Source organism: Vibrio sp. ER1A, from assembly GCF_000733315.1.
Taxonomy (GTDB): Bacteria; Pseudomonadota; Gammaproteobacteria; order Enterobacterales; family Vibrionaceae; genus Vibrio; species Vibrio mediterranei.
On record NZ_JPJA01000085.1, the window covers coordinates 313,299 to 353,941 of the forward strand.

Here is a 40,643-nt window from a genome sequence, read left to right on the forward strand (position 1 = left end):
CGTTATAAGTATGTAAAACACCTTACAAATTTGCAACTTTAACCCTTTAGAGTAAGCTCGAAAATTCAGTTTCTGGCGTGAGATTTTTAGATCTAACCCACATATTTGTTAAAGAAATGTATCTATATCTCGTTTAAAAATAGGTGGTTAAGCATTCAGTTTGCGGTAGAATTTAGTCTCTCGAACACCACTAAATAGGGTCAATATGCAGCAAGTCGTCGATATAAGTTGGTGGCAAATACTCTTGTTTTCACTCACTCTGCTGATCCCGTTTTCTATCAATAGCTACTACAAAATCAACATTGGACGCGATGCCATTGTCGGTTTGGTGAGAATGACTGTACAACTGGCATTAGTCGGTCTCTACCTTGAATACTTGTTTTATTTAAATAGCTTAGTCATCAATCTTATATGGTTAGCGGTGATGATAGTGGTAGGCTCAAACGCTATCGTTAATAAAGCAAAGCTGCCAAAATATCCATTAATGGGCTTCGTCAGCATTGGTCTAGTAGTCGGTCTATTTCCTATTGTCGGTTTGTTGTGCATTGCCATCATTCAACCAGAACCATTTTACAGTGCTCAATACGTCATTCCTTTGGCGGGTATGCTGTTAGGAAACAGCCTAAGTGGTAATATCGTCGCGTTACAAAACTTTTTTGGCTCTCTAGAGAGCCGATGGAGCGAGTATGAGGCCTCTATCGCGTTAGGAGCACCGATTCCTCTAGCGACCCTGCCTTTTATTAAGGTCGCACTCCAGAAGTCCTTAGCTCCCATCTTAGCGACTATGGCGACGACCGGGTTAGTCTCTCTCCCTGGCATGATGACTGGTCAAATTTTAGGCGGCGCTAGTCCACTGATAGCAATCAAATATCAGCTTGTCATTATGATTGCGATTTTTGTAATGATGACGATCTCAATAACCATCAGCCTTAACTTAGTCGTACGCCGAAGTTTCAACGAAGCCGGCAAACCGAAAATTCGATTTGTTGATCCTCAATAGATCTGCAACTTTCATTGTTACTCACCAAATTTAAACCAAGTTATCCACAACTTATGTGGATAACCAAGCTATTGAGTTTAGTATAATTATTGGTTCTCACTACTACATATGGTGTGCTGATCATACTGGATCAGATTTCTTCATCTTATTGTCATACCTTCTGGTTATTTTGTGTTCTAAACAGTCACTCCTTAATGGAGACACACATGGGAGGTGACTTAACGCAGTTCGTATTATCGAGAGAGGAAGGAACCCATGCCGAATAACATGGATTTTGAAGACGGTATAGATAACGAGGCTAAAAACTGGCTCATTCACGAACCGGAAGAGCTCAGAGATATAATGGCTGACATTCCCTTTTCCGTGGAAGGCAACAGCGCCGCCACAAGAATACCTATATCTTAAATTCAATGAGACCAACATAAAAAAAGCGCCAAAAGGCGCTTTTCTACAAAAAATCCGTTATTTAATCTCTTAAGTAGATCAACCAGTAAAGCATACCGACGAAAACACCACCGCCGATAATGTTGCCAAGCGTTACCGGAATCAAGTTGTTCACAACAAAGGTAACAACATTCAGGTCTGCAAAGTCGGTAGGATTTGCGCCAATCATTTGCCAAAACTCTGGCGACGCAAAGTTCTTAATGCCGATCGCCATTGGTACTTGAAATAAGTTCGCAATACAGTGTTCAAAGCCCGCAGAAACAAACATCGCCACTGGCAAAACCATCACAATGATTTTGTCAGTTAAGGTTCTACCACTGAATGTCATCCAGACAGCTACGCACACTAGTACGTTACACATAATACCAAGTGCAACCGCTTGCCAGAAACCATGATGCAGTTTGTGCTGAGCGATATGCATGGTGTTCAGTCCCACCTGCCCTGCATCAAACATATATTGTTTTGCTGTAAGCATGATTCCAACAAGAAGTAGCGCCCCTAGCATATTGCCGAAATAAACAACGAACCAGTTTTTGAACAGTGAACGCCATGTAATCTTGCCACTGGCACGAGCAACTAACGTCAGTACCGAACTGGTAAAGAGTTCTCCACCAGTGATAATGACCAGTACTAAACCTAAACTGAACGCCAGTCCACCAAGAAAGCGAGTGATACCCCAAGGGAGATCACCAGCACCCGTTGTAATGGTTGTATAAAATATAAATGCGATACCTATGTGCAGACCTGCAGTAATCGCCAAAAGAAAAGACTTCATTGGGTCTTTTGTTGCTTTACCTACACCGGCCTCGGCCGCACGTTCTGCCATTTGTGGTGGCAGTAAGGCATCAAACTGATTCATTTCCATTTTGCTCTATACATATTTGGTTACATGTCAACTGGGCGCGGATAATCGCTCCAATCAATGGATAAAGCAAGATCTATTTAGCACTTTAATTGCGTTTTTCTTGACAGGTGGTAAATGAATCTGCACTAAGGTTTATGTGACAAGGATCACTCGCTGGTTTTCAAAAATAAGTGTTTATATTTCACTATTGAAAATGTTGAACTTGGATCTCGGTAATAAAGGTAACTGATAAAAAAACGCCGCATGACGCGGCGTTGATTAGAAAGATATGAGACTTTAAAACAAGCCGTTAAGATTTGTCTGATTTGTCTTGAAGTGCAGAAACCAATTTCTTCAAAGCTTCAATTTCTGCCTGATTCTGCTCTGCTCGATCTAGTGCTACCTGAGTATCAACTGAATGTCCTTCGGTATTTTGCTCTTGTAACAGAGCTATTTGCTGTTTCAGTAGTTGATTTTCTTTCTGTAGCGCTTCAGAACGATCCGCTTTCCTCAATTGTTCAACATCATGAGCAATACGTTCAGACTGTGCCGTAAGAGATTGATCTCGATAATCGTTACCCTTTGCCACCGAAGATATCTTGTGCAAACGTGATTCAGCCTCTAGCACCATAGGTTCAAATTGAGATTTCTCGATATTAATCAACTTGTTTACTTCAGCGACAACCGCCTCGAGACGTCGGAACTGAAAGTTGATCTGATTGACTTGATGTTCTATCTCAGAAAAACTTCGCGGTGACTTAGCAACATACTTCGCCAACTCAGCGGTCCCCTGCTCTACATAGCCATAGCTCACCGGTGCCAATGTATTGTATTTTAGCCGACTTAGATCTGCCAGTCGCTGCTCCAATGGCTTGACATACATGGCATCAATAACGCGAACTTCAAGTGCCACAGCGTTATTCAGGAATGTATCTTGATAGCTTTCAGCGTGCTCAGTTTCAGATACGACTAAATACTCAAACAGGCGCTGATAATCACGATTTATGTTGTTCATCGCATGTCTGAAATATTTGCCAGCTTCTATTTTATTAAGATAGGCCATTTGACTCATCGCTGGTGCGAGCAAGACATCCGCTTGCTTTTTGAGTCCTTGAATTGCTTTATAGTTATACTCCACAGAATTAATGCGGTCTCGGAAACCAACCGCATACGTCTCACTAGAAAAGACGGAATGCTTCGCGTCAACTTGCGTCGGGTCCTTACGCATTTCTATGAATAGATCATGCGCACTTTTCCAAGATGACATCATATCGCGGTAGTTTTCTGGAGCATAAATTCGAAGCGCATCCGCGCCTTCCAATTTCTTCGACCATTCAGCATAGGTGTCTGAAATCTCACTAAATACCCTACTTCTTGTTTGACGAACCTCTTCCGGCGTCAAGTTGGCATGGGATTCATTAGCCGTTGGGGTACTCGCGCACGATGCAACGCCCAAAACACACATTAATACAACAGCCAAATTGCGTGTAGACATCTACTCTCCTAATAACTTGATTTCATCATATGAACCAAGAAAAACCGTCCTATCAAATCGACAGGCCATAACCTACGAACTATATTCAAATTACTCACTAAAATACATCACATAGAGCCCTAAGTGATTATATTTCATCCACTTAATAACAAAAATTTACCGTTTTCCTTTAGAAGGCGGCGCAAGCTAACACTTTATTAACTGTGTGATTGTCAACTCGTTCAATCCCCACTATGTTGAGTGGAGAATCTCAACCAAGAGGCAAATCTATGAAATTCACTCCAGCGCATCTTTCTGAAATGAACCTGTTATTGCAATTTGACTTAAGCAGTGCGGCAACAGGTATCAAGGTCCATCACGATGCAAGCAAAGAGATGCAAGAAGCAGTCCAACGATTATTCGATAAAGGACTTTGTACCCTACCTGACGGTGGCTACCTTACGGACGAGGGAATTGAAGTGGCGGAGCACGCAGACAGAGTCCTTCGTGTCTTAACGTCTTAGCACTAACGTGATATGTCTCTAGCAGCGGCATCTCATTGCCGCTGTAATTAACTCCTACCTCTTAAGCTAAAAAAAGACGACGATAGGGCTGCCATCTGTCATACACCCAATTAAACCCCGTCGTATAGAAGAAAAAGAATACAAGAAAACCTGCTTCAATAATCAAAGCTGTCAGTAATGAAACCTGTAAGAACCAAGCGATGGCCGGTATGGTCATCACGATCAATCCTGCTTCAAATCCTATTGCATGACCGATACGCACAAGCATGGAACGCTTACTTCTCTCACCCGGAATATATCTATCAAACAACACATTATAGAAATAGTTCCATACTACGGTGAACAAACTCATGCCAACACCTACAATCATTAGTTGCGTTGATTTACTACCTGTAGCTATAGATGCAATAGGAATTATGATAGCTAATGCTAACGCCTCAAATAGAATGGCATGAAATATTCTTTCTTTATTATTCATTAAGTTACCTTGTTAATTTGAAACATCGTTTACCAATAAAGCTATTATCCGTTATGCTTTAGAAAGACGGAAACGAGATAACATCAGGAAACCTGATATGTTTAGCATCGAACAATTAGAAGCATTTATTACCACAGTTGAAACCGGTTCTTTTTCTGCTGCCGCACGCAAGCTCGGCAAGGTTCAATCTGCTGTTAGTCAAAACATCATGAATCTTGAGATCGATTGTGGTGTTGATGTCTTTGACCGAAGCGGTCGTTATCCAGTTCTTACCGAGGCAGGTCATAAACTACTTCCCTATGCTCGCGCTGCCATCACCCAACATCAACGTCTTGCAGATTTAGTCGATACATTAGGACATGATGAGATACAACCTATCGTTTTAGCAGTAGATGAAGGTATTCCACTGGAAAGAATCACTCCAATACTCAAGACGCTCTCGGAAGAGTTTCCCTCTCTGCAATTGGAATGCTTGCTTGCCTCCAGTGTCGATATTATAGAAATGGTTCAATCAGGTAGAGCAACCTCCGGTTTAGTCTATGGTGAACACGTTATCCCCTTCTCATTAGACTTTGAACATGTTGGTGATTTCGAGTTCGACATTTTTGTGTCTTCAGAGCACCCGCTCGCTAAAACTGTCACCCCCCATCTTGAAATGTTGAGTTTGCACCGACAGCTTGTCGTCAGCTCGAGAAGTTCTCAAAAGAGTAGCTTTCATCAAGTGCTCAGTCCCGATGTTTGGTACTCCGATAGCTACGCTATGATTATGGAATGGTGTCTTGCAGGATTTGGATGGACCTATGCTCCTTCCTATATGGCAAAAGAAGCGCTTGCTCAAGGTAAGTTAGTACAGGTTCCGATAGAATTTGAAAAGATATCCGCAATCACTAACATCGATTTAATCCAACACTCAAGTAAGAGTAAAGATGCCGGTCATAAGCGACTGCGGGAATTACTTCGACACCGTTTCGAGGATGTGTAACATGACAGAAAAGCAAATACTCGTCGTAGGAGCTGGTTGGCTTGGCCTGCCGCTGGCCCATGCTCTACAAAGCCGAGGCTACAAGGTTATAGCAACAAGAACCAGCGTTGAAGGCGTGGCTGAAATCACCCAAGCGGGTTTGGATAGTCTCTGTTTGGATTTGAATGCTATCCGTTCAGAAGAAGAGGAGCTGACACTAACAGATCAACTCATCAAGAAGCAGATAAATGTGATTATTGGCTGCTTTCCTCCAGGCTTTAGGCAAGGAGGCGGTGCGCTTTACGCTTCTCAATGGGCGCAGCTTGTTCAAGTGGCAAAACGAATTGGTGTTGAAAAGATCATCATGATTAGCTCTAGTTCTGTTTATCCAGAGCGAGCCGAAATCATGACTGAAGATATGGCTAGACTACCGATAGCAAAAGGCAGAGAAGACTTTAGCGCTAAGTCTATTATTATGCTCACTGCAGAAGAACACGTTAGAAACTCGACTTTAGATTATGTCATCGTGCGTTGCAGTGGTTTGTTTGGTCCAAATCGTCATCCATCTCGATTTGCCTCGAAACTCAAGACTGTGAGTGATCAAGCATCCGCCAATATGCTGCACCTTGACGACGCTGTTGGTGCGATTATTTTTTGTTTAGAACATGTGGATGCGAGCGTGGTAAACGCCACCACACCAGAGACCTGCGACAAAGTGACCTTTTATCGTGCTGCCTTGCGTTCGGTAGGTTTAGATACCTCGTTGAATTTAGTGAACTCAGAGCCAGACAAAACCATCTCTAGTGAAAAACTGCAAGGTCTGGGTTATCACTTCAAATACCATCATACGCTTGATGCGCTGTAGATTACTGAATAGTCCACTACTAAAAAAGGAAGCATTATGCTTCCTTTTTTACTTTCATTATGTGGCTTACTTGCCCAGCGCTTCTTTATAATGCTGACGGCAAACTGAGACATATTTATCATTACCACCAATCGCTACTTGGTCACCTTCTGCGATAGCTTTACCGTCTTCATCGGTTCGGATTACCATATTAGCTTTACGACCACAGTGGCAAATTGTCTTTAGCTCGACCAATTTATCCGCCCACGCCAGTAGGTGTTTACTGCCTTCAAATAACTCACCCAAGAAGTCTGTCCTCAAACCGTAGCAAAGGACTGGAATGTTCAGCTTATCAACCACTTCTGTGAGTTGATAAACCTGTTCCTTTGACAAGAACTGACATTCATCAATAAGGATACAGTGTCGTTTGGTCTCAGCATTCAGCGTTGCGATCTCATCAAACAAATTGGAGTCTGGCTGGAAAAGCTGCGCTTCGGACTGAAGCCCAATACGTGAGCTAACCTTACCAATGCCATAGCGATCATCAAGTGCGGCAGTGAAGATTAGAGGATTCATTCCTCGTTCTTGGTAATTGAAAGAAGACTGAAGAAGAGTTGTCGACTTACCCGCATTCATTGCCGAGTAATAGAAGTACATCTGAGCCAAAGTGTTACACCAAATTCAAAACTTAAAAAGAAGCCCTTGCATGCAAGGGCTACGAGAAATTACTTACGACGCCACGTCGTGCCTTCAGGGCCATCTTCTAGAACAATGCCCATTTCCGTCAGTTTGTCGCGTGCCATATCTGCATTCGCCCAATCTTTCGATGCACGAGAGTCATTACGCAGCTTAATCAAAGCTTCAATTTCAGCCACTTCATCGTTATCGCCTGCATCACCTTTCAAGAAAGCTTCCGGATCCTGATGAAGAATACCGATAACATCAGCCAGTTCACGCATTAGCGCACCAAGTTGGCTCGCCTGACCCAAATCCACCGTTTTCAGACGGTTGATTTCACGTGCCATATCAAATAGCACTGAGTACGCTTCAGGTGTGTTGAAGTCATCGTTCATAGCTGCGGTAAAGCGAGTCACATACTCTTCTCCACCCGTTGGTTCTGCATCTAAATCCAAACCACGAAGTGAAGTGTATAGACGCTCAAGTGCTGAACGAGCTTGGTTTAGGTTGTCTTCACTGTAGTTCAGTTGACTACGGTAGTGACCTGACATTAAGAAATAGCGAACCGTTTCTGGATCGTAATGATCCAACACATCGCGAATCGTAAAGAAGTTGCCAAGAGACTTAGACATTTTCTCTTTATCAACCATCACCATGCCGCTGTGCATCCAAGTGTTCACGTATTGTGTGTCGTGTGCGCAGCAAGATTGAGCAATTTCATTCTCGTGGTGTGGGAATTGAAGGTCTGAACCACCACCATGAATGTCAAAATGATTACCTAGAATCGATGAGTTCATTGCCGAGCATTCAATATGCCAACCAGGACGTCCTGGTCCCCATGGCGATTCCCAAGTAGGCTCACCTGGCTTAGACATCTTCCAAAGTACGAAATCCAGTGGACTGCGCTTAGCGCTCTCAACATCAACACGAGCACCTGCTTGAAGTTGGTCAAGATCTTGCTTTGAAAGCTTACCGTATTCATCGAACTTCGATACTTCAAACATAACGTCACCGTTATCGGCAACGTAGGCAAAGCCACGTTCGATCAGTTTTTCAACTAGCTCAATGATTTCCGCAATGAATTCAGTAGCACGAGGCTCTACATCTGGACGCTTCATATTTAGCGCATCAAAGTCCGCGTGCATTTCACCAATAAGGCGTTCAGTCAACGATTCGCACGACTCACCATTTTCGTTAGCACGTTTGATAATTTTGTCATCAATATCAGTGATGTTACGCACGAATTTCAAATCGTAGCCAACATAGCGAAGGTAACGTGAAACCACATCGAAAGATACAAAAGTACGACCATGACCGATATGACAGAGATCGTAAATAGTGACCCCACAGACATACATGCCGACTTTGCCTGCATGGATAGGTTTGAATTCCTCTTTTTGTCTCGTCAGTGTGTTGTATATTTTTAACATGATCTCTATCTGGATTATTACGTTTAAAAAGTAACGGCGATTATAACCATAATCCTTGTCATAATGGAGTCATTAAGCGAATAAATCTTGCATTTTGCGTGCAGAATGAGCTATCTCCAATCGAGTCAGCATAAAAACGCCCTCAATAATGCCAGATAACCGGATTTCGACGTTTGCTTGTGACAACAGTTAGGCTAGAATCGTTGTCTCTAACATAAAAACACAGAATAGGTATTCATCATGATCACCCTTCATACTAATTTCGGCGACGTTAAAATTCAGCTAAATGAAGAAAAAGCACCAGAAACGAGTGCTAACTTTGCTCAGTACTGCCGCGATGGTTTTTACGACAACACACTATTTCACCGTGTTATCGATGGTTTCATGATTCAAGGTGGCGGCATGACGTCTGGCCTTAAAGAAAAGGCAACTCGCGCGCCAATTAAAAACGAAGCTAACAATGGCCTGAGCAACAAAGTCGGCACTTTAGCAATGGCTCGTACAATGGAACCACATTCTGCAAGTTCTCAATTCTTCATCAACGTAAATGACAACACCTTCTTAGACTTCCGTTCAGAAAGTCTAGATGGTTGGGGTTACTGTGTATTCGGTGAAGTAGTTGAAGGCATGGACATCGTAAACAAAATCAAAGGCGTGAGTACTGGTTCTATGGGTATGCACCAAGACGTACCGCTAGAAGAAGTCATCATCACTGGTACCACGATTCACGAATAATCGTTCAAGGGAGGGCAATGTCCTCCCTAATTCAACTATGACTACACTATTTATTTCCGACCTTCACCTTTCTCCCTCTCAGCCCCAAATAACGGATTGTTTCGTTAAGTTTATGCGCGAAGAAGCGGTTCACGCAGAAGCACTCTATGTGTTGGGCGATCTGTTTGAATTTTGGATTGGCGATGATGACCCCTCAGATTTTGCGCAAGCGATCAAAGCCGAATTCAAAACTCTCACTCAATCGGGTGTCGCCTGCTATTTCATCCAAGGAAATCGTGATTTTTTGCTTAACAAACGTTTTTGCAAAGAAACAGGGATAAAACTACTCGATGAACATAGTGTGATTGATCTTTATGGTCGTAAAACCGTTATCCTTCACGGCGATACATTATGTACCGAAGATCACAAGTATCAAGCATTCCGAGCCAAGGTTCATATGCCTTGGTTACAGTGGATATTTAATCGGCTTCCATTCTTTACAAGGCAGCATATTGTAAATAAAATCCAAGGCGATATTCGTGATGTGAAAGCGCAAAAATCGCTCGATATCATGGATGTTACTCAATCAGAAGTGGAAACACTGATGAAACAATGCGGAACCGACTTGATGATTCACGGTCACACACACCGACCTAATGTTCACCAATTCGAGGTTGAGAATAAGCCTTACACACGCATCGTACTTGGTGACTGGTACCAACAAGGATCTGTTTTGGTTTGTACGCCGGAGTCGCAACACTTAGAAGTACGCCGTTTTGCTTAAAGCATGAGCCAAACCGCAGAAAATTCGACATATAATTAGTCAAGGACTGCAATAAAACGTTAAGATAGCCCAACGTTTTTGAGATCACGATGCAAAATTTGAAATACTCCTACATTGCTCGGCAACCCATTTTGAATAGCGAACAGAAGACCGTTGGCTATGAGTTGCTATTTAGAGACGGGCCGAACAATACCTTTCCAGATATCGATCCAGAGTTGGCGACAAACCGTCTGCTTTCTGAGCATTTCCTTGCAACTCACTACAGTACTATTGGTGATAAGCTAGGTTTTGTTAACTTCCCCTACCAGAGTTTAGTGAATTTGGTCCCGACCTTGTTCCCTAAAGATAACTTGGTGATCGAAATCTTAGAAAGTTGTGAGCCCACTGCGGAACTCCTCGCCGCGATAAAGAAGATGTCAAAAGCAGGCTATACCATTGCACTTGATGACTTTGTACCACGTAAAGAATGGCTGCCATTCTTACCGTACACTTCGATTATCAAGATCGACATTCGCCAATACTCTTTGTCGAAAGCTGAAACTTTGATCGAGCGCCTCAAGGATCAAAACATCGTGTTTCTTGCGGAAAAGGTAGAAACCTATGAAGAGTTTGAGCTCGCTAAGCAAGTTGGTTTCACCCAGTTTCAAGGCTACTTTTTTAGCCGCCCTCAGCTGATAAGAAGAAAACAGATCAAACCTTCCTTCTTGACTGTAGTTCAGCTTTGTAAAGAGATTTCAAACCCGAGTATCAATTATGATGAGCTTGAGCGACTCATCTCTCTAGATGTCACGCTCTCATATAAACTACTCACATTTGTCAACGCCTCTTATCTGATACGAGCAGAGATAAAGTCATTTAAACAAGCTCTGGTCTATCTCGGCGAAGATCGCCTGAGAAAGTTCATTTCGTTAGTCGCGATCACTTCAACACAAGACGATAAGCCTGACAGCTTATATAGCTTATCGATTCAGCGTGCCCGCTTTTGTGAATTATTGCTTAGTGATATGAACACCAACTTAGATGATGGATTGGGCTTTCTGACTGGCATGTTCTCGTTGCTTGATTCGTTATTCGATCAACCTCTAGAAGAGTTGGTTCAAAAGATGCCAATCGATAACCTGGTTAAAAGTGCCCTTGTGACCAAACAAGGCACACTTGGTAACATCTTAACCTTGGTGAAGGCTTATGAAGCGGCAGATTGGACAACGGTGATTGCCTGCCGAGATAAACTTGCTCTCAATGACGAGATGTTAGCTAAATATTACGATGAAGCCATCAAATGGACTGAAGATCTATTAGCTATCGAAACGGAATACCACACCCACGCTTAACTTGGATTTTTTATGACATCATGCTATTGCGGTAACGATGCACCGTTTGAGTCGTGCTGCCTACCAATACACCAAGACGTTCGCAAGGCCAACAAGCCTGAACAGCTTATGCGCGCTAGGTTTAGTGCTCATAAGACGAAAAATGTCGACTTTGTTGTCGCCACCTATCACCCTAGCTGCGATGCCGAAGCCGAACGCAGCTCAATCGCTGATTCAATTAATAGCAATTGGACCAAGCTCAAGGTTACTGGTACTGAGAGCGGAACGAATGAACATGAAGGTTTCGTGTCTTTTGAAGCTTATCTTGAAGAGGACGGCTTTGAATATTGTCTTGCCGAACGATCTCGCTTCCTTTTTGAAGACGAACAATGGTATTACATCGATGGCGAGTTAGACGACTCTATTCCGCCTCGCCCACTCACCACACAAGCGCTCAAGGTCGGCAGAAACGATCCATGCGTGTGTGGCAGCGGCAAGAAATACAAAAAGTGCTGCGGATAGAGGATCACAAGGGAGAGTGAATCGACTCACTTTCCCTTGTTTTATACATTGGATTCGCCACGACTGCCCGCTGGACTGGAGTTAGCGCTCATACGCTTTAAACTGATTGGTTAACGGATCATATTGATAACCCAGCATATCTAGTTTACCAACAACCCCTTCTACATCCATTTCGTACATGCTAACAAGCTCTTCGAACGAGTCACATTCCAAGCGAAGCTTTTCATTAACGATGCCCAACAAGATAATGCTATCAAAACGGCTCACGTTACTTAAATCCATAATCGTACTCCATAAAAAAAGCTAGCCTTTAAAGACTAGCTTGATTTAGTAAAATAGAAAGTGACCTAAGTGGCAGATTACGCCAGCCAATAGAGTTGTAACAACCCGACGTTAGTAACCATTAAACTCAGAAAAGCGATCGTCAATTGACCTTTGGTTGGTGTGCTATGACGAATGATGTGCCAGCTCCAGATAACTATTCCAACCACCAGCATCACCAATGAACTGACCACAGCAGAGGTGTATTGAGTTACGATTTCTGGTTCCCACTGGTAAGCATTTACGACAAAGCTCACTGCAAGAAGCATTGAAAAGATCACCCCAGAGACAGGCAAAATACGATGAAACGCCTGTAAGCGCGTTCTCGCGATAGTCAACAGCAGGTGAGCAAAAGCCGTACCTAGCAGTAGGCCAGAACAGACTAGAGAAAGAGACTGAGCTAAATTTGGCTGTTGAGCAACAATGATACCCGCAAACGCAATACTGAAACCATTGGCTAAATGCACTACCCAAAAAGGGCCTTTCTCTCGCGTTTTGCCAGTTTTAACTTGGGAATAGAAGTAAAACACCGCGAATACCACAAGAAACGCCTCAACTTTTAATGATGCGATTGCTAACCACAAAATTCCGATAGCTGGAAACAACTTGTGGATACGCCCGCGTTGACCAGGGCAAATATCACCTTTTGCCAGTATTAGGGTCAGGATAAGCAGAGCTACCGTTAAAGCAGGCGCTAGAAGGGTTAAAACAGCGGTAATCATGGTTTGACATTCAAAATGGTAATTGATGGCGCTGATAATATATCAGGTAACCGTCGAATGCTATTCACATTGAAAAACCACAATTTCTTTGGGCTTTGAAGTCATCAACGTAGGGGTATATAATGCCCGCCTCCAAAACTAGAGGTTAAAATATGTACAACGACGTTTCCCCAATCCATGAGCATAAAAAATACTGGGCCGAGTGCTTCGGTGTGGCTCGTTTTCTGCCCACTAGCAGAAAAGAAATGGATGCCCTTGGTTGGGACAGCTGCGACATCATCATTGTCACTGGTGATGCCTACGTCGATCACCCTAGTTTTGGCATGGCGATCATCGGACGCTTATTAGAAGCGCAAGGCTTTCGTGTCGGCATTATTGCCCAACCAGATTGGAGCAATAAAAACGACTTCATGAAGCTTGGTCAACCGAATCTGTTTTTCGGTATTACAGCGGGTAACATGGACTCGATGATAAACCGCTATACTGCCGATCGTAAGCTACGCCATGATGACGCATACACGCCGAACAACGAAGGCGGGAAAAGACCCGATCGTGCAACACTTGTTTATTCACAGCGTTGTCGTGAAGCTTATAAAGAGACCCCCATTGTCTTGGGTGGTATCGAAGCAAGTTTACGCCGAATTGCGCACTATGACTATTGGTCTGATAAAGTGCGCCGCTCTGTGTTATTTGATGCTAAAGCGGATATTTTGCTGTTTGGTAATGCCGAGCGTGCCTTAGTTGAGGTCGCACACCGTCTTGCTGATGGAGAAGCTGTTAGCAACATGACCAATATCCGCGGGACGGCTGTTAACCTTCCAGCAGAACCAGAAAACTATACGATTATTGATTCTTCTCGCATTGAAAAACCGGGGAAAGCGTTCGTGCCTCAAAACCCGTACGAAGTAGAGTCAAATTGCGATACACAAAAGAAAGAGCCAGAAGCTAAGCCGATTACGATTCGCCCTTCTCGTCACGATGCAAAAACAACGGCAGTGAGACTACCACCGTACGAGAAGCTTAACAACGACCGCATTTTGTACGCGCACGCTAGTCGCGTCATGCACCTGGAAACAAACCCTTATTCAGGTCGTGCTCTGATTCAAAAGCACGGTAATCGTGAGCTATGGGTAAACCAAGCCCCAATCCCACTGTCTACCGAAGAGATGGATTACGTATTCGGTCTACCTTATGCACGTGTACCACATCCTATGTACGGTAAGGCCAAGATCCCTGCCTATGACATGATCAAGACTTCTGTGAACATCATGCGTGGCTGTTTTGGTGGCTGCTCATTCTGTTCGATTACAGAGCACGAAGGCCGCATTATTCAAAACCGTTCGCAGGACTCAATTCTTAACGAACTTGAAGAGATTCGCGATAAAGTTCCGGGCTTCACGGGTACTATTTCTGATCTGGGTGGTCCAACAGCTAATATGTATCGTCTTGGCTGTTCAGATCCAAAAGCAGAAGCTAACTGTCGTCGTCCTTCTTGCGTCTTCCCAGGCATCTGTAACAAGCTCAATACTGACCACAAACACACTATTGACCTTTATCGTGCAGCTCGCAAAGTGAAAGGGGTCAAAAAGGTGATGATTGCATCGGGTGTTCGCTACGACTTGGCAATAGAATCACCGGAATATGTGAAAGAACTTGTTACGCATCACGTTGGTGGTTATTTGAAGATTGCTCCTGAGCATACCGAGAAGAATCCGCTCGACTTAATGATGAAACCGGGTATGGGAACTTACGACCGCTTCAAGGAGATGTTCCAAAAGTACAGTGAAGAGGCTGGTAAAAAACAATACCTCATCCCTTACTTCATCTCTGCGCATCCAGGCACTGAAGATGAAGATATGTTGAACCTCGCGTTGTGGTTGAAAAAGAACAACTACGAATGTGATCAGGTTCAGAACTTCTATCCATCGCCTATGTGTAATGCCACATCAATGTATTACTCAGAGACCAATCCACTCAAGCGTGTGAAGTACAAAAAACGTGAGGATGTACCTGTAGCCAAAGGCGATCGTCAACGTCGACTGCATAAAGCGTTGCTACGTTATCATGACCCAGCAAACTGGCCGTTGATCCGAGAAGCATTAACGAGCATGGGTAAACAGTACTTGATTGGTGACAAACCGGGCTGCTTAGTCCCTGCAGAAGATCTAGACGCTAAGACGCCAGCCCAACGAAGAAAGTCAGGTCGACACGGTGCAAACAGATTTGCGACCAAACATACTAAAGGTCAACCAGATATCAGAACTGACGGCCAAAGGAATTCAGGTAAACGTCCGAAACCTAAGAGCAAACCAGGGCAACCATCTGGCAATGGAAAACCAACCAGGAGCCCTAAACGACGACCTCGTTAAGCCTAACGCCAATATAGAAAAGCGCCTCTCAATTTGAGAAGCGCTTTTTTTTATTTTGCGATAAGCCCTTGGACATACTAATAAGCCCATGAATTATCGAAATTTATAGGTTTGGCACAGTCCATGCTCTGATACTTAAAACACTATCCCCCTTGATAAGGACAGCAAGATGGAACTACTAAGAGCAGAAACCAACAACCACACTTTGAAATTAGAACTTTATGGTGATTTTGATGCTCGAGGAAGCCGTGAAGCACAGCCTCAAATCGATGACATTATCCATAATGACTGGCACCAAGAGATAGAGGTTGACCTAAGTCAAGTCCGCTTTATGGATTCTTCAGGCATCGGTGCTATTGTTTATCTATATAAGCGTCTAGTTGAACGCGAACGCAAAATGCGTTTAGAGAACGTAACGGGACAACCGCTACAAATCATACAGTTGCTTCGAATTGGCCAAGCAATTCCTGTGAACACGCATGCGAGTAACGAATACCTGTAACACATAATTATACTAATTTGTTGGCAAAATAGGTGGTAACTACATGGATGTAAAAACGGGTGTAAAGCTATGCATTACCTGTCTCTCGGCATATCTCCTTTTAGCTTGTACAAGCTACCCCGATGAGGGAACAGGTGGTATTGCCGAGAACTATGCAGGTTCTGATTTTTCACCAGTAATGCCAGATGAACCGTTAGGACCAGAGCATGGTTTGAGATTCGACTGGAAGTTAGCCGCACTGCACCTAGATTCTCTGATTGAAGAAGGGGCACAATGGTGCTTCCCCGCTGCCGTTCTTCAGGCTCAAGAAAAACAAAATCGTATCGCAAGAGAATTAGAGGGCGGCCTGTGGATTGACGCGGCTAACGACATCGTCATCCAACGTAAAAAGCTCAATGATTTGGAGCTGCGTCTTGACTACGTATTGAATGAAGCAACATGTGCCCCCCCTCTCAAGGGCAAGGACTTTGATGATTTAATGCAAGTGGTTAAGCGTATCTATCATCTTCTAAATGTCGATAACCAGTTCGCTTATAACTCTATTGAAGTCAATCCCAAATACATGGGTCATCTAGCGGAAGCAGCAAACATCCTTAAACAACATCCCACCATTCGTCTCTCTGTCACCGGACATGCCGACGCTACGGGTGGAACCGAATACAATGAAAAGATTGCGAAAGGGCGTGCCCAGCAAGTCAAGCGTTACCTAACTATATTTGGCCTAGCACCTGGACGTATCGAAACACACTCACTTGGTGAAGAACTGCCTCTCTATCAGGGGGACAGCCCAGGAGTTCGACTCACCAACCGAAGAGTCAGCATTGAAGTCATCGCGGATAAAAATAGCAATGCCACTCAAGGAGCGTTGTGATGAACCAAGCTAAAGTAATAGTGCTACTATGCGTAACCGTTCTCTTCGCCTTGTTTGCACCACTTTCCCTAGCTAACGAGAAACAGGTACAAGTCGGAGACCTCATTCAAGTCGATTTGCCTGGCGAATCAAGCTTAAATAGGGGATTTCAGGTTGATAAACGCGGTCGAATTACACTACCAGAAGTTGGCCCTGTATTCGTTGCAGGCTATAACGAAGAACAGCTCACCACGGCAGTTAAGGGAGCGCTTGATAAAGTTTTTCGTGACACCTCAAACGTCCAAGTCTATGTATCAGAACGGCAAATACTGATTTCAGTGCAGGGCTATGTTGCCTCTCCCGGAGAATATACGCTTCCCTACAACTCAAATGTCCAAATGGCACTGCACGCCGCTGGCGGACTGCGCTCCGGAGCCCAGTTAAACAAAATGTTGTTAAAGCGTGGCGCAGATAGACAGGAATTCGACTATAAGCGCTTCCTTGACACCGGTGATGACAAAAACCTTCCCGCACTGCAATCTTTGGACACCTTATTTGTCCCAGCCTCCCCTTTAGTCGGTAATATTGAACAAGAGTTCGATCCGGCTAAACTTGCTGATTCTGGTGATAGTGCAGACTCACGCCAAGCCATTAAAGTATTTGGAGAAGTGAATGCACCCGGCTCTTTCTCCTATAAATCGAATAGCGACCTAGTTGATGTATTGATGCGAGCCGGTGGTGTTACGCGCTATGCGAGCGTGGAACAAATTAGAGTAATCAGCAATAACACCCCTACACTATTCAACCTAAAACGCTATTTAGACAGCGGTGATGTTTCCTTGTTACCTCCTCTACAAGCCGGAGCGACGATTTTTGTACCCAAACAAGAAGAGGAAATTAAATCTGGTTCTAATACTGTGTATGTCATGGGTGAAGTAGCCGCTCCCGGTGCTTTTGAGGGCAAAAAAGGCGCGACCTTTATGGATATCCTTGCCAATGCCGGAGGCCCAACACGATTTGCAGAGTCTAGACAGATTCGCGTAATAAAATCCGATGGCCGAGTAGTCCCTTTTGATATGACGGCGTACACCGAAGGCCTAAAAGGCAGCCAAGCACCAAAAATAGAGCCTGGCGATGCTATCTTTGTACCAGAGAAAACCGATATCAACGAGAAATCGTGGCTTAAAGTATCCCCAGACCGGGCAGTCAACGTTATCGGTGAAGTGGTTCGTCCTGGTCGAATTGAGTGGTCAGACGAAATGGATCTGATGGACTTACTGGCACATGTTGGAGGCCCAAGCGGTCGCGCTGACACCTCAAAAATCGAAGTCGCTAACGGCAATAAAATGGTGGTATTTGATCTTGATGCCTTCATAAAACGAGGCGCGCCTCAATCAGAGCTGCCTTACATTTCAGCAGGCGCTATTGTCCGTGTTCATGATTTACCACAAGATCCATCGGATAACAAAGCTCAGTGGGTAAGACAAAGCTCCGATGCTTCTATTTACGTTTTTGGACAGGTAAACGCGCCAGGGCGCTACAGATTTACTGATGACATGCATTTTCTCGATATCCTCTCAGCAGCTGATGGTCCTACAAGAGACGCGGATATCCACAATATTCGGGTTACTCATCGCGACAAACCTTACTCCAGAGTCAGTAAGCTCAATCTATCGCTTTACTTCGAAACTGGCGATGAGTCCATTATTCCATTGGTCAAACGTGGCGATACCATCTACGTCCCTGAGAAAAATCGTAATTGGCTAGATACCCCCAAAGAGGAAACGATTCGCATTTTGGGCGCAGTTAATAACCCTGGTAGATACGTTTTTAACGACAACATGACTATCCTCGATGTCTTGGCCGAAGCTGGGGGGCCGAGTGATAGGGCGTATGTGGAGAAAATCAGTGTCGTCAACATGTCCTGCTGCCAAGGCCAAGCAAGAACTTTCGATCTGGTAGAGTTCAGTAAAACTGCCGATATAAAAATGTTACCCGTGATTCGGGCAGGCGATACTATTTATATCCCAGACCGTCGTAATAGCTTCGCAGAACAAGCTCGACTGGGCTTAACCGACATCTTCAGGATCGTCTCGACGATCGCCGTAATAGGAGCGCTATAATGTCTATTCCCGCGACTCATGCTGAAATTGAAGAACTTTATCTCAATGCAGAGCTGAAGCAATGTCGTTCAATCAGTATTACGGCCTGCAACAGCCAAGAGGGTACCTCTTCGGTAGCGCAAGCTTTGACTGAGCGCTACCTTCTTGCTGGTCATAAAACACTGTTAGTCGATCTAAACCTTTACCACCCTAGTCTAATGAGCATAGAACTGCCTGATGTTCCCCCTCTTTCATCAGAACTAACTCCGCAGAGCAGTCATTGGGTGCAAGATAAGCACTCCCCAAAAGTGTTTCTTGGGGTATCCGCACCTAGCGATCCACGAACCCGGTTGTTGTATAAAGACCCAACCAACTTAAGGCAACAAGTTGCAGAGTGGCTAACTCAATACGATCGAGTGGTCATTGATACTTCACCCATTCTAAACGTCAATCAAAACAACATTCCTGCACACTGCGTCGCTAACGCATGCGATGGTACTTATTTGGTTGTTCTAAGCGGGGTCACGCTCGCCAACCAAGTCGCCGATGCAGTGCAAGCATTACAAGAAGGTACCCACACTCACTTGTTGGGAACCGTGCTTAACTATCGGGATCAGCCTTCACTAGCAAATGAGATTTGCCGCGAAATTGATCGTCTGGGCTGGTTACCCTCCCAAATAACATCATGGGCTAAACAAAAAGTTATCGCCAATCGATTCTTGTCGTTACCTATTTAGCCTTCTTTTACGCAAATTCTTTATATTCAGCGCGTTAGGTATTCATTTACTAAAAATCGTCGTTATTTGTACTATCCTTTAATCAGCAGTGATATTAAACAAGGACAGTAGATATGACACCAAAAGTGCTCCTTATTGAAGACTCTTCTTCACTCGCAGTACTTTACAAACAGTTTTTGCAGAACGAGCCCTACGAATTATTGCATGTAGCTACCGGCGCGGAAGCAAAGCGTCTGTTAGAGCGAACCTTGCCTTCATTGATAATCCTAGATCTGCAATTGCCCGATATGCAGGGGGACGAGATCCTTGAATGGATGGAAGAAAAAAACCTACAGATTCCGGTTATTGTCGCTACCGCACACGGCAGTGTAGATACGGCCGTGAAGCTTATTCAAAAAGGCGCGAAAGACTTCCTTGAAAAGCCAATTCGAGCAGACCGCTTAAAAACCTCCGTCAACATTCATCTAAAGCAAGTTCAATTGGAAACTATGCTCGATGATATTCAACAGCAGATGGAACGTGAACGATTTCATGATTTCATTGGTGCCAGTATTCCCATGCAAGGCGTTTACAAAATAATCGACGCTGTAGCGGATACTAACGCCAGTGTGTTTATTATTGGTGAAAGCGGCACAGGTAAAGAGGTCTGCGCCAACGCCATTCACAACGAAAGCGAACGTCGAGAGCAGCCTTTTATCGCCATAAACTGTGGTGCTATTCCTAAAGATTTAATGGAAAGCGAAGTTTTTGGACACGTCAAGGGGGCATTTACAGGGGCGACAACGGATCGTAAAGGTGCGGCGTCACTTGCTCACGGCGGTACTTTGTTCTTGGACGAATTGTGCGAAATGGATTTAGAAATGCAGAAGAAACTTCTGCGCTTTTTGCAAACTGGCACGTTTACACCACTAGGTGCGACCAAAGAGCAAAAAGTAGATGTTCGCATTATTTGCGCGACGAACCGTGACCCATTAGCTGAAGTAAAAGAAGGTCGCTTCCGTGAAGATCTTTATTATCGCGTGCATGTAGTTCCTGTTCATATGCCGCCACTGCGTGAGCGAGAGCATGACATCGTCACTCTGGCAGAACACTTCTTGAAAGGCTACGCGAAGCAAGATAAGCGCCGTTTTGAATCCATTTCCAAAGAAGCACAGCGTTACCTCAGACGATATGATTGGCCCGGGAACGTTCGACAGTTGCAAAACGTAATACGTAACATTGTGGTTCTTAACGATGACAAATCTTTGGGCGTTAATCATCTACCCGCCGAAATGGTCCAAACAAGACCAGCAACAGTTGTTCGTCCTAGCACCCCGCAAAGTCTGCTCTCCGTGGTACAACATCCAACGCCGGAAAACACCGTTGACCACAATATGGTAGAGACAGTCCAAATGGCCTCCGTACAACCTCAGCCTGACCGCGATACTGAGCCTAGAACACCTAACATTCGTCCTATGTGGCAGGTTGAGCGAGAAACCATACAGCAGGCTATCGATTTTTGTGATGGCAATGTGCTCAATGCGGCCGTGCTTCTAGAATTAAGCCCATCCACTGTCTACCGAAAAAAACAAGCTTGGGAGGCAGAAGACAGTGCCTCGTAGCAAGCGGGTTTGGCTACTGTTAGACAGTAGTACTTTTGGCGGTATAGAAACGCACGTCCTTGAGCTAGCAAAAGGCTTGATTGCCTTTAAGCAAAACGTAAAAGTTGTATTTTTAACGTCGCATAAACCTACGCCGCCACTCATTGCGCAGCTTCAAACCGCTAATATTGATACCACTATATTGGATGTCGACTATCCGCAGCACTCTATTTGGCTGAGGCTAAACAAAGCCATTGACAAAGCGGCTTCGCAAAACCAAAAACCCACTGTTATTCATGCACATGGCTATAAAGCGAACATACTACTTCGCTTATCTCGCCTTTGCGGCGCGACATCTGCAATTAACATAGTATCGACTTTTCATGCTGGTGAAACACCGATCGGAAAAGTTCGCTGGTACGACGCTGTAGATCGCGTCAGTGCCATAGTCAGCCATAAGCGGATTTGTGTAAGTCGCGCGATCCAAGGGAAAGTTCCTTATTCTAGTGTACTGGTCAATAACTTTGTCCCACAAACTAAGTTTCTTGAATCCACAAATCAAAACGTAGCATTCGTAGGGCGATTAAGTCCAGAAAAAGGCCCAGACACCTTTCTAGATATCGCTAATCGGTTTCCTCGCAATGCCTTCCATGTTTATGGCTCTGGTGATATGGAGCGAGAGTTAAAACAATACAGCTCACCCAACGTCACTTTCCATGGCCACCAAAAGGAGATGGCCCCCGTATGGCCTAACATCGATGTATTACTTATCACCTCGAAATATGAAGGGCTGCCCATGGCGGCGTTAGAGGCGATGTCTCGTGGCATTCCACTTATTAGCTTTAAACTGGGCGAACTGCCTAGCATGATAGACTCGGGTATCAATGGATGGATCGTAGGCAGTAACCAGGAGATGTATGACGTACTAAAGCACTGGTTTTCACTCTCCCCCGCCGAAAAAGCCCAAGTAAAGCTGAATGCGCAAAAGACGATAGAACAGAACTACTCCACCAAAGTCATCATTCCGCAAGTACTGTCTATTTATGGTTTTGCCGATACTGTAACCCAGTAACGCTTATCATTGAGCTGTCATTGTGATTCCTATATTGAGAATCTCATTATCAAGTCCAACCACACTAGCGAATTTTATTCTTAACCATCTGTAATATATAGAGTTACCAACGTGGCACCTTACTTGCTCTAGTCATATCTATTATGCAAATTCAAGGGCTATCCCTCGTGATAGCTACTCATCCTTATCAGGCCTTAGATATGACCAAACAATGCCAAAAACATATTGTAGTCTTCGACTCTTATTCCACGAAAAACAGCGATACTTTAGCGTTGCACTCTTTGCTGCGTCAGCTCGGTAGCGAAGGTGTACAGATAAGCGTCTTAACGGCAAAAGCCGATCATTGGACACAACTGAAAGACTATGAAGTCCCGTTACAGATATACTCACTCCCTTTCCCAATTGACTCTAAAAAGCGATTATCAATTACTGATTGGCTCAAAAGCTTCTGCCACCTTTGTTACTGTCTCTACTTGTTAACAACACTCCCAAAAGTGCATATGATGCTATCGTTTTCTCAGCCTCAAATGGCCCTCCCAGTCTACTGGTTGAGAGTGTGTTTGGGCTACGCGCTCGTTCACTTGGTTTATTCAAAACTCTATGACTCTGCCACAAACCTATGGTGTCTAACAAAAGCCACGAGAGTTTTTTACCTATCTGGTACTGAAGACTTAAACAAACATCTATTACAACGAAGCAACACATTGAAAGAAGAAAACTGGCAAAGCTTCCAATGTGGTATCACAATCTCCGATTGGCCAACAGTAAGAAAAACCGCAGACTCGAGAATATTCTGGGCGGGAGACCTTAACCAAGATCATATCGAGCACCTGTTAACTGCGGTATCACAAGTTCCTCGGCCTATTGACGGAGACATCTGTTACATCTCTCAATCTTTATTGAAATCGACTGATAAAAGCACTTCTATCCCTCGCCCGATTAAGGGACTGCATTGGTATCAGGACTGCCAAAATATTGATGAAATAAGACAGCAATGTAGTATTTTTGTCTCAACTGCAACTGATGAGTCGGCTAACCTTTTAATTTTAGAAGCGATGGCAGCGGGCATGTGCCCTATTATTCCAAGGGACAGTGGATATTGGGGACGAGTGTTGTCAGATGGTTACAGCTGCATGAAGTATAATGGCAATGAACCCTGTTCTCTCGCAAAAGCTCTCCACCATTGTTACAAAGACCCCTTCTCAAGGGATGCGATTGCCGTCGAAGCGATGAAGGTAGCTCAGTGTTACGATGCTGAGACTAGTTATCGCCCAATCACTACTTACGTACTCGCTACATGTAACTCCATTCTTGAGTTGGAGCTAAGTCATGACTAGCGTCGATTCGTACAGTTCCAATTGGAATAGACGAGATATCGTTATAAGAAAGGTATGGCAATGAGTAGCGCCTTTCCTTCTTCTGAACACTCTAAACATGCACTACTCAGTGTTACATTGTGCGCTCTGGTAGGCCTTATATGGGGATTGATACCCCATCCTATCGTTGGTCTAGCTATCGGACTAATACCAATCGCTATATTGGTTGTTTTGAGTCAGACCTTTTGGTTGGTAACACTATTTATCGTATTTTCTTTTTTCCGAATTCATGAAGTTTTTCCCGCACTCTATCCATTGAAAATCCCGTTGATGCTCTCAGCAGCTGCTCTGTCCGCGTTACTCTGGCATACTTTAATTAGTGGGAAAATACAGCTTTATTGGCATCCGGTTTACCGATGGCTGTTTATCTTTTGGGGGATTGTCATTGTAGGAGCTGTATTTGCAGCGAATAGAAGCGTTGCCATCGCGATGTTTAGTGGTACTTACGTCAAAATAATGATCATGACATTAGCCGTGTCATGGCTGATTACCTCTCCTAAGGAGCTATCACGTTTTTCATTTCTGATTGTTATCTCAGGGCTTGTTGTAGGTTGTGTTGCCCTTTATAACTCCGCAAATGGTATTGGTTTGGTCGAAGGCTCAAGGGTCACTATTGGTCGAAGTTTCGGCTCAATGCTTGGCGATCCAAATGATCTTGCCTTAGTGCTGCTATTTCCCCTTGCGTTCACTGTCGCCACTATGACGACGAAAGGAATCGGGTGGTCATTTCGAGTCCTATCGCTCCTTACTTCTGCAGTTCTGTTTTTTGCTATTGTCGCAACTAAAAGCCGAGGAGGGTTGTTAGGGTCACTAGCGGTGCTTGGTTTCTACGCGTGGCGTATTATTCCATCAAAAACTCTATTCGTTTTTTTAGGTGTGATCGGCGCTCTTGCGCTCTACTCATTAGCGGATATCTCTGGTCGAGCCTCTGGAGGGGCTGCGGAAGAAGGCATTGATGAATCTGCCATGGGCAGGATCTATGCGTGGGAAGCTGCCTATAAAATGGCACTAGATAATCCTGTCTTGGGTGTTGGACTGGATAACTTTTACTATAACTATTTTTTCTACAGCCCTCATTGGGATGGATTAAACCATGCTGTTCACAGTACTTGGTTTGGTGTGTTAGCCGAGACTGGCTTTATTGGGCTTATTGTGTTCTTACTTTTCATTTATCAGCTTTTGAAATGTGCTAGGCAAACACTCACTTTCATAGATGGTAGAGCGGATATCCCACCCTATCTGCGTTCAATGTCATTGGCGGTATACAGTGGCCTTATAGGCACCTTCGTATCAGGTACTTTTCTCACTCAAGGCTTCGTATGGCCAATTTATATTCTCGCATCGCTGACCATCGCAGTGTCACAAATTGCTTCGCAATTTGAGAAGTGCGAAAAGCCAGAACATAAATAGTCGACAACCCTATGATTAATATAACAATAATTATTGGCGCAATTCTTGATACTCCTTCTAGCATACTAGTACCCATGACTCAGACTAATGAGAGGGAATGTCAAAATGAATACTACTTCGTCATTCGATTTCAAAAATTGGCTTCGGTGTCATCCAAATCCCAAAATGAGAAACCTTTTTGTCATTTTGAAACGAGCCCGTTCGACAGGCATTCCCACGCCATCGTTCTATAACAAAGCGCTTTATGCGTTATTAACTATTCTGCGAAATGGAGTCGAATCACTATCTCGACTGTTTGTATACACGCCTGCGTTTAAAGGTCGCGTATCAACATGTGGTCACTCACTCTATCTTTACAGTGGATTGCCACTTGTCACTGGTCCCCTGAAAATTGCTTTAGGCAATGACTGCCGAGTCTCAGGACACACCACCTTTAGCGCTCGTACCACGCCTCACCCTAACCCTGCAATACAACCAGAACTCATCGTCGGTAACAATGTTGATATCGGCTGGCAGGTCACTATCGCCGTTGCCGAAAAAGTAGAAATTCAAGACAACGTGAGAATCGCGGGACGTTGTCAATTGTTTGGTTATTCAGGACATCCGCTCAATGCACGCCAAAGAGCAGAAGGCGCACCCGATGAAGATCATCGTATTGGAAGCATTGTCCTAGAGCAAGACGTTTGGCTAGCGACAGGAGTAACCGTGCAAACGGGGGTGACAATTGGACAGGGAACTATCGTCGCAGCAGGTAGCGTCGTGACTCACGATTTACCCGCCAACGTTATCGCAGCTGGATGTCCTGCGAAAGTCGTCAAGCATATTGATCAGACGCTGTAGCGTTAAGTGATCGTACTGAATAACAAGGATTGTGTTATGAGAGATTTGATTGTATTTGGAGAAGACTATGGTGCTCTGCCTTCTAGTACTCAGCATCTCGTCAAGCGCCTTGCCAGCCAACGGAAAGTACTATGGGTAAATTCCATTGGTTTACGTCAACCCAAGTTCACTAAACATGATGCAGCCCGTGCGTTAAATAAGCTACTTCGACGTGACAAGTCCAAACAGCTGAAACTCGAGTCCGAGCCAGTGCCGGAGACTATCACTATTGTAAACCTAATGACGATTCCAGCACCTCGATCAAAGTGGTCTAGAAAGCTAGCAGCAACCTTGATGAAGTCACAATTGGTTCCCATTATCCAAAAACTAAAACTAAAAAATCCCATTATTTGGAGTTCATTACCCACTGCTGCTGACGTCTGCCAACGTTTAGGTAATCTACCTATTGTTTACTACTGCGGTGACGATTTTGGAGCACTCGCAGGTGTTGATCATGACACGGTATTGCAGCATGAACGTCATCTGGTTCAAGAGGCTGATATGGTCATTACGGCAAGCGAAAAGCTTCTGAGAAAATTTCCAGAAAGGAAAACTCGCTTGCTCACTCATGGTGTGGATTGTCAGCGCTTCTCCCAGCCTACCAAGCGTGCCAATGACTTACCAAACAGAGGACGTCCAATTGCTGGCTTCTATGGCAGTCTTTCTAATTGGCTCGATTATGAGCTCCTTAATCAGGTGATAAGTGCCATGCCGCATTGGGATTTCGTATTTATTGGTCCACTAGAACTAGAACAGTTGCCAATTGTACAGGCCGACAACGTCTTTTATCTGGGACCTAAGCCTCATGCGCAACTGGCAAGTTACAGCCAGCACTGGACCGTCAGTTTGCTGCCATTCGTCTTAAACGCACAAATTAGTGCGTGCAACCCTCTTAAGCTGAAAGAGTATTTAGCCGCAAGGAGACTGGTTATTACTACTGAATTCCCAGCACTTGAGCCATACCGTGAACACGTCATCGTGATTCAAAATGCTGATGAAATGATTAAAGCGCTTGAGTCAGCGGCAAAGCAATCGACTAAGCTTCCTGAAGGTCTAGTCGACAGCGAGAGCTGGGAACAAAGAACTCAAGTGCTAGAGCGCTATTTGGAGGCCTTATGAGTGAGCTAAAGCTGAGGCTTTTAGCTATTTTAACGGCAGCCTGGAGGCGTCGTTATGCGATTGCAATGCCTATCTTGATCATGCCGTTTATCGCTTACGCTATTGGCGTCTTGACTCCTCTGAAATATAAATCGCACACCAGCATGCTGATTCAAGAAACCGCCAAAATGAATCCGTTTCTTGAAGACATTGCCGTCTCGACCATGCTCAAAGATCGTCTATCAGCGCTCAAAACTCTCCTCAACAGCCGCCACGTGCTACTGTCAGTTGCGAGTGACCTAAACCTTATTAATGACTCAATGACCGCATCTCAAAAAGATCAAATAATCGCTGAGCTTTCTGCCAACCTAACCGTCACTCAATTGGGTAAAGACTTCATAAAAATCGAACACTCCTCATCCTCACCAGAGGGGATGAAGGCGCTGCTAGAATCGGTAAGTGTTCATTTTGTGGAAGAACTTTTGGCACCTGAGCGCTCATCGATCAGAGATTCCAGTGAATTTCTGACTATCCATATTAAGAAACGCAAACAAGAACTAGAAAACGCCGAACAATCGTTAGCCGATTACTACAATCAACACTCTTCAGCGACGCCTGAAATGCAAAATGAGAACCTGAGCCGGCTCGCCTCCCTCAAACAAACTTTGGCAGAAAAACAAGCAGAGCTGTCTGGCGTAGAGCAAAGCTTAGGCTCGCTTGATCAGCAACTCTCTAAAACCAACCCAATAGTCGGCAAACTGGAGGAACAGATCATTGAAACTCGAAGCGCGTTAACCTTACTCAAAGCAAAATACACTGATACACACAGTGCCGTGCAGGCCAAGCTCAGAGAACTTAGTAGGTTAGAGAAAGAGCGCAACCAATTACTTCAGTCTGAGCAACCCGAACTCAACAGTGACCAACTGTGGGATATTGCCAGCGTGACTTCAGTGAGCGATGTAGGTGATATTCAGCCGCTTCTAATTACCCAGCTCCATAGTCTACAGCTTGTTCGAGGTCGGTACGAATCTCTCAAGCAAGAGACTAATAGCTTGCAGTCTATGATTGATGAGCTCACCGTCAACGCTCAAAGTTACGGTAGTAATGCCAAACAATTATTGAAGCTACAACGCGATGTCAGTCTAAAAAGACAACTCTACGATGAACTAGTGGAACGTTATGAAATGGCACAATTGACTGGTTCGTTAGGTGTGTTTGAGCAAAATAAACGAGTCAAAATCATCGATCTCCCTTATACACCTAGTTCACCAACAAATTTCACGCCAACCGTATTTGCGGCTGTTGGTGTTATAGCTGGACTTGCTCTGGGCATAGGTATGGCAATTATTCTTGAGCTCTTTGACACAACTATACGCCGTAGGGATCAACTCACTCAAATATCCGGTGTGCCTTTGATCACTGCTATTCCTAAGATTGCCGCCGAATGATATTCAGAATGAATTTCATATCGGGAAAGCCATATGTTTTGAGCTTAACTATATGTTTTTACTTACTTATAAATTTGGCACAACCTGTGCAATGTTAGATTAACAATGCAACGCCTATGCAAGGAGCAAATTATGGCAAGCTCACCCCTTATCCCAAAACACAACTCTGGTCCCACATACAAGGTCGTACACGTTGTTCAACACCTAGCTCCCGGAGGACTTGAAACCATGGTTCTTGAGCTGCTTAAACAGGCGAAAAAAGATGAGAGAGTATTTATCATCAGTTTGGAAGGGGAACTTGAACAAGCCATCAAACACTGGCCACAACTTATCAAATATCGTTCACACCTGTTCTTTCTTGGCAAAAAGCCAGGTTCCCAAATTACTCTGCTTCGAGTGATGTATCGACTCCTTAAGGTACTCAAGCCCCAAGTTGTCCACACTCATCATATTGGACCTCTTATCTATGGTGGTATTGCCGCCAGACTCAGTCGAGTCCCAGCACGAATCCATACCGAGCATGATATGTGGCACTTAACCGATACAAAACGGCAAAAAGTAGAAAACCTCGCACTCAAATTGGTTAACCCTATCTTAGTCGCTGATGCTCAAAAGGTTCAGCAGCAGCTTTCTCAGCTTTTTCCGTACACCACGCCGAAGGTGATTAAAAATGGAGTGGATTGTAACCGATTCGTACCTGCAAATCAGGCAGGAGCAAGGCGTATACTTGATTTACCCTCCAAGGTTATCCTTATTGGTACTGCTGGTCGCTTAGAACCTGTCAAAGCACAGGCGACTTTGATCAAGGCCGTTGCACGACTTTCCAACGATATCCACCTCGCTATTGCTGGTATTGGTTCCCTTGAGCAAGAGCTCAAAGACCTTGCCAAAGCGTTGAAAGTGGAGGACAGGGTCCACTTCCTTGGATTAGTAAACGATATGCCTTCATTTTACCAATCGCTTGACCTGTTCTGTCTTCCCTCTGTGTGTGAGGGGTTTCCACTTTCGCCACTTGAAGCACAGGCGTGCAACATTCCAGTAGTGGTTACGGATGTTGGTGCAGCAAAGGAAACTCTCTGCCCATTATCTGGTGTGACAACGAAATCAAATCGAGTATTTTCTCTAGTGCAAGCTCTAGAGAACGCGTTGAAGACACGTCACCTATTCTGTCCACGAGACTTTGTTGTCGAGAATAATGATGTACGTTCAATGAGTGAAGCCTACCGAAATCTAGTGTTCAAGGCTTAACAATTGGCTAGTCGAGATTAATTATAGAAAGGACATAGTATGGAAGTTGTAATGATTGGAGTATTCATTCTAAGCGCATTTTTCATAGTGTATCACCATGCTGGATATCCTGTGATTCTCCGTTGGTGGGCTAACCAACATCCAATAGTCGCAAGTGGTGCCATACCAAGAGGCTATCGTAGCGTCCGCAGAGATCGTGCACTACCTAAGGTTACCATTATCATTCCCGCCTATAATGAGGAGCAGTGGATAGCGGATAAAATCAGAAATTGCGCATCGTTAGACTATCCAAAAGATAAGCTAAAAATCTTGATTATTGATGATGGCAGTGAGGACAACACTCTTCACTTTGCGGAGTCAACAATACAAGAGGCCATATGCGCGGATACCCATTTTGAAATTATCAACCAGCAAGATAATATTGGGAAAGTAGCCATCCTTAACCAATACATTCCGATAATCGACAGTGATATCACTTGCATTTCAGATGTTTCAGCCATTATTTCCGTTGATGCCCTCCTAATCGCCAGTGAATTTTTCAAAGACCAGAACATCGGTGTCGTAAACTCAACCTATCAGCTGCTCCATGCTAGCCAAACCGGTGAGTCAGACTACTGGCAATATCAAAACAACATCAAATATCGTGAGTCCACTATGGGGTCTACTATTGGTGCACATGGGGCACTGTATTTCATTCGAACACCGCTATTTGAATTGTTACCGGACAATACAATCAACGATGATTTCATCATTCCGATGAGGATTGTTCGCCAACACTATCAAGCCGCCTACGCACCTAATATGAATGCCATCGAGCAAGAACCTACTGAATCAGTACAAGACTTTCAACGACGATTACGAATCTCAGCCGGAAACATGCAGCAGGTCATCATGTTGTTTGATCTATTTTCACCGCAATATGGAAGAACTGCATTCACCTTTTTTTCCGGCAAAGGACTGCGCCTATTTACACCATACTTAATGATTGCATGCTTGTTTTCTTCACTTTGGTTGGCGCAGACAAACACTATCTTCTTGGTACTGCTTTGTTCGCAGGTAGCCGTTTACGTTATCGCCGCGATAGCCAGCTACTTCCCACAACTTCAAAAGCTGCGACTCATTCGTTTAATTACATATTTAATCGTTGGTCACACTGCTAACTTGATTGGTGGGCTTCGTTACTTATTTGGACTTGAAAATGGAAAATGGCAGCGTCTCGCGCGCTAGGAGGGGGAATTATGACTTACTATGAGAGACGCTCAATACACTTCTCAAAGCGAATTTTCGATATCGTAGGTGCTAGCGTTGGCATGATCATACTGGCAATCACTTTTGTACCTGTGGCGCTAGCGATTAAGTTTACCTCGAGAGGACCCATATTTTATAAGCAGCTCAGAGTCGGGAAATGGACTCCTGAAAGAATGGACCTCATTCATGTACTTAAGTATCGATCCATGTATGTAGATGCCGAATCACATTCAGGTGCTACATGGGCAACAGAAGACGACCCGCGAATCACACCGGTAGGCCGCTTTCTTCGCAAAACTCGACTCGATGAGCTCCCGCAGTTTATTAATGTACTCAAAGGAGACATGTCACTCATAGGGCCGAGACCAGAACGCCCTGACTTCTATAACAAGCTTGAGAATGACATTCCCTTCTTTGTAGAGCGTACTTACGACGTACTACCCGGTATCACAGGACTAGCACAAGTTAATCAAGGTTATGATACATGTATTGAAGATGTGAGAAGTAAGGTTGGTTACGACCACAGTTACGCCTTATCACTGTCGTCATTTAAAACTTGGCTATCCACTGACATTCATATTGTGTTTAAAACTCTAAAGATCATGGTTGATGGACGCGGCAGATAAATCTGAGGCACAAAGAAAAGTCCAGCCTAATGGCTGGACTTTTTCGCGGTAAAGATAAAGGTCAGCCCTAGGAGGATAAAACCGATCCCAGACAATTTCACCCAACTAAATGACTCATTGAGCCAAGGCAAAGTAACTGCTAGCAAGTAGACAATTACATAGCTCAAGCTGAGCAAAGGATACGCGACCCCTAGTGGCAAGTGCTTTAAAGCCATTACCCAGCACGCCATAGACAGTGCATAGCAACCTAGGCCGATGCCAACACCAATTAAAGCTGGCCACACATGCAATAGCAGCTCGGCCAGTTGAGCTTGCTCAAATAGAGCTACAATGCTGTCCCATTGCGATGCAAGCCCTCCCATTCCCCATTTCATAGAGAGCTGAGCAGTAGATATGAGCAGAACGCTCACAAGTGCAATTGGCAAGCCGGCTTTAAGATCTTTCGCTACCATTAACCAGCTCCTCCAAGAATGCCAACGCCGATCATTATGCACATTACACCAAGCCATTGCTTGGGCAGAATGACTTCGCCAAAGGCAAATTTAGAAACCAATAACATGATAACGAAGTTAACGCTTAGTAACGGATAAGCAACTGATACATCCCACTGACTCAGTACACCCAACCAAGTTAGGGCGCTCGTCCCCAAGAAGACAATTCCAAGGATCATAGGAAAGCTCAATAACTTCCCTACTGCGGACAGCTGTGGATTTTCTTCAAAATACATAGCGGCTCGCTTTTGCCAATATTGACTAAGCGAGCTTGCTACAACTGAGAGTGCAAACAGCAGTACTGTCATTACTGGGCATCTTTTTGATTAAAGATCAGCGCATGATAACGGCCACGATCAACGTGATCATCTGGCTTAGGAAAACCTTCTGGCAACGGTGGTAGGTCTCTAAAATGCAGCAACACTGGACCCGTTAACTGTTTTTCTTTGATAAAGTCATCTAGCTGATTCCACTCAATGTAGCGATGCTTCGAGTCATCATATTTCAGACCATAATCCACTTCGCCCATTGCCTTGGTAAGATAAACATCGCTGCGCTTCAAGTACCAGTTTAATGCTGACATCGTATCCGGGTAGTCAGCGATAAGAACCATATCATCGGTGACTTTTGGTGCTAGCTGCTCCATGAAACGCGCTGGCATTTTTGAGTCAATCGTCGTGTTTGGAACAACGGTAGAGAACAGCGCGAAAAGAGCCAAAGGCGATACCATATACGCTGCAAACTTGTGTTCGAACGCTTTGGCTTTCGCTGCATAGAAAGCACAGGTAGCCCAAAATCCTAGTATGAACAACGCTATCCAAGGACGATAAGATTCAGACTCATCCAAAGGTAGCTTGCCCATAAAGAACATCACCATTAATGTAATAGCAACCGTCGCAAAGAATAAGCCATTAATGATCGAACCTATTGTTAGGCCTTTCGCTTTGCTGTTATAAGCTTTGATAATGCCATGGGTCAATAGAATCGCGATAGGAGCCATGCAAGGTAAAATATACGTTGCCAGTTTTCCACTTGCATAGGAAAACAACAAAAATGGCATTACCGCCCAGAGAATAGAGTAGCGAATAAGTGGCTTTGAAAACTCACCCTTCAACTGAACAAGAGCAGACGGGGCCCAAAATACCCAAGGTAAAGTTCCTAAGAATAGGAACGGTACATAATACCAAATCGGCGCAGCATGCTGTGCATCTTCAGCAGAGAAACGATGGATATGCTCTTCCCAGAAGAAGTAATTCCAGTAATCTGGTTCAGCTGCATGTATAGCTAGAGACCATGGCAAACAAGTGATTAACGCAACAAACATTACCCACCAGCCCCATCTTAATATCTCTAGGAACTGCTTTTGCATGATCATGTAAGGCACGACAACGATAACTGGTAAGGCAAGTGCCAAAAAGCCTTTAGTTAATACTGCACAACCACAAAAGAAGCCCGCGAGACCGTAATGCAGCCAACGTTGCTTGGTAGAGGTCGCTTCCGTTGCAAAATAGAAAGCGGCATAACAAGCAGTAAGCCAGAATGCCAACATGCCATCAAGTACACTGTAAGTACCGATTGCTGCCACCATAAACATGCTAAGAAACACACCTGCGGTTAGCCAACCTTGACGGCGATCTGTCATTCTGCCAACGAGAGAAACTAAAAATAGTGCAGAACCAAACATAGCGAGTGCCGAGGCAATTCTCACAGCAAAATTGGTATCACCAAAAATAACTTGTGCAATGGCGTTAAACCAATAACCCATGATCGGCTTTTCGAAATAACGTAGGTCGTTAAAAGTGGGAACTATCCAGTTACCGGAAGCCACCATCTCGCGAGAGATCTCACCGTAACGTAACTCATCTGGTGACCACAGTGGGCGCAGATCAAGCGGTAGTATGTATAACGCAATAAAGAAAAGCGGTATCCAAACCGCCCAGTTAATTCGTGATTGTTGCATTCTTCATCCAATTGAATAAAAGCCCATGACATCATGGGCTTATACTAGTTTCAAATCTACATGCCGTAGCATTTAAGGCATAAAAGCAACTACAGTCCCATGCGTTCAACAAATGACGCCTGGTGTGTTAGCCACCCTTCTCGCCCTTCCATTTCGATGTTTTTTATTGCATCACTTGGAAGTGGCGATTCTGCCCCTTCAAGCAGATCTATCATGGGTACGAATTCTATATTCTGTTGCTTGGCTCTGACAATCAAATCTTCAAACATTTCAGCACAAACAATACCTTCTACTTCCGCGTGGATTGTATAAACATTCAAACCATCGCGTTTGATAAGCTTAAGAATAGCATCATTGTAGTTGCTGTTGTCGACACCATCTTGCCCGACAAGCTCGTCATAGGTAGGCAGGGTCACTGGGATTTGGGGTGCCATTCCTTCGCCTGGAGAGAAAATAGAATCGCCACGGCAATCACTATTGTACTTAAATGGGAAGGCATCTTTCTCAACAAGTGTTTGATCAGTACAGCGCCAACCAGCTACCGCACTACACGGCAGATCTCTACCAGTAATATCCTTCAGCATGTTATAGCCTTTGGAAATCTCACTACGCAACTCTTCAGGTGACATGGTATCGGTTTTCATCTGCCACTTGTGGTGATCCCAAGCATGCAAACCGATTTCATGACCAGCTTTATCAGCCGCCTCAATAATTGGACGAAGTTTTTTACCAATCACAGGGCCTGGCCAGATAGTGCCACGAATTAAAATATCGTAACCGTAGAGACTAGCGGCCTTAGAGCGAAGCATCTTCTTCAGAAATGCAGGACGCAAAAGGCGCCATATATGGCGCCCCATGTTATCAGGTCCAACAGTAAAGAAGAATGAAGCCTTCACTCCGTGCTTCTCGAAAATTTCGAGTAGCTTAGGTACACCAAGCTTGGTGCCTCTAAAAGTGTCTACATCGATACGAAGACCGACTTTAGTGACTTCATTCTGTTCCATTACTTCTCTTCTGCTACTGCACCTTTAAGGAAGAAATCTAGTGTCTCTTCAATTGTATCGTTCATGTGAACTGTTGGTTCCCAATCAAGCAGTTTCTTCGCATTTGCGATGCTTGGTTTACGGTGTTGAACGTCTTGGTAGCCGTCACCGTAGAACGCTTTGCTTTCTACTAGGTTGTAGCCAGCAAATGGAGGGAACTGATCACGTAATGGATGGTTCTCAAACTTTTCAACTAGCGTCTCAGCAAGCTCTTTGATGCTCGCTTCGTTTTCTGGTGCACCGATGTTGATGATTTGACCGTCACACAGACCTTCTTTGTTCTCGATGATGCGGAATAGCGCTTCAATCGCTTCAGAGATGTCAGTGAAACAACGCTTCTGCTCACCACCGTCAATCAGTTTGATTGGCGTACCTTCAACTAGGTTTAGGATAAGCTGAGTGATCGCACGGCTAGAACCAATACGTGCAGAGTTCAAGCTATCTAGACGTGGACCCATCCAGTTGAACGGACGGAATAGAGTAAACTTAAGTCCATCTTTCTTACCATAAGCCCAGATAACACGGTCAAGTAGCTGTTTAGATACTGAGTAGATCCAGCGCTGACGGTTAATAGGGCCAACGATCAGTGGTGAAGTATCTTCGTTGAACTCAGGATCCGTCGACATACCGTAAACTTCAGAAGTCGATGGGAAGATGATGCGTTTGTTGTATTTCACACACGCACGAACAATCTTCAGGTTCTCTTCGAAGTCGAGTTCGAATACGCGAAGTGGGTTACGCGTGTATTCAATCGGTGTTGCAATAGCAACTAGTGGAAGAATGATGTCACACTTCTTAACGTGGTATTCGATCCACTCGTTGTGGATGGTGATATCACCTTCTACGAAATGGAAATCAGGGTGGCTGAGGTGCTCTTCGATTTGGTTCGAGTTCATGTCCATTGCATAAACTTCGTAACCACCGTCGTCTAGAAGACGCTTAGTTAGATGAGTACCGATAAAGCCGTTTGCACCTAGGATAAGTACTTTTTGACGCTTCTTAGCGTTAATTAGAGCACTTGCCTGTGGACCAAAACGCATACCTTCTACAAGATGAAGCTCTGCAGCTAGCTGCTCACCACCTAGATATAGACCGTTTTCTGCTTCGCCAGATTTAACAATCAGTGAACCTTGAGCACAAGCGATCGTTAGTGGTGTAGTAGAAACGATAGTACCAGGAGTTACATCAAATGTTTTGTCGCTTGCTTCCGCGCTCCAAATAGTCAGCTTACGCTCACCAAGGAAAGTGAATGCGCCTGGGAACGGTTCTGTTACCGCGCGAACTAGGTTAAATACGGTAAGAGAATCGTTAGACCATTTAATCTCACCGTCAGCAGGAGTACGACGGCCAAAGTAAGTCGCTTTGCTTTCATCCTGAGCCGCTGTTTTGAATGAACCATCTACGATAGTTGGAAGCACTTTGCTCAGTAGATCGCTAGATGCGGTGTTCATACGCTTATGAAGCGTTTCTGCCGTATCAGCATCAGTGATAGCAATTTTTTCTTGACCAACGATATCGCCAGCATCCGCTTTCTGAACCATTTGGTGCAGCGTTACACCAGTTTCAGTTTCGCCGTTGACTAATGCCCAGTTGATTGGTGCACGACCGCGGTATGTTGGAAGCAAAGAACCATGTAGGTTGAAACCACCTTTAGGAGCGATATCTAGCACTTCTTGGCTGATCATATTGCGATAGTAGAAAGAGAACAGTGCATCTGGCTTCATCGCACGGATTTTCTCAACCCATAGTGGGTGGTTCACGTCTTCAGGTGCGTAAACTGGAATACCGTTCTTTGCTGCAAGTTTCGCTACAGAGTCAAAAAACACGTTCTCGTTGCTGTCATCAACATGAGTAAATACTGCTTCGATTTCTACACCCGCGTCTAGCAAGCTACGAATACCAGTACAACCGATATTGTGGTAGGCAAACACTACTACTTTCATGGAATATTCCTCTAAATACAAATCTTATTCTTTATTTTTTAATTCGTCGCTTTCACGTGCATTTTTAGTGGCTTCACCGACTAAAACATCTTGCACATAAAAACGTGGGCGCGCTCTTACATCAGAGTAAATACGACCAATGTACTCACCAAGTAAGCCTAGACCCACAAACTGTGCACCAACAAATACAAATAGGATAGCAAACAAAGTAAACAGGCCATCACCTGCCCACTCAGAACCAAACATAATGCGCATCAACATAAGGATGACGCCAAACGCGATACCTGCCGCAGCGATACCACCACCAACAATGCTCAACAGGCGTAATGGCGCTGTTGTCATACTGGTAATCAAGTCAAACATTAGGCTAATAAGCTTCATAAAGCTATATTTCGACTCACCATCAGCACGCTCATCATGGTGCACATCGATCTCAGTGGTATGGCGAGAGAAGCCATTCGCTAGCACAGGAATAAACGTGCTGCGCTCGTGACACTCAAGCATTGCGTCAACAACATGTCGACGGTACGCACGAAGCATACAACCGTAATCGTTCATCTCGACGCCAGTCGAACGTTTCACTAGCTTATTGATAAGCTTCGATGGGTAACGACGAAGTGCGCTGTCTTGACGGTTCTTACGAACTGTCCCCACAGAATCAAACCCTTCTTCAGCTTTCGCTACAAGGTTAGGTATTTCTTCTGGTGGATTCTGAAGGTCTGCATCAAGCGTGATGATCAAATCGCCACGTACTTGCTCAAAGCCAGCCATAATAGCGTTATGTTGGCCATAGTTACGATTCAAGATAACGCCAACAACATGGCTCCCTTCTTTCGCTGATGCTTCTTCAATGATTTCCGCGCTGCGATCACGACTTCCATCGTCCACAAGAATGAGCTCGTAATCTTTACCTAGGCTATCACTCGCCTTGGTCGTACGGTCAATGAGTTCTTGTAGACAGTTTTCTTCGTTGTATACCGGAATAACGATAGAGACAAAGTTGATTGCTTGATTGTGTTTCATGGTTTACCCAATTATTTCTGAAACGGCGCTAACTACACGCTCGACATCATCCTGAGTCATATCAGGAAACAGCGGTAGTGAGCAGATTTGATTACTGTTACGTTCTGTATTCTGTAAATCAGGGTTAATCGCCCCGAACAATTCCGCGTAGTTTTCGCGGTAATATTTTTGAGTATGACAGGCTTTAAAGTGAATACCTGCTCCGATACCTTTTTCTTTTAGTGCGGCAATTAGGTCGTCGCGCGTAAGGCCTGCAACAGCAGGATCCACTCTAACGATCATTAGGTGCCAACAGTGTTTGTGCTCATGAGAAGCCAAACCTAGTGGCGTCACACCTTTGATAGACGCCAACTGACTGCGATAAGACAGCGCTAACTGCGTACGTTTTTCGGTGATTTCCGCAATTCGATCCATTTGTCCAAGCGCTAACACTGCACAGATATCAGGCATATTGTATTTGAAGCCAGGCTCCACGACTTCTGCTTGAGGCGCTCGTCCTTGAGTTTCACGATCAAAAGCATCAACGCCCAGACCATGGAATTTTAAACGACGCACTTTGTCAGCTAATTCAGCATCATGCGTGGTAAGTACACCACCTTCTGCCGTCGTCACGTTTTTGATTGCGTGAGTAGAGAATAGGCATGTACCACGATTGCCCACTGGCTTGCCTTTGTACTCGGTACCTAAAGCATGAGCCGCATCCTCAATCACAGGGATATTGTGCTTCTCACCTAACTGGTAAATAGGGTCAAGGTCAAGCGATGCCCCAGCATAATGCACCGGGATGATAAGCTTCGTCTTGCTAGTGATCAGTGATTCAATTTTCTCAGCATCCGTCATCAAGGTGTCAGCATCAACATCTACGAATACTGGTTTTGCTCCAACAAGCGTAATCATATTGACGGTAGAAACCCAAGTAAGTGATGGAGTGATAACTTCATCTCCAGGACCGATACCTAAAGCCAACAATACTAGATGCATACCTGCAGTCGCGCTACTAAGAGCAACGGCATGTGGAGCACCAGTGTGTTCAGACACTTTATTTTCTAACTCTGCGTTTTTGGGACCCGTGGTGATCCACCCGGAACGAAGGACATCGACCACGGCTTGGATGTCTTGCTCATCTACAGCAGGTCTACATAAAGGGAGAAAAGGCTGGCTCATTTTTTAAACTCACAGTTAAATCGTGTACTCTGACACGAAGAAGGACACCAAAGTTTACTAGGGCGTTCAAAGAATTAAAAGGGTCGATGCGTTTTAGCAATACAAAACATTGACCTTTAGAACATATTTACCGCAAATATAGTTCATACCTATGTGTGTATCGGCAAATTAACAATAATATTTACTAAAGCGCCACTTATAGATAAATATTATTGGCCTAGCAGTGAAAATCCTACGATTTGTCTAATCAGCATAGCACTCAGGGCACTAAGTCAGTTTTGTGTAAATTTAACCAACTCTTGTTTCACACTTTCTAAGCTAAGCTAAGAAAACGCGCTATTCTGCCACATTTAATGGCTCGCCAATGTAATCATTTGTATGTGCTCTGTTTGTGTCTATCATTGTGAGAAGGTAGAATCAGCGTCCACTTTTTTGAGTCAGGTATGATCGTGAACCTCAATAACAGTCCTGTGACACAACATCAGTTTCAAGGACACGATTTTCATTTGAAGCGAGATGACTTGCTACATAGTCATTTCAACGGCAATAAGGCGAGGAAATTTGCTGAATTGCTAGAGACAGATTTAGCGAACGTTACTCAACTCATCGGTTGGGGCTCCGCCCAAGCAAACTCCTTAACCTCTTTGGCTGCGCTGGCTAAAATAAAAGGTATAAAGCTCAAGTACTTTGTTGACCACAAACCAGATTGGCTAGACCAAAACCCTAATGGTAACTATAGGGCAGCTAAAGAGCTTGGCGCTGAGATAGTCTCCCTCAAGGAGCTACTTGGTCCAAACGCACCGCATCCGCATGCCTATATCCAAGCCTACTTCGCTAATTCTACTGACAGCTATATCGTACCAGAGGGGGGACGCTTTCAATCAGCCCGCCAAGGCATCGTACAGTTAGCAGAGGAAATTCTAAGTTGGTCGAGGTTTGAAAAAAACAAGCAGATTAAAGTGGCACTACCTTCAGGAACTGGTACGACAGCCCTGTACTTGGCACAAGTTCTCACCCCCCAAGGTATTGAAGTTCTTACTTGCCCTTGTGTGGGCGGTAAAGATTACTTAATACAACAGTTTGACGAGCTTGGTAACTTTTCTTATTACCCGACCATTCTTGAGCTCGAAAGCAAGCATCACTTTGGCAAGCTGTATTTAGAAGACTATGAGATCTGGCGGTTACTGCAAGCTGAAACCCATATAGAGTTTGACCTACTTTACGACCCAATGATGTGGCGTTGCCTGCTACCTTGGTTAAGTGATAACCCAGATGTTTCTCTATTGTACATTCACCAAGGTGGCATACTGGGTAATGAGACCATGCTACCTCGCTATCGCAGAAAATACGACGCACCAAAAAATGAGTGGTAGCTCAGCCTCAATGCGGTGCAACATTAAACAAAAAGTAACTATTCACCCGCG

The 40,643-nt window shown here is 44.4% G+C and carries 39 protein-coding genes; 25 read left to right on the forward strand and 14 right to left on the reverse strand.

What is annotated here, in order from left to right; translation table 11 throughout:
- Positions 1-205 precede the first annotated feature (205 nt).
- Positions 206-1,000 (forward strand): ABC transporter permease, encoded by a 795-nt coding sequence (locus HW45_RS07580; protein ID WP_038225949.1) that lies wholly within the window; start codon positions 206-208, stop codon positions 998-1,000.
- Between the two features lie 255 nt (positions 1,001-1,255).
- Positions 1,256-1,405 (forward strand): hypothetical protein, encoded by a 150-nt coding sequence (locus HW45_RS29550; protein ID WP_160171208.1) that lies wholly within the window; start codon positions 1,256-1,258, stop codon positions 1,403-1,405.
- Positions 1,406-1,466: 61 nt separating this feature from the next.
- On the opposite strand, the gene focA is transcribed toward HW45_RS29550, so the two are convergent.
- Together focA and HW45_RS07590 are read right to left on the reverse strand one after the other, a co-directional pair.
- Complete coding sequence (gene focA, locus HW45_RS07585; protein WP_038225951.1) at positions 1,467-2,309, reverse strand: formate transporter FocA; 843 nt, start codon at positions 2,307-2,309, stop codon at positions 1,467-1,469.
- Between the two features lie 289 nt (positions 2,310-2,598).
- Positions 2,599-3,783, reverse strand: a complete 1,185-nt coding sequence (locus HW45_RS07590) for a hypothetical protein (RefSeq protein WP_038225954.1) — start codon at positions 3,781-3,783, stop codon at positions 2,599-2,601.
- 269 nt (positions 3,784-4,052) lie between these two features.
- Here HW45_RS07590 and HW45_RS07595 point away from each other — a divergent pair, with 269 nt between their 5' ends.
- Positions 4,053-4,286: a TIGR02647 family protein gene (locus tag HW45_RS07595; protein ID WP_038225957.1), complete on the forward strand. Its 234-nt coding sequence runs from the start codon at positions 4,053-4,055 to the stop codon at positions 4,284-4,286.
- Positions 4,287-4,347: 61 nt separating this feature from the next.
- Here the strand turns inward: HW45_RS07595 and HW45_RS07600 are convergent, their stop codons facing one another.
- On the reverse strand, positions 4,348-4,764 hold the full coding sequence (locus tag HW45_RS07600) for a PACE efflux transporter (protein WP_038225960.1): 417 nt from the start codon (positions 4,762-4,764) through the stop codon (positions 4,348-4,350).
- Between the two features lie 97 nt (positions 4,765-4,861).
- Here HW45_RS07600 and HW45_RS07605 point away from each other — a divergent pair, with 97 nt between their 5' ends.
- Together HW45_RS07605 and HW45_RS07610 are read left to right on the forward strand one after the other, a co-directional pair.
- On the forward strand, positions 4,862-5,746 hold the full coding sequence (locus tag HW45_RS07605; protein WP_038225963.1) for a LysR family transcriptional regulator: 885 nt from the start codon (positions 4,862-4,864) through the stop codon (positions 5,744-5,746).
- Position 5,747: 1 nt separating this feature from the next.
- Positions 5,748-6,590: an NAD-dependent epimerase/dehydratase family protein gene (locus tag HW45_RS07610; protein ID WP_038225965.1), complete on the forward strand. Its 843-nt coding sequence runs from the start codon at positions 5,748-5,750 to the stop codon at positions 6,588-6,590.
- 66 nt (positions 6,591-6,656) lie between these two features.
- Here the strand turns inward: HW45_RS07610 and HW45_RS07615 are convergent, their stop codons facing one another.
- Together HW45_RS07615 and cysS are read right to left on the reverse strand one after the other, a co-directional pair.
- Positions 6,657-7,235, reverse strand: coding sequence for a thymidine kinase (locus HW45_RS07615; protein ID WP_006075116.1), 579 nt, complete (start codon positions 7,233-7,235; stop codon positions 6,657-6,659).
- Positions 7,236-7,294: 59 nt separating this feature from the next.
- Positions 7,295-8,677, reverse strand: coding sequence for a cysteine--tRNA ligase (gene cysS, locus HW45_RS07620; RefSeq protein ID WP_038225968.1), 1,383 nt, complete (start codon positions 8,675-8,677; stop codon positions 7,295-7,297).
- Positions 8,678-8,917: 240 nt separating this feature from the next.
- Here cysS and HW45_RS07625 point away from each other — a divergent pair, with 240 nt between their 5' ends.
- From HW45_RS07625 to HW45_RS07640, 4 genes are all read left to right on the forward strand, one after another.
- Positions 8,918-9,412, forward strand: coding sequence for a peptidylprolyl isomerase (locus HW45_RS07625; RefSeq protein WP_006074416.1), 495 nt, complete (start codon positions 8,918-8,920; stop codon positions 9,410-9,412).
- Between the two features lie 37 nt (positions 9,413-9,449).
- The gene (lpxH, locus tag HW45_RS07630) at positions 9,450-10,175 is read left to right on the forward strand and encodes a UDP-2,3-diacylglucosamine diphosphatase (protein ID WP_038225971.1); all 726 of its coding nucleotides are present in this window, start codon (positions 9,450-9,452) and stop codon (positions 10,173-10,175) included.
- A gap of 98 nt (positions 10,176-10,273) precedes the next feature.
- On the forward strand, positions 10,274-11,506 hold the full coding sequence (locus HW45_RS07635) for an EAL and HDOD domain-containing protein (RefSeq protein WP_038226070.1): 1,233 nt from the start codon (positions 10,274-10,276) through the stop codon (positions 11,504-11,506).
- Between the two features lie 12 nt (positions 11,507-11,518).
- Positions 11,519-12,007, forward strand: coding sequence for a YchJ family metal-binding protein (locus HW45_RS07640; RefSeq protein WP_038225973.1), 489 nt, complete (start codon positions 11,519-11,521; stop codon positions 12,005-12,007).
- 81 nt (positions 12,008-12,088) lie between these two features.
- Here the strand turns inward: HW45_RS07640 and HW45_RS07645 are convergent, their stop codons facing one another.
- A complete protein-coding gene (locus HW45_RS07645; protein WP_006074412.1) occupies positions 12,089-12,289 on the reverse strand; it encodes a DUF4250 domain-containing protein in 201 nt (66 codons plus the stop codon).
- 77 nt (positions 12,290-12,366) lie between these two features.
- The gene (locus HW45_RS07650) at positions 12,367-13,050 is read right to left on the reverse strand and encodes a hypothetical protein (protein ID WP_038225976.1); all 684 of its coding nucleotides are present in this window, start codon (positions 13,048-13,050) and stop codon (positions 12,367-12,369) included.
- A gap of 152 nt (positions 13,051-13,202) precedes the next feature.
- Here HW45_RS07650 and HW45_RS07655 point away from each other — a divergent pair, with 152 nt between their 5' ends.
- The 15 genes from HW45_RS07655 (at position 13,203) to HW45_RS07725 (ending at position 31,595) form a co-directional block, all read left to right on the forward strand.
- Positions 13,203-15,419 carry a YgiQ family radical SAM protein gene (locus tag HW45_RS07655; protein WP_038225979.1) on the forward strand — a complete coding sequence of 739 codons (2,217 nt, stop codon included), beginning with the start codon at positions 13,203-13,205 and terminating at the stop codon, positions 15,417-15,419.
- A 169-nt stretch (positions 15,420-15,588) separates the two neighbouring features.
- On the forward strand, positions 15,589-15,921 hold the full coding sequence (locus HW45_RS07660) for an STAS domain-containing protein (RefSeq protein WP_006074409.1): 333 nt from the start codon (positions 15,589-15,591) through the stop codon (positions 15,919-15,921).
- 43 nt (positions 15,922-15,964) lie between these two features.
- Positions 15,965-16,792, forward strand: coding sequence for an OmpA family protein (locus HW45_RS07665; protein ID WP_051867863.1), 828 nt, complete (start codon positions 15,965-15,967; stop codon positions 16,790-16,792).
- Complete coding sequence (locus HW45_RS07670; protein ID WP_038225981.1) at positions 16,792-18,894, forward strand: SLBB domain-containing protein; 2,103 nt, start codon at positions 16,792-16,794, stop codon at positions 18,892-18,894. Before HW45_RS07665 ends, HW45_RS07670 begins: the two co-directional genes overlap by 1 nt.
- On the forward strand, positions 18,894-19,610 hold the full coding sequence (locus HW45_RS07675; RefSeq protein WP_038225983.1) for a CpsD/CapB family tyrosine-protein kinase: 717 nt from the start codon (positions 18,894-18,896) through the stop codon (positions 19,608-19,610). Before HW45_RS07670 ends, HW45_RS07675 begins: the two co-directional genes overlap by 1 nt.
- 113 nt (positions 19,611-19,723) lie before the next feature.
- Complete coding sequence (locus tag HW45_RS07680; RefSeq protein ID WP_038225985.1) at positions 19,724-21,211, forward strand: sigma-54-dependent transcriptional regulator; 1,488 nt, start codon at positions 19,724-19,726, stop codon at positions 21,209-21,211.
- Positions 21,201-22,262: a glycosyltransferase family 4 protein gene (locus HW45_RS07685; protein ID WP_038225987.1), complete on the forward strand. Its 1,062-nt coding sequence runs from the start codon at positions 21,201-21,203 to the stop codon at positions 22,260-22,262. The genes HW45_RS07680 and HW45_RS07685 overlap by 11 nt, the downstream gene beginning before the upstream one ends.
- 200 nt (positions 22,263-22,462) lie before the next feature.
- Positions 22,463-23,599 carry a glycosyltransferase gene (locus HW45_RS07690; protein WP_152559645.1) on the forward strand — a complete coding sequence of 379 codons (1,137 nt, stop codon included), beginning with the start codon at positions 22,463-22,465 and terminating at the stop codon, positions 23,597-23,599.
- Between the two features lie 60 nt (positions 23,600-23,659).
- The gene (locus HW45_RS07695; RefSeq protein WP_038225989.1) at positions 23,660-25,048 is read left to right on the forward strand and encodes an O-antigen ligase family protein; all 1,389 of its coding nucleotides are present in this window, start codon (positions 23,660-23,662) and stop codon (positions 25,046-25,048) included.
- Positions 25,049-25,153: 105 nt separating this feature from the next.
- Positions 25,154-25,888: an acyltransferase gene (locus HW45_RS07700; protein WP_038225991.1), complete on the forward strand. Its 735-nt coding sequence runs from the start codon at positions 25,154-25,156 to the stop codon at positions 25,886-25,888.
- Positions 25,889-25,924: 36 nt separating this feature from the next.
- Complete coding sequence (locus HW45_RS07705; protein WP_038225992.1) at positions 25,925-27,046, forward strand: glycosyltransferase family 1 protein; 1,122 nt, start codon at positions 25,925-25,927, stop codon at positions 27,044-27,046.
- Positions 27,043-28,473: a GumC family protein gene (locus HW45_RS07710; RefSeq protein WP_038225993.1), complete on the forward strand. Its 1,431-nt coding sequence runs from the start codon at positions 27,043-27,045 to the stop codon at positions 28,471-28,473. The genes HW45_RS07705 and HW45_RS07710 overlap by 4 nt, the downstream gene beginning before the upstream one ends.
- Before the next feature lie 132 nt (positions 28,474-28,605).
- A complete protein-coding gene (locus HW45_RS07715) occupies positions 28,606-29,721 on the forward strand; it encodes a glycosyltransferase (protein WP_051867866.1) in 1,116 nt (371 codons plus the stop codon).
- 39 nt (positions 29,722-29,760) lie between these two features.
- Positions 29,761-30,948: a glycosyltransferase family 2 protein gene (locus tag HW45_RS07720; RefSeq protein WP_038225995.1), complete on the forward strand. Its 1,188-nt coding sequence runs from the start codon at positions 29,761-29,763 to the stop codon at positions 30,946-30,948.
- An 11-nt stretch (positions 30,949-30,959) separates the two neighbouring features.
- Complete coding sequence (locus tag HW45_RS07725) at positions 30,960-31,595, forward strand: sugar transferase (RefSeq protein WP_038225997.1); 636 nt, start codon at positions 30,960-30,962, stop codon at positions 31,593-31,595.
- Between the two features lie 26 nt (positions 31,596-31,621).
- Here HW45_RS07725 and arnF read toward each other — a convergent pair whose 3' ends face one another.
- From arnF to arnB, 7 genes are all read right to left on the reverse strand, one after another.
- Positions 31,622-32,047 carry a 4-amino-4-deoxy-L-arabinose-phosphoundecaprenol flippase subunit ArnF gene (arnF, locus tag HW45_RS07730; RefSeq protein ID WP_051867868.1) on the reverse strand — a complete coding sequence of 142 codons (426 nt, stop codon included), beginning with the start codon at positions 32,045-32,047 and terminating at the stop codon, positions 31,622-31,624.
- Positions 32,047-32,394 carry an EamA family transporter gene (locus HW45_RS07735; protein ID WP_038225999.1) on the reverse strand — a complete coding sequence of 116 codons (348 nt, stop codon included), beginning with the start codon at positions 32,392-32,394 and terminating at the stop codon, positions 32,047-32,049. The genes arnF and HW45_RS07735 overlap by 1 nt, the downstream gene beginning before the upstream one ends.
- On the reverse strand, positions 32,394-34,046 hold the full coding sequence (arnT, locus tag HW45_RS07740) for a lipid IV(A) 4-amino-4-deoxy-L-arabinosyltransferase (protein WP_038226002.1): 1,653 nt from the start codon (positions 34,044-34,046) through the stop codon (positions 32,394-32,396). The genes HW45_RS07735 and arnT overlap by 1 nt, the downstream gene beginning before the upstream one ends.
- Positions 34,047-34,135: 89 nt before the next feature.
- Entirely contained in the window at positions 34,136-35,050 is a 915-nt protein-coding gene (arnD, locus tag HW45_RS07745; RefSeq protein WP_038226005.1) for a 4-deoxy-4-formamido-L-arabinose-phosphoundecaprenol deformylase, read from the reverse strand.
- Entirely contained in the window at positions 35,050-37,032 is a 1,983-nt protein-coding gene (gene arnA, locus HW45_RS07750; protein ID WP_038226007.1) for a bifunctional UDP-4-amino-4-deoxy-L-arabinose formyltransferase/UDP-glucuronic acid oxidase ArnA, read from the reverse strand. Before arnA ends, arnD begins: the two co-directional genes overlap by 1 nt.
- A gap of 24 nt (positions 37,033-37,056) precedes the next feature.
- Entirely contained in the window at positions 37,057-38,055 is a 999-nt protein-coding gene (arnC, locus tag HW45_RS07755; RefSeq protein ID WP_006074390.1) for an undecaprenyl-phosphate 4-deoxy-4-formamido-L-arabinose transferase, read from the reverse strand.
- Positions 38,056-38,058: 3 nt separating this feature from the next.
- Positions 38,059-39,219: a UDP-4-amino-4-deoxy-L-arabinose aminotransferase gene (gene arnB / locus HW45_RS07760; RefSeq protein WP_006074389.1), complete on the reverse strand. Its 1,161-nt coding sequence runs from the start codon at positions 39,217-39,219 to the stop codon at positions 38,059-38,061.
- A 449-nt stretch (positions 39,220-39,668) separates the two neighbouring features.
- Between arnB and HW45_RS07765 the strand changes: the two genes are divergently transcribed.
- Positions 39,669-40,592 (forward strand): pyridoxal-phosphate dependent enzyme, encoded by a 924-nt coding sequence (locus HW45_RS07765; RefSeq protein WP_038226076.1) that lies wholly within the window; start codon positions 39,669-39,671, stop codon positions 40,590-40,592.
- Positions 40,593-40,643: the final 51 nt, after the last annotated feature.

Excerpts from the sequence above, each read along its gene's own strand:
- HW45_RS07695 (WP_038225989.1), top strand. The coding sequence starts at position 23,660 with ATGAGTAGCGCCTTTCCTTCTTCTGAACACTCTAAACATGCACTACTC.
- cysS (WP_038225968.1), bottom strand. The coding sequence starts at position 8,677 with ATGTTAAAAATATACAACACACTGACGAGACAAAAAGAGGAATTCAAA.
- arnD (WP_038226005.1), bottom strand. The coding sequence starts at position 35,050 with ATGGAACAGAATGAAGTCACTAAAGTCGGTCTTCGTATCGATGTAGAC.
- HW45_RS07690 (WP_152559645.1), top strand. The coding sequence starts at position 22,463 with ATGACCAAACAATGCCAAAAACATATTGTAGTCTTCGACTCTTATTCC.
- HW45_RS07700 (WP_038225991.1), top strand. The coding sequence starts at position 25,154 with ATGAATACTACTTCGTCATTCGATTTCAAAAATTGGCTTCGGTGTCAT.
- HW45_RS07735 (WP_038225999.1), bottom strand. The coding sequence starts at position 32,394 with ATGACAGTACTGCTGTTTGCACTCTCAGTTGTAGCAAGCTCGCTTAGT.
- arnT (WP_038226002.1), bottom strand. The coding sequence starts at position 34,046 with ATGCAACAATCACGAATTAACTGGGCGGTTTGGATACCGCTTTTCTTT.
- HW45_RS07705 (WP_038225992.1), top strand. The coding sequence starts at position 25,925 with ATGAGAGATTTGATTGTATTTGGAGAAGACTATGGTGCTCTGCCTTCT.
- lpxH (WP_038225971.1), top strand. The coding sequence starts at position 9,450 with ATGACTACACTATTTATTTCCGACCTTCACCTTTCTCCCTCTCAGCCC.
- HW45_RS07720 (WP_038225995.1), top strand. The coding sequence starts at position 29,761 with ATGGAAGTTGTAATGATTGGAGTATTCATTCTAAGCGCATTTTTCATA.
- HW45_RS07665 (WP_051867863.1), top strand. The coding sequence starts at position 15,965 with ATGGATGTAAAAACGGGTGTAAAGCTATGCATTACCTGTCTCTCGGCA.
- HW45_RS07645 (WP_006074412.1), bottom strand. The coding sequence starts at position 12,289 with ATGGATTTAAGTAACGTGAGCCGTTTTGATAGCATTATCTTGTTGGGC.
- HW45_RS07675 (WP_038225983.1), top strand. The coding sequence starts at position 18,894 with ATGTCTATTCCCGCGACTCATGCTGAAATTGAAGAACTTTATCTCAAT.
- arnB (WP_006074389.1), bottom strand. The coding sequence starts at position 39,219 with ATGAGCCAGCCTTTTCTCCCTTTATGTAGACCTGCTGTAGATGAGCAA.
- HW45_RS07660 (WP_006074409.1), top strand. The coding sequence starts at position 15,589 with ATGGAACTACTAAGAGCAGAAACCAACAACCACACTTTGAAATTAGAA.
- HW45_RS07605 (WP_038225963.1), top strand. The coding sequence starts at position 4,862 with ATGTTTAGCATCGAACAATTAGAAGCATTTATTACCACAGTTGAAACC.
- arnF (WP_051867868.1), bottom strand. The coding sequence starts at position 32,047 with ATGGTAGCGAAAGATCTTAAAGCCGGCTTGCCAATTGCACTTGTGAGC.
- HW45_RS07670 (WP_038225981.1), top strand. The coding sequence starts at position 16,792 with ATGAACCAAGCTAAAGTAATAGTGCTACTATGCGTAACCGTTCTCTTC.
- focA (WP_038225951.1), bottom strand. The coding sequence starts at position 2,309 with ATGGAAATGAATCAGTTTGATGCCTTACTGCCACCACAAATGGCAGAA.
- HW45_RS07580 (WP_038225949.1), top strand. The coding sequence starts at position 206 with ATGCAGCAAGTCGTCGATATAAGTTGGTGGCAAATACTCTTGTTTTCA.
- HW45_RS07680 (WP_038225985.1), top strand. The coding sequence starts at position 19,724 with ATGACACCAAAAGTGCTCCTTATTGAAGACTCTTCTTCACTCGCAGTA.
- arnC (WP_006074390.1), bottom strand. The coding sequence starts at position 38,055 with ATGAAACACAATCAAGCAATCAACTTTGTCTCTATCGTTATTCCGGTA.
- HW45_RS07650 (WP_038225976.1), bottom strand. The coding sequence starts at position 13,050 with ATGATTACCGCTGTTTTAACCCTTCTAGCGCCTGCTTTAACGGTAGCT.
- HW45_RS07710 (WP_038225993.1), top strand. The coding sequence starts at position 27,043 with ATGAGTGAGCTAAAGCTGAGGCTTTTAGCTATTTTAACGGCAGCCTGG.
- HW45_RS07715 (WP_051867866.1), top strand. The coding sequence starts at position 28,606 with ATGGCAAGCTCACCCCTTATCCCAAAACACAACTCTGGTCCCACATAC.
- HW45_RS07590 (WP_038225954.1), bottom strand. The coding sequence starts at position 3,783 with ATGTCTACACGCAATTTGGCTGTTGTATTAATGTGTGTTTTGGGCGTT.
- HW45_RS07600 (WP_038225960.1), bottom strand. The coding sequence starts at position 4,764 with ATGAATAATAAAGAAAGAATATTTCATGCCATTCTATTTGAGGCGTTA.
- HW45_RS29550 (WP_160171208.1), top strand. The coding sequence starts at position 1,256 with ATGCCGAATAACATGGATTTTGAAGACGGTATAGATAACGAGGCTAAA.
- HW45_RS07725 (WP_038225997.1), top strand. The coding sequence starts at position 30,960 with ATGACTTACTATGAGAGACGCTCAATACACTTCTCAAAGCGAATTTTC.
- HW45_RS07610 (WP_038225965.1), top strand. The coding sequence starts at position 5,748 with ATGACAGAAAAGCAAATACTCGTCGTAGGAGCTGGTTGGCTTGGCCTG.
- HW45_RS07625 (WP_006074416.1), top strand. The coding sequence starts at position 8,918 with ATGATCACCCTTCATACTAATTTCGGCGACGTTAAAATTCAGCTAAAT.
- HW45_RS07595 (WP_038225957.1), top strand. The coding sequence starts at position 4,053 with ATGAAATTCACTCCAGCGCATCTTTCTGAAATGAACCTGTTATTGCAA.
- arnA (WP_038226007.1), bottom strand. The coding sequence starts at position 37,032 with ATGAAAGTAGTAGTGTTTGCCTACCACAATATCGGTTGTACTGGTATT.
- HW45_RS07640 (WP_038225973.1), top strand. The coding sequence starts at position 11,519 with ATGACATCATGCTATTGCGGTAACGATGCACCGTTTGAGTCGTGCTGC.
- HW45_RS07655 (WP_038225979.1), top strand. The coding sequence starts at position 13,203 with ATGTACAACGACGTTTCCCCAATCCATGAGCATAAAAAATACTGGGCC.